Consider the following 57,671-nt stretch of genomic DNA (forward strand, 5'->3'; position numbering starts at 1 on the left):
ACTTATCGCAAATGAGAAACTAAAAAATTATTCATTACTATTTGCCTATACGCAATAGTAGTCTCAAACCTTTGATGAGACAAAATTTCCATCTACTATCATTCTCTCAAAATTCTCCGAAGGCTCCACAGAGAGAAAATCACTAACTTATCGCAAATGAGAAACTAAAAAATTATTCATTACTATTTGCCTATACGCAATAGTAGTCTCAAACCTTTGATGAGACAAAATTTCCATCTACTATCATTCTCTCAAAATTCTCCGAAGGCTCCACAGAGAGAAAATCACTAACTTATCGCAAATGAGAAACTAAAAAATTATTCATTACTATTTGCCTATACGCAATAGTAGTCTCAAACCTTTGATGAGAATAAATTTCCATCTACTATTGTGGAGCATATACTTTTAATGTAGCCCAAAAAATATACAACATGATTAACGCTAACTTTCTCGCCGATACTGACCCATTAGTAGCCGAACTAATTCAAAAAGAATACGGACGGCAACAAGACCACCTAGAACTAATTGCTAGTGAAAACTTCACCTCAGCAGCAGTAATGGCCGCCCAAGGTTCCGTACTCACCAACAAATATGCCGAAGGTCTCCCAGGTAAACGTTACTACGGCGGTTGTGAATTTATAGACGAAATCGAACAAATAGCCATAGACCGTGCCAAACAATTATTTGGTGCTGCCCATGCCAATGTACAACCCCATGCAGGTGCCCAGGCCAACCTTGCCGTGTTCCTCACCTTGTTACAACCAGGGGACACCATCATGGGAATGGACTTATCTCACGGCGGACATTTGACCCACGGTTCCCCAGTAAACATTTCTGGTAAATGGTTCAATGTTCATCATTATGGTGTAAGTCCAGAAACAGAAACTATAGACTATGACCAAGTTCTCGAACTAGCAAAGCAACATAAGCCCAAACTACTAATTTGTGGTTATTCCGCCTATTCTCAAATAATTGATTTTGAGAAATTCCGGGCGATCGCTGATGAAGTTGGAGCTTATTTATTAGCAGATATTGCTCATATTGCTGGTTTGGTGGCAACGGGTCATCATCCTAACCCTATTCCCTACTGTGATGTAGTCACAACTACTACCCACAAAACCTTAAGGGGACCACGAGGCGGTTTGATTCTGACCCGCGACCCAGAATTAGGAAAAAAACTGGACAAGTCAGTATTTCCCGGAACTCAAGGGGGTCCATTAGAACACGTTATTGCAGCTAAAGCAGTAGCATTCGGAGAAGCTCTGAAGCCAGAATTTAAAGCTTATTCTGGTCAAGTGATTGAAAATGCTAGCGCCTTAGCAACCCAACTGCAAGAACGCGGATTAAAAATAGTTTCTGGTGGTACGGAAAATCACGTTATGTTGGTGGATCTAAGGTCAGTAAGTATGACAGGGAAAAAGGCAGATAAATTGATGAGTGGAGTTAATATTACTACGAATAAAAATACTGTACCTTTTGACCCACAGTCTCCTTTTGTCACCAGTGGCCTCCGACTAGGTTCTCCAGCAATGACCACAAGAGGTATGAAAGCTCCTGAATTTACTGAAATAGGCAATATTATTGCGGAACGGTTACTCAATCCAGAAGATGAAGGGGTAGCTCAAACGTGTCGAGATAGGGTAGCATCATTGTGCGATCGCTTTCCTCTCTATCCTCATCTCATGGCTAAGGTTCCCAGTCTAGTCTAAATAATTTTGGATGGACAATTGAGGAGAAGATTTTTCAGAAGTTGAGGTTTTATGTATAGCGCTATAGTTTTAGCGACTATACATAGGGTTTGCGTATGGAAAGTCTTTTTGCTCTTTGTAGGAGACAGGAGACAACCCACCCCTAACCCCTCCCAACCCACCCCTAGCCCCTCCCAGGAGGGGAGGGGAAGACAGGAGAAATGGCTCGGGAGTGAGGAGGTAGGAGCGGGCGTTTTGTCCCAAGATTGTTCTGCCCAACTATGCGCCTAAAATACGCTCCATGCATGAGCGTGAAGAGCTGAAATAGGCGCACTGCAATTCTACCCCAAAAAGGCACTTGTCTTGATATGTCAATGCTTTTAGATTTAATCAGCAAGCCCTACATAAGTATCATAAATCGGTAACTTCCAATTTGGGATTGATTTCTAGTCTTGAGCTACTAGCAAATTAAAATTAAAAGACTAGATTTAATCCCCAACCTGTATATTGCAATATTCATTAGTAGAGGCGTTCAATACAATGTCTCCACCATTATAGATAAAGACTAATTTATCGGCATAAAATACTATATTTACCGTAGCACTATAGTTTAAGCCCACTATATATGGAATTTAGACTAGGGTTTTACGAGCAAAAATTCAAGTATTTTTATAACTATATCCAATTATTTATATTTTATATAGTAGCAAAATATCCTAATAATGCTAGACCAAATTAATAATTTCTTATTAACTTTTAACCCCCCATTATTTCAGATACCTCATTATCTGTACCATTTGATTACCTTAATAATTTCAACTTTTGTTGTACTTTTGATTACACCAATTATCCGCAAAATTGGTTTAAAAATTGGACTTGTAGATAGTCCAGGCGGTCGAAAAATTCATAAACAGCCAATGGTACGTTTGGGAGGAGTTTCTATTTTTATTGGTAGCCTAATTGCCCTTTTAATGGTTTGGTGGTTAGGAGGATTTATAGATGCTAATGGTGATATTTTACCTCCAGAAAAAGAGTTTGAAATCTGGGGTGTAACAGTTGGTGGTTTAGCTTTTTTTCTAATTGGTTTAGCAGATGATTTGTTTGGTTTATCTCCCTTATTCCGGTTATTCACGCAAACTATTGCTGCTAGTATGGCTTGGATAGTAGGGGTACAAATTGAATTTTTGACAATTCCTTTTTATGGGTTAGTACATATTAATATTCTGAGCTGGCCTGTAACTGTTATCTGGTTAGTGGGGATGGCAAATGCGATTAATTGGATTGATGGTGTAGATGGGTTAGCTGCTGGTGTTTCTGGTATTGCAGCTTTTGTGATGTTAATTGTAAGTATATTTATGGATCAACCAGCAGCAGCTTTAATTGCCGCAGCTTTAGCTGGTGGAACATTAGGTTTTCTTCGTTATAATTTTAATCCAGCCCAAATATTTATGGGGGATGGAGGAGCTTATTATGTAGGATTTACTTTAGCAGGAGTGGGAGTAATAGGTTTAGTAAAAACTACTGTGGTTACTTCTGTTCTTTTGCCATATCTAATACTAGCAGTGCCAATTATTGATATGTCTGCTGTAATTCTAGACCGTCTACGAAATGGTAAATCTCCTTTTATTGCAGATAAACGCCATCTTCATCATCGTTTATTAGATGCTGGTTTATCTCAAAGATTGACAGTTTTTTTTATCTATTCATTAACACTTTGGGTCGGAAGTTTAGCTATGGCTTTTTCTGGTATTCCTAGTGGCGCAATTTATGCTTTTAGTGCTACAGGTTTACTTATTTATACCAGTTGGAAAGTTTGGAAACATAAACAAGCTTAAAAGATGAAAAGTCAAATAGCGATCGCCTATTTTCATGTCACGAGAGGCGATCGCTAAGTAGGGTTTGCGTATGGAAAGTCTTTTTGCTCTTTGTAGGAGACAGGAGACAGGAGACAGGAGACAGGAGACAGGAGACAACCCACCCCTCGCCCCTCCCCCTCCCAGGAGGGGAGAAATGGCTCGGGAGCGAGGAGGTAGGAGCGGGCGTTTTGTCCCAAGATTGTTCTGCCATAGTCAGCCCAAAATACTAGCTTTTTGAGCGTTTTCAACTGAAACAGGCGTACTTTTTTCGACCCTAAAAATGCTCAAGCCTTTATATATCAATACTTTTATAATTAATCAGCAAGCCCTAAGTATTGCTTGCTATTCTTCAATGCTTGATATTCATCCCAAATCTTGTCTGGAGAATAATAATCTTTTAGTAACTCATAATCTCTAGAATAAAAGTCAATTAATTTTTTCATAGATTTCTCTGACAATTCTGCTAATGAGATTTTTCTGCCTCCAGTATTAAGTCTGGGTAAGTTAATTTCAATGCTAGTTATTTCTGATAATTTTTCCCCTAATTCTCCTAAACGCTCTACTTGAAATACGCGATCGAATCCTTTTATTTGATTGCCCATGAAGGTATGTTGTGGTTTTATATGACCTTCCCAAACTTGTGATATTTCTAAATACGATTCTAAGTTTTCAACTAACCAATTAATTTCAGGATTAACTCCCAACTTAGTAATAGATAAATATTTACAGCTAGTTAATGACGGGTGGTTTTCAAATGCCGCTCTCTGAAAGAAAATTATGTTAGAAACAGCAGATAAAAAACGCTTAATTGGTTCTCTGACGACTACAAACTTAAAATAATCTGCTGCTACATCTTCAATATTAACTATGTACGATTTATGAGACTGGTATGGTTGAGGTTGGTCTTGTAGGGTAGTAATTCTTTGAGACTCTTCTTCCATACTCTTCTCTAAATGTGATATGGTTGCTAATAATGTACGAGTAGCGCACTTGAGAATAAGAGTGTAGGCAATTTTAAATTTATCGCACAAAATAAAAGTTGAAAAAGTTTGATTTTCAAACTTTTCCCAAGAATTACAGGTTCTCAAAACACCCATATTTTTATCGGCAGATTTTGGATTTTCTTTCAATAACTGCTGATGATATTCTAACGCTTGTTGTTTATTTCCTTGAGCAATTAAAATAGATATCAAAATTTTTTTACTATGATATTCATCACCAAATCTAGTCTTAACTTTATGAGCAACTTCCAGAGCTTCTTTTGACAAACCTTGTTTAACTAATAAATTTGAAAATTATTGATATATTCCCAATTTTTGATAATCACTATTAACTAATTGCTGATACTTAGAGCTAGCCCATTCTATTAAAGTTGCATTTAACAAAGCTAAGGCTAAATTTAATTTAACTGCCTGTTTATAATTAGCAAGTGCCGACTCTTTTTTGCCTAACTTGAGTAAAGCATAGCCCAATTTTATCTGGGCATTTTGACTGTAAACATAAATTTCTACACCCTTCCTTAAATATGCTAAACCTTTCTCACTTTCGCCTATATGTACTAATAAATAACCCAGTTGGGAATAAATACTATCCCCATCAAAATCTTCATTAACTAAATCTGTTTCTAGCGCTTCCCTTGCTAATTCTAAACTGCCATATTTTTCTGGTAAAGCTGCTGTTACATTATGCTCTATTATTTGAGAAAAAAGTCTATCAATGTGTTCTGGATAGTCAGGAATAAATTCCTCTATAATCTCATCTCCTAGATTAAGGTAAATATCAAGAGCAGCGCCAAAATTTGCTTCAGTACATAATATTTCTGCTTGCTGTAAGTCTAAATTTTTATTCCCTAACTTTTGAGTGATTAACTTTTTAAATGTACAAGCTAATATTTCTCCAGGGGATACCTCTAAAAGGCAATCATCTAATAATCTTTTAACAGCTATGCCAATAATACCAAGCGTAGTAAAAGGATGCCACGCACCACCATAGTTAGTTATAGTTTGAGCAAAACTATTTATTGATTCTAACAGTATTTGATGACAAGGATTAGTAATAGGAGAAACCTCTGATTCAGACAATAAATATTTAAAATAATCTTCGACTTTGATTAAAGAAGCGATACTTCTTTCCCAGGCATAACGGCGCACTACAATATTTTTTTGGATAGCATATTTTTGCTGATAATGGTTAGGATACTGGCAAAATATTCTATCTGCTAAATCTTGAGCTGAATCAAATTCATGTAATTCTATATAAGCATTAGTTTGACCAACTAAAAACGCAAGATTATTGGGAAATTTTTCTATAGCAGTTTGCCAACGAGCTAAAGCTAATTCCCATTTTTGTGCGTGCATTGATACTCTAGCTAAACCATCAAAACCTTGAGGTTGATGAGGATATTTTGAGATAAATTACTCAAACAAAGTTTCAGCTTCTCGATACCTAAATAAATTAATTAAAGCATTCCCTTTCTGTACATAGAAATTAAAATTGTGAGGCAACTGATTAATAGCATTCTCCCAGCGCTCCAAAGCTAATTCCCAATTCACAAAACTATTAGCAACTCTGGCATAACCATCATAACCTTGAGGTTTATTTGGAAACTTTTCTATTAACCTTTGAAAAACCACTTCTGCCTCATCAAACCGAGATAAAGTTATCAGCACATTACCTTTGCTAGCTTGAAAACCAATATTTTCAGGAAACTTTTCCAGAGCATTTTCCCAATGCTCTAAAGCTAATTCCCAATTAGCCAAACTATTAGCAACTCTGGCATAACCCTCATACCCTTGAGGTCGATTTGGAAACTTTTCTATTAACCTTTGAAAAACCGCCTCTGCCTCATAAAACCGAGATAAAGTTATCAGCACATTACCTTTTATAGCTTGAAAACCAATATTTTCAGGAAACTTTTCCAGAGCATTTTCCCAACGTGATAAAGCCAAATTCAAATCTGCTAAATGATGAGTTAATCTGGCATAGCCATCATAACCTTGAGGTTGATTTGGAGACTTTTCTATTAACTGTTGAAAAACCACTTATGCCTCATCAAACCGAGACAAATTGATTAAATAATTGCCTTTTTGAACCTGAAAACCGATATTTTCGGGAAACTTAAAAATCGCCTCCTTCCACCGTTTTAATGCCAACTCCCAATCTGCAAAACCATGAGTTAATCTGGCATAACCATGATAACCATCTGGTAATTCTGGATAAATTTTTATTAATTGCTGAAAAACCGTTTCTGCTGACTCAAATCTACCTAAACTAATTAAATTATTACCACAAGTTCGATAAATAGGCATCGGTTGTTGAGGGTTGATAATTAACGCTTGTTGGTAAAACTCAACAGCCTCCTTTATCTTTCCTTCCTTATTTAACTTATTCCCACTCTCAACAAAATCTCTGGCAACATCTGTTTGTAACCAAGATATTTTTTGAGTTGCCCTCAAGTGAATTGGATTAAGAGAAACGATTTTTTGCCAAGTCTTGAAACCAGACAAAAAATTCGATTTAGTTTCATAAGCCAAGGCTAAAGTTTGATGAGAAATTGCTGAATATGGTTGTAGATAAATAGCCTTTTGTGAGCAACTAATAGCTTCAACTAATTCACCTTGCTTTATTAAAACTTCGGCTAAACTATTATGAAAGTTTGCAGAATTAGGATTAAGTTTAATCGCCTGTCGATATTGGGCTATGACATCAGACCACTTACCTTGTTGGACAAACAGTTGTCCTAAGTAATAGTAATTCCAGGAGAAATAGGGCATTAATTCGATGAGTCTTTGATATTCTCTTTTGGCATCATCTAATTTATTGGCCCGCAATAGTTCGTTAGCAATTTTCAGGGAACTTGGACGTATAAGTTTAGCCATCTAATTAGATTTTGAGATAATTTAAAAAAGATATATAACGTACAAAAACTTACTACCTTCTATTTAGATGATTGCAGAAATTATATGTGTAGGCACAGAACTACTATTAGGAGATATCCTAAATAGTAATGCTCAATATTTAGCACAAGAACTAGCAAGATTAGGAATAGCTCATTACTATCAAACCGTAGTAGGGGATAATCCAGAAAGAATCAAACAAGTATTAGCGATCGCTACCCAACGCTCCCAAATATTAATTTTCACAGGAGGTTTAGGCCCGACTCCAGACGATCTAACTATGGCCACCATCGCGGACTATTTTAATACTCCACTGATAGAAAGACCCGAAATCATAGAAGATATTACCAAAAAATTTGCTCATCGGGGTCGCACCATGACCGCCAGTAACCGGAAACAAGCCTTAATTCCCCAGGGTGCAAGTATTTTGCCTAATCCTATTGGCAGTGCTCCAGGAATTATTTGGCAACCAGTGGCGAATGTAACAATAATGACTTTTCCCGGAGTTCCCACCGAAATGAAATTAATGTGGCAAGAAACTGCTGTACCTTATATGCAGAATCAGGGTTGGTGTGGTGAAACTATCTATAGTCGGACATTAAAATTTTGGGGCATTGCAGAGTCAGCTTTGGCAGAAAAAGTAGCCCCATTGTTGGAAATGAAAAATCCTACTGTTGCTCCCTATGCTAATTTTGGAGAGGTAAAATTACGAATTTCTGCTCGTGCTGAGTCTCAGGAATTAGCGGATAAATTAATTTTGCCTGTAGAACAAAAAATACGAGATATTGCAGGAATTGATTGTTATGGCATTAATGATGACTCTATAGCTTCAGTAGTAGGAAAATTATTGTTAGATGGAGGGGAAACTTTAGCTGTGGCCGAATCTTGTACTGGTGGAGGTCTAGGTAGTATGTTGACTTCTACTCCAGGTAGTTCGCAATATTTTTATGGTGGAGTTATAGCTTATGAAAATATTGTAAAAATTTCTTTGTTAGATGTTAGTCAGGAAGATTTAGCTACAGAAGGTGCTGTGAGTCATGCAGTGGCAAAACAAATGGCAAATGGGGTGGTGAAGAAGTTAGGAAGTAACTGGGGAATTAGTATTACGGGTATTGCTGGACCTGGAGGTGGCACAGAATCTAAGCCAGTGGGTTTAGTTTATATTGGCATAGCAAAAATAACTGGTGAGGTAGAAAGTTTTGAATACCGCTTCGGTACTTTACGCAGTAGAGATTGGATTAGAAGAGTGAGTGCCTGCACAGCTCTCGATCTGTTGAGAAGAAAATTATATTTATCTGTAGGAAAAACACAATAATAAAAGACTTGATTATAATAACAATAATAAATCAACTTATGGACAAAAGTACATACTTTTTAAGACAACTTAACTAATCGTTGCTGGATGGCCATCTAACCCTAAAGCAAAGATAGTGTTAATATATAAAGTAAAGATCGATAAACAAAAGGCCACGATGAATATTTATTGTGTTGTGGCTTAGTTGTTAAAATCTTTCAAAACTTTTGTATGAAAAGGGAAGCGGCAGAACCCGCCCCGCTTACCCCTCACTATAAAAGGTGAGAGTATTCAGCGGGAATATAATATTGATGGATTACATTGACAAGCTAATAGAAAAATTAAAGGAATGGACTCGCAGACTGGTTGATTCTTTATTAGGTCCAGAACCAGAACCAGAACCAGAACTCATTCCTATTCCAGTCAACGACCGCTCTCGTCGCTGATAATTCTATCATTCAACGTTTAAATTATTTGTTTAGCATTTTAGTTTTACATGGGCCAAATTTGAATCTCCTGGGTCTACGAGAACCAGGAATATATGGCTCTGAAACTTTAGATAATATAAATCGACTGTTAGAGCAAGAGGCGGAAGCCCTTGGAATAAAAATCTCTGTATTACAGTCTAATAATGAAGGTGTCTTGGTGGATGTAATTCACTCAGCTAGTGAGCAACACCAAGGCATAGTTATTAATGCCGGGGCGTATACTCATACAAGTATTGCCATTAGGGATGCTATTTCTGGGGTTAATATTCCCACGGTAGAAGTACATCTCAGTAATATTTATCGTCGAGAAGAATTTCGACATCATTCTTTTATAGCACCAGTAGCTGTAGGTCAGATTAGTGGCTTTGGTTCACAAAGCTATATTTTAGGGCTAAAAGCAATAGTTAATTATCTTCAAAAAGGTATGCGTTAAATAATTTCCCAAATCTAAATATGGCTGGAAATTTTATATTAGAAAAAAATATATCAATTAAATTATTCAATATTCAATAATAGTTAATAAATAGCGTAAGCTTGAATGAATTATTAAGACAATAACTATGTAACTCAAGTTATAGAATACTATTATTAATAGCATTAGTATCATCCTAATCACAAGAATTAAATTCTTCGTATACAGAAAATTTATTTTGATAGTAAGTCATAATATAAACAGGACTTGCTGATTAACTATCAAAGCATTGATCTATCAATGCTTTAGCCTTCTTGAGCAGAAAAAAGTGCCAGCTTTTCGGTCTAAAAATCTCAAAAAGTTAGCATTTTGGGCAGGCAAGGACAGAAAAATCAAGGGACAATTCTTCCCACTACCTTCTCTATAATTCCCATTTCTCCTGACTCCTGACTCCGATCCTTGCTCATAAGACTAGTGAAGCGCAAACCCTAAATATGTAAAGATAATCAAAAAAATTAAATATAACGACCCTAAATAGGTTTTGAACAAAAGTTAGTCTGAGAAAATATATCTAAAACTTAGCCTAACTTCCTTCTATCTATACTCTACTGTTCATTACTTATTCAGGATGTGTATAAGAAAGATAAATTAATGAATAAATAATGCAGCATTCTCTATTAATCAAATTTCAAGGTGCCTTATTAGGAGCAGTTTTAGGAAATCATTTAGGTTATTACTTTGAGTATCAACAAATAGAGAAAGAACGAAAAAATTATAAATTATCAATAAATAAACATAAATTTTACCTGTTAGATTTAGAGAAACAAAGATTGCCAAAATGGGGAGAAATTACAGTTAATTGTGCAAATAGCTTAATTAGAAATCAGGAATTTAATCAGGAAGATTGGCAGAAAGTTTATGGAGAATGGCAAGATAATTGGACTAAGAAAAAAGACCAAAGTGGCAAAACAAATCAGGTAAAATATTCTCAAAAAAAAGCAGAAAAATTTCTAGAGATATTTGATAATAAATTGCTCGATCTTCACTACATAGATAAAGATGATGTATTTTATCCCACAGCTAGTAATGCAGTTATAGCAAGCTTGCCAGTAACCTTGCTATATCACGAAGATGAATTGAAACTGGAAAAAAAATTACAGCAATGGGGAAAAGTTTGGCAAAATTACTCAGATATCAATCTAAGTAACTTAGTAATTGGATATCTTATAGCCCAAGCTTTTACAGAACAACTACATCCCCAAACTATAATACCCAAAATTATCGACTATATTGGAGAAAAAGAACCATTAGTAGGGCAACTAAGACAAGTAAAACAATTGATAGATCGGGGAGCAAATTTAGACACCGCAATAACTCAGTTATCAAAAAATGTTAAATCTTTTTCCAGGCAGCAAATATTTTCTGAACAACAAGAAAACTCTATCTCGTATGCTTTTTTCATACCCATCTGTTTAGCCTTATACTGTTTCCTCAGTACCCCGGAAGACCTGAGTTTAGCAATATTACGAGCGGCAAGAACAAAATGGGCAACTCAAATCTGTACTATAGTAGGTACTTTATCAGGAGCTTATAACAGTAGTGCTGGAATTCCTGTAGAATGGCGACAAAAAATGGGAGGAGAACTTTTGGGAATAAATGAAGCAGAAATTCTGAAGTTGGCCAAAAATCTTTGGGCCGTTTGGTGTGGAGTTTATGACCCAAACAATATGACACAAAATATAGTGCCAGCAGTTGCTGCCAGCAATGTAATTCGTCCTCGCCCACACAAAGCTAGTGGATATTGAAAACTCTATGATGTGTAGACATCAAGAAATATGCATCTGACACATTTAATTGGGAAATTATTGAAGCCCCAGAAAAAACAACAATTATCGAGTTGGTCTACTCTGGCAACTTCACCAATTTTAGTGGTGCTGGCAATAGCATCTCTAACAGCTACTATAGGTCAACGTTACTACAGTCAGCCAAAGTTAGATGAGGGAACTGTTGCTCCTCAAACTATCCGGGCTCCGGAAGGTGCTATAGTTCCGGACAATAAAGTTACTGAAGAGCAGCGCAAATCAGCTAGACTTGGTGATATTACGGTTTTGATGATTAATGAGTCAGTGAATCAAAAAGTTAACAAAGAGTTAGCTGAAATACTGGCACTGGGTAATCAAGTCAGAAAGATAGTTGTTAATTTCCCATTTGTAAATACAGGTATATTATCAACAAATACTCAGCGACACCTGCGACAAATTTCCCAAGAAAAATGGGTTGCTATTCAACAAATAGTAGAGGAGGAGTTAAGAGAAAGACCTCCTGGACCTCAACCAGGAATAACTGCTGATTCTATATTAACTAAAGAGTCTATTGACTCTTTAGAATTTGTCAGTAACAATAATAATTTGATCGACAATAATCAATTATTAAGTAAGCCATTAATTCTAGCAGACTATCAAGAAAATAGTCAAAATTCTATAGTTATTAGTAGTAAAGATCGACAAGCAATTTCAGAATTATTAGCTTATCGCAAAAAAAGTTTTTTTCAAAACTATGACAGAGTTTTGGATGAGGTATCAAAAGCTCGTGATGTTTACGAGGAGGCAATAGAAGCTCTGGCTAAACAACAAGAAGTCGAAGGTTATGAGGTATATGATTCTACTTTACTAGAACTGTCTGACACTGACTGGCAAAAAACTCAATTAGGTATTAAAACTGTAAAAGAGCGAATGCTTGCTCAAGGAATATCGCCAAATTTACCTAAGCAGGAATGGGTTAAAGCACTAAAGGTACAAGTAACTGGTGTAGTTCCTGTGGTGGCGGAAGATTTAGCAATTAATGTTTTGAAGGCTGCTTTGGAGGCTAATTTATCTCTAGATCCAGAAGGTACTAAGCAATCGGTGGAACTGGCAGCACAAGATATTGAAACAGTAACATACAAAGTTAGAAAGAATGAAGTCATTGTAAGGAAGGGGAAAAATATTAGCCGTAAGGCATTTGTGTTATTAGATCATTTTGGCTTAAGTCGCCGTACGGTTAATTGGCATGGTTTGGCGGTTTTTGTAGGTATTGTCAGTGGAGCTGTAGGTATAGTAGTTATAGTAGAAAGGCAATTTAAACCTTGTTTCAGGCGCAGAGATAATATACTTTTGTTGCTTCTGAGTTTGAGCGTACCATTGCTGATTACCTTGAGAGTACCATGGAGCAGTTTACCAGCTATTGGATTATTGGTAGGAACTTTCTATGGTTCAACTATGGGAGTCACAGTGGTGGGATTAATTTCTGCTATACTTCCTATTGGGATGGATGTTGACAAAATAGATTGGTTTGCTAGTGCTGCTGGTGGTATTGTAGGCAGTCTAATAGCTGAAAAGATGCGATCGCGTGAAGAACAAGCATTGTTGGGTGTAGGGATAGGATTAACTCAAGGTACTGTTTATTTGTTGACAAATTTGATTGTTCGTGCAACACCAGGATTATTGTGGTATGCAATCATAGGTCCGGTGGGTTTGCAAGCAGTCGCAGGTTTGGTTTGGAGTATTGTTGCTTTGGGTTTGAGTCCATATTTGGAGCATTTGTTTGATTTGATTACTCCGATTCGTTTGTCTGAATTGGCTAATCCTAACCGCCCTCTGTTGAAGCGTTTGGCATCGGAGGCACCTGGTACTTTTCAGCATACTCTGTTTGTGGCTTCTTTGGCAGAAGCAGGAGCACGAGCAATTGGTTGTAATGTAGAATTGGTGAGAACTGGTACTTTGTATCACGATATTGGTAAAATGCACGATCCATTAGGATTTATTGAAAATCAAATGGGTGGACCGAACAAACATGATGAAATTAAAGATCCATGGGTGAGTGTGGAAATTATCAGAAAGCACGTTACTGAAGGATTGGTAATGGCTCGTAGATACCGATTACCAAAGGCTATTAGGGCGTTTATTCCAGAGCATCAGGGTACAATGTTAATTGCTTATTTTTATTATCAAGCTAAACAACGAGCTGAGAAGGGAGCAAGGGTAGTTAAGGAAGAGATGTTTCGGTATGCAGGACCAATTCCACAATCAAAAGAAACAGCTATTGTGATGTTAGCAGATTCTTGTGAGGCAGCTTTGCGATCGCTCAAGGATGCGACTCATAAGGATGCTTTACAGATGGTGAAGAAAATTATGCGGGCAAGGTGGCAGGATAATCAGTTGGTTGATTCTGGTTTGACGAGGGCAGAAATGTCAACTATTGCTGAAATTTTTGTACAAGTTTGGGAACAGTACAATCATAAACGTATTGCTTATCCGAAAGCGGCAATGAATCCAAAGCAAGTAAAAACTGTAAAGTCAGTTGTTAGTTCTAATTGAAGGAAGAAGGAAGAAGAAGGAAGAAGAAGGAAGAAGAAGGAAGAAGAAGGAAGAAGACTTTTATAGTGGTACTTAGAAATTTTTTGGTAGGAAAAATGCGTCAAAGTCAGTCTAGACAAGGGAATTACGTCAAAGCCTTAAAAATGGCTAAAACCCTTGCTAATTCAGGATTTATGACTTTTTGACGTAAAAGCCTCTGCCTATCTATATTTGAGCGTATTTTCTGCCTTTATTTTGTGTAAGTCCCAATAGTCAAATTCTCAGGGAAATATTCAGCATCAATACTCAATTATGACCACTACTATAGTCATTCTGAATAAGACTGGAAAACTTTTTCAGCTGAAACTCTTTCAAGGCAAGAAACCCTTGTCTTAATCTTAACTGGAATGACTATATTTTCTCCTGAATTCTCAATTCTCAATTCTCAATTCTAAATTCTGAATTCTCTCATATCAATCTCCTTGAGGGTATTCTTCCCACAAATTAGTTGTCTGACGCAGACTGGAATGTTCTCCATTACCCATAATGATATGGTCGAGTAGGGGAATGGCTAAAAATTGCGCTCCTGCTAAGAGTTGCCTGGTTAAGTTGATATCTTCGGGACTTGGTTCCACATTTCCTGAAGGATGATTGTGAGAAATAATAACTCTGGTTGCACCTTGGCGAATCACTTCTCGAAAAATTTCACGGGGATGAGCTAATGTTTCTGTTGCGGTACCGATGGTAATTACCTGAGTTCCCAGTAAGCGGTTATTTACATCTAAGAGTAAAACGGCAAATTTTTCTTGGGTTTGCCACATTAAATCTTGACTTAAAGCATCTGCGGCAGCTTGGGGACTTTCAATAAGAGCTAATTCTGGAGGGCGAGATTGAAATACTCTTTTTCCTAATTCAATGGCAGCTAGAATAGTTGTTGCTTTTGCTGTACCAATACCATGAATTTGAGTTAATTCTTGAACTGTAATATTACGGAGAATTGAGAGAGGGTCGCGCTGATGTTGACTTAATTGATTGAGTATATATTGTCCGAGACCTACAGCAGAAAGTTTCCCTTTTCCTTGACCAGTACCTAAGAGAATAGCAATTAATTCTGCAGTGGAAAGACTTTTCGGACCAGAGGCAATTAATCTTTCTCGTGGTCGTTCATTGCTAGGTAAGTCTGCAATTCTGAGACTGTAGGTCATTTCAGTTATCAGTTATCAGTTATTAGTTATTAGTTAGCCTCTTAACAGAGGAGCTACACTATCAGTAATTTGGAGTAAAATGGAGTATAACTAAATCAAATTACTCTAAATATTCCGAATTACTCTGGGTTATCGACTACTCATTTATGTACTATGAAAAAACTAAGGTCGATAATTTCTAAACATAACATAAGTTACTCCAAGAAACTAGACACAAAACAAAAACTTCATATAACTCCGTATTATTTTGGATATCTAGAATTTTTACTTCCAGATTATCCCTGAGTTATCTCAGCAGGTGACAAGGAAACTATTAGTACCTGTGCAAAATTAATTTAATATTTGTCAGTAGGGAGTCGGGAGTAGGGCATAAAAATATACATTTGTGTACAATATATCAATCTAAAAATACAGCAGATTTCACCAAATGTGAGGTACACCCATAGCGGGCAAGATGCCTGCACTGAGAACATTTAATTGTTAATATATGTACTTTATATACGACCGAATATGCTGTATTTTTTCCTACCTATTTAAGCTGACTATCAAATATACAATATACATCTCCAATAATAAAAAATAAAATTAATATCGTACAAAAATAATTAATTCTTTACTGTATACTCCCTAGGAATCTTCCATACATCCCTAATGCATAATCCCTACTCCCTCTTTTGGAGGAGATGTCTAATTAATATTGCTTTACTACTTAAAGGATAAATAGAAAAAAAGCTTTTATAAATAATAGTTTAAGACCAAGATAAAGCTGATTTAAAATTATCAGGAGTTTGTATTTACTGAGGGTTAAATCAGCAGTATCGCTAACTTTGATCTAGATTTATCTGCATATAATTTTAGGTTTATTAACTAATACAACCAACTCTGATATTCTGAATTAGCATCTTTCATTTCTTCGTATAACCAAACCATGCGATCGAGAAACCACATTTTGCCTAAAAGTACTAGAGTAACTCCTAATAAAGTCGGCCATATATTCAACTGAATTAATCCCCAAATACAAAATGGTAAACCTACAAAAGAAATGAAATTAAGAATATTAATTACGGGTTGATGGTGTTTGGGAATTTCTATTTTTTGACGGTTTAACCAAACTCTTTCTCCGAAGACTGCTTTTGAGAACCAATTATTTGTTGAGGTTGGTTTGGGAAAAATTCTGGGATTTATCCAAGTCCAAATAATGGCAATAATAATGGGAATTAGACACCACCAATTAATCCAAGTTCGACTCCAAATAGAAACAATTATTAAAGGTAATATGGGGAACCGAGTTAAGACACTCGGTAGTGCATAGCGCAAAGTGTGGGATAAGTAATTAGGTCCTTCCAACTCCAAGGAGCGATACAGAGTAACGTAACGCGGAGCGAACGCCAACTCAGCTCAATGTGGCTGCAGTATTTTCTTTGGGAGTATGAACCCAAATCCAAATGTCATAATATTTTTTTGTGTTGAAGGAAGTTATAAGTTTAAATTTTAGCAGCTAATATTAAAGCTGGTAGTTTTGTTATCAAAAGTGGTTTTGATAAGTAACTGATGATTTTGGCAGTTTCTTTTCTGACAGTTTAAAAAATAAATTAAGCAATATTTTGATATGAAATCTCAAAAGTTTTGCTACATATCTTTGGTTGGGAGGTAGGGATGTTGTATGCAAGGTCTGTAGGAAGTGCTGAATCTTGAAGGCGAGTGCTATACCTACTTCCCCTCTCTGTTGCGGATGTCGCAATAGTCATTTCATTTTGTGAAGCACCAAGATTTGAGGTGGGTGGAGGGAAAATACCTACTTCCCCTCTCTGTTGCGGATGTCGCAATAGTCATTTCATTTTGTGAAGCACCAAGATTTGAGGTGTGTGATGGGGAAAATATCTACTTCCCCTCTCTGTTGCGGATGTCGCAATAGCCATTTCATTTTGTGAAGCACCAAGATTTGAGGTGGGTGGAGGGAAAATATTTACTTCCCCTTTCTGTTGCGGATATCGCAATAGTCATTTCATTTTGTGAAGCACCAAGATTTGAGGTGTGTGATGGGGAAAATATCTACTTCTCCTCTCTGTTGCGGATGTCGCAATAGTCATTTCATTTTGTGAAGCACCAAGATTTGAGGTGTGTGATGGGGAAAATATCTACTTCCCCTCTTTGTTGCGGATGTCGCAATAGTCATTTCATTTTGTGAAGCACCAAGATTTGAGGTGGGTGGAGGGAAAATACCTACTTCCCCTCTCTGTTGCGGATGTCGCAATAGTCATTTCATTTTGTGAAGCACCAAGATTTGAGGTGTGTGATGGGGAAAATATCTACTTCCCCTCTCTGTTGCGGATGTCGCAATAGTCATTTCATTTTGTGAAGCACCAAGATTTGAGGTGTGTGATGGGGAAAATATCTACTTCCCCTCTCTGTTGCGGATGTCGCAATAGTCATTTCATTTTGTGAAGCACCAAAATTTGAGGTGGGTGGAGGGAAAATATTTACTTCCCCTTTCTGTTGCGGATATCGCAATAGTCATTTCATTTTATCAAGCACCACAAATTTGAGGTGGGTGGAGGGAAAATATTTACTTCCCCTTTCTGTTGCGGATATCGCAATAGTCATTTCATTTTATCAAGCACCACAAATTTGAGGTCTGTGAAAATGAGGCGATGATAATTACAACGTCTTATATCATGTCCGGATAAGAGCGTGATAAAAAAACTTTCTCTTTCTTCTTCTTTCTACCCTCCTGACTCGGTCGTTCCCCTCCAGGGAGGGGCCCGCGGGTGGGTTGACTCCTGACTCCTTCGTCGTTTATTTATAACTGTTCAACCGGACATGATATTAGTTTTTCTGCTGTTATAGTTTTTGTGATGGTGAAAAATCAGGCACTAAAAACTACAACGTCTTAGTTTTTGGCGTTGATAGGCGTTGGATGCGGGATAATTTTAATAGTTTTGTGGAAGTGGAATGGGCATCTTGCCCGTTCCTTATATTTTCCCGTTCCTGATATTTTTGGGACAGGCAGGGACAGGCAGGACACCTGCCCCCACTTACCACTTATATTCATCCCGCCCCTCAGCAATGCCTTTGTGGTGGTGAAAAATCAGGCACTGAAAACTACAACGTCTTAGTTTTTTTGCTGTTGTAGATTTTGTGGTGGTGAAAAATAAGGTACTGAAAACTACAACGTCTTAGTTTTTTAATCTATTTACTGTTGTATGATTTTTACTCAAAAGGTATTCTAGCACATTACTAAAATACTGATAAAATTTCTAGCTAAAGGATAGGGTAGTTATCTATAAGAATTTTTTGTAGGTTGGGTTCAAGTAAGAAAGTTCTGATGGTTGTGGAGAATCAATATTTGTATTTGTAGATATTATAATGATGGTGAAAATTATTTTATTGAGCTATGATTTCTCCTAAAACAAATAAGCAGAATCAGATACCACAACGTTTTCAAGAAAGAATACAAACTGCTAAAGACAACAAACTTAAGGAGTTAGACTTAAGTAATAATTTTTCTAGCAGAGATGATGAAAAATTAACTGAAATTCCTACTGAGGTTTGGGAGTTAGAGCAGCTAGAAGTATTAAATTTAAATGATAATCAATTAACAACTATCCCTAAATCAATCACTAAACTTACCAATTTAACTGAACTTTATTTAAGGGACAATCAATTAACAACTATCCCTAAATCAATCACTAAACTTACCAATTTCACTCGACTTTATTTAAGTGATAATCAATTAGCAACAATCCCGGAATCCATCGCTAAACTTACCTATTTAACTGTGCTTGATTTAAGCCGTAATCAATTAACAACTATCCCGGAATCAATTACGAAACTCACTAATTTAAATGAACTTGATTTAAGCCGTAATCAATTAACAACTATCCCGGAATCAATTACGAAACTCACTAATTTAACTCAGCTTGATTTAAGTGATAATCAATTAACAAGCATCCCGGAATCAATTACGAAACTCGCAAATTTAACTCAGATTTATTTAAGAGGTAATCAATTAACAAGCATCCCGGAATCCATCACTCAACTTACCAATTTAACTGGGCTTTATTTAAGTGATAATCCCCTGGAAACTCCACCAATAGAAATTGCTGAAAAAGGGATTGAACAATCTCAAATATTTGTTATTCAATAGTTTAGCAACTACCAAAAAATACAAATCATACCCACGCATCAGCAACGCCAAAATTCATAGTTCCTATAATAATCGACTCAAATATAATAAGTTAATTCCTTGTAATTGTGAGATTTGTAATAATAATCAGAATCCTCACTTCTATAACTTGAGGGAATTAAAAGAAGGTGGGTGCAGCATAAAGCCCCACATTCGTCAGTCCGAAGTTGTCAGATTCTTCAGTAAAGCTGGGAGTAGTATTATCTCCAGTATTACGGAAGAAATCGATCTTGCCATTGCTTGCACCGATAAAAGCATCCGAGTCCCCATCTCCATCAATATCGGCAAAGGTGGGTACAGCATTACTCCCTACATCTTTCAGTCCGAAGGGGTTGGTGGTAGGAGATAAAAATTTAGGTTCAGCCATGATTAATTAATTCCTCTAATTTGACAAAGTTTTGATGTTTTTCAGTTATCAGGATTTACCCATGAGGTAGGAAAAACTAGGATTTGAGATTGCTATCCGTTCCTGACTGCTCCGCAAACCCTGTAATACCAATTCCCATGCATTAGTGCAATACTTGAGCAATACTTCAATTGTCAACTAATCAACACAAGCCGAATCACTTTTTTGCTGATTTTAGCTTGCGTTAATGTTAATTATTCTTATGTTTGCTTCCCCTCCTGGGAGGGGTTAGGGGTGGGTCCACTCTCCTACTCCCCTACTCAACAAAATGTAGAAAAGTTTTTGAGAAATGGTATAAGATGAACCCCGCCCCTAGCTCCAATGACCTAATGGAGAAAATTAGCTGTGTCAGAAGTTCGGGGTTCGGGGTTCAGAGTCAAAACCTTGTTAAGGACAGAATCATGGAGACAAGCTCTCTATGCTCAAGATAAACCTTGGTTGAAAGCGCCAACCACATCGTCAAAGAAACTTAGGAAATTTTGTGCTTCCTGCTCGCTGCCAAAGTTCCAGGTTTCTGTTGCACCAATGCCATTACTAATTGCTACCTCGGTTCCCATAAGTTCTGCTTCATTGAGGAAAGGAATCACATGGATATCAGCATCTGCCGACTGTTGACCACCAAATAAATCTCCCATTTCCCCGATGAAATCATCAAAGTTATTGCTCCTTTCTGTTCCTGATGCATCATCACCAGACCAGGTAAAATCAAGGCTGTCGGTAGTGCGCAAACCATCTGATAACTCTGGGTTCAATGAAACAATCTCGTCATTGGTGAAGATTCTGATCCTGTTATTCCCGCCATTGGTACCGCCATTGAACTCGAAGATTTTAGTTTTCCTTGGGTCTTTGCCCAGGAGATCCTGTGCGAATTCCTGAAAGGCATCGGCAGCAGTATTATTGTCGAAGTCAGCTTTAAACTGGCCTCCTACCCCAGAACCAGCGATCTTGATGACAACATCATCAGCAAAGTCGTTTTGTCTGATAGATGGATTATGGTTGCCACCAAAATGTTCGAGGGAACTCGCGTTGATAGTGCCATTCTTGACAACTGTTCCGCCAAGCTCCAATACGGCGTCGGTCAGGAAGTCGTTGAGAGAGCCATGAGTTTCATAACCGTCAATTTTGTAAATTTTGTAAACAGCTTGGGAGTCAGCAAGTTCAACAGTGTAGTCTGTATAACCAACATTGCGACTAAAAATGGTGTAGTCAGATTCTAGGGCATTGGGAGGAATATAGGTAAATATATCCGTGTCTGTCAAGTCTGATAGTTCAACGCCTTCGACTTCAAATACGAGATCGCCATTGGCAGTGTCATCGTTGTAGAAAATGGATGTATCTGTACCGTCCGAAGAAATTGTATAATCATCAGGAGTTCCAAATAACTGAATTTTATCCCCATTACCAAAATCCTTAATAATACCCTTGTCTTGATCGCCATACCCAATGTAATAAACAACTTCTCCTTCTCCCCCGACGAAAGTGTCCGCACCTCCGTTACCATAGAAGGTATCTACATCACTCGAATAAGCATCGGTTCCTACAAGCAAATCATTTCCAGCACCACCATTGATGGTATCGTCACCGCTACCACCATCAATGGTATCACGACCGCCATTACCATCAATGCTATCGTCACCGCTACCACCATCGATGCTGTCGCTACCGCCACTACCATCAATGACATCGTCACCACTATTACCATCAATGACATCGTTGCCACCATTACCATCTATGGTATCGTCACCGCCACCACCAGTGATGGTATCGTCACCATTATTACCTTCAATGTCATCGGCACCACGACCACCAGTGATGGTATCGTCACCGCCACCACCATCGATGTCATCGGCACCGCGGCCACCATTGATTTCGTCGTCACCGCCACCACCTTCAATGTCATCGGCACCGCCACCACCAGTGATGGTATCGTCACCGCCACTACCATCTATGGTATCGTCACCGCGACCACCTTCAATGTCATCGGCACCGCCACCACCATTGATTTCGTCGTCACCGCGGCCACCTTCAATGTCATCGGCACCGCCACCACCAGTGATGGTATCGTCACCGCCACTACCATCTATGCTATCATCACCGCCACTACCATCTATGCTATCGTCACCGCCACTACCATCTATGGTATCGTCACCGCCACTACCATCTATGGTATCGTCACCGCGGCCACCTTCAATGTCATCGTCACCGCGGCCACCTTCAATGTCATCGTCACCGCGGCCACCATCGATGTTATCGTCACCGCCACTACCATCTATGCTGTCGTCACCGCCACTACCATCTATGGTCTCGTCAGCATTAGTACCGTCTAGAGTCTCGTCAGCATTAGTACCGTTTATCTCAGCCATGATTAATTAATTCCTCTAATTTTAAAAAGTTTTGGTGTTTTCAAGCTATGACAGATTTGACTAACCACCCAAGTGCTTCAGTGCAACATAAGAATTAGTCACTTCCATCAAATAGGGTTCTAAATGTTTATGTAAAAACTTCAGCATCGCCGGATTTTCCTGTGCCACTGCGAACAAACCGTAAGGCACTGTACTGTCCACTTGTAGCCAGATAGACTGGAATAACAAAGAAATTCCCCGTCCTAACCATCGTTGAATAACGAATCGCATCAGTTGCCACTCGGTGAGTTACCATCCAACCCACCAGTTGAGTTTCATAGCGCAACCCCAAACTGTTCAAGGGTTCAGCAGGAGTATTGCCAAAGGGACTCAAGGAGGTTGGATAGTCCAAGGTTTCAATCTGTTTGGGTTCAGTATCAATTCCTGATTTACAAACGCTTACCTTGCGCAAAAAGAATACACTTTTCAAGCTACTGGGTTCAATATCAATTCTTGATTTACAAACGCTTACCTTGTGCAAAAAGAATACACTTTTCAAGCTACTGGGTTCAATATCAATCGTGCCACACAACAGAGTATTCCTATCGCTTGTAGGTTTTTCTCGAGCGCGATCGTGTCCGATATTGATTAACTAACTATCTGCTTTGATCAGCTCTGGGTTAAAATCCCCAGCCTCTATGAGCAGGATAGTTTAGGAGGTGTTGAAATCCCCTGGGTAAGGCTTGGCTTGGTTCTATTTAAGTAGTACGGTTACATAGTAATTCCCCTTAATATTAGGTGTCAAGAGTAATCTGCCAACTTCATTAAATTTTCATAAACTAAGTAAAATCACCAATAAGTCAAATCACCCCAAATCTTTACTGAATCTTCATAAAACAAACAAATATTTGTGGTATTTACTATAAAACCAGGCTTCTTGATCTCCAAAATTTTCTTGCAATTCTCAAGGCGACCACAATTTATCGGTAAAGATAACACAAATTGCCTGATAAGACTCAAGTTTAGATTTCCTGATCCTAATATTGTGATTCATTGCCTTTTAATTTTTGCTTTAAAATCCCAAATAGCATCAAAAGGATCGTCCCCTAAATAACTAACTAATAAATCTAAATCAAGATTGGGTAATAACTGACTATTGTTTTTCTGCAAATACTCACAATTTTCTAGGCAAAAAACCTGTAATTCTCTATTTTGCCAAAACCAAACTTCAGAAACACCTAAACCTTGATAAATTTCTAAAGTTTGAATTCCTCCGCTAGTAATAACAACCTCAATTGCTAGATTGGGAATCTTTTTTTTACTACCAATGCAATAATATTGGTCTGGCTCAATTCCTTTTAATTTATCTTGAGATTTCAAAGTTGTAGAACCCAAGGGATAAAAACGAATCCCAGTTTATAAACAATAATTTCCGACTAATATTCCCAACATTTTCTTGTAAATTTCATGGCGACTGCTAGGAGAGATAATTTGTAAAGTTCCTTGATTATAAATAACTTTAAAATCAGGTAAATTTCCCAAATAATTTAATAGATTTTCATAAATATTCCAGCTTATGTCAGTATAAATTAATAAGCGATCGCTGACACAAAGCTTCGCTAACGCTATCAAGACCGTCACAATTTAAGTATTCAATAAGTTTCACAAAAGATTGGGTATTAGCTGATGAAACCACCATAAAATCAACCTCTCATAATTCCATTTTGTTGATTCTAATTCCTGCTTTTTTTTCTATGATATAGCGGTTCCCGTTGTTATTAGGTACACTTGTCGCGGGCAAGATGCCCGCACTACAATAATTTTACAATTTGAATACCGATTATATTTTGTATCAAGACATAAACGTTTGATTTTAGACATTATTTTATTCTATCTTTTTCCTGAAGCATTTCTAATTTGACTTTCTTAATTAGGTCGAGTATCTTTTCCTGAGAATCATATCCTTTGGCTTTTGCTATTTCCCGCATAATTTCAAATTCATCTGGCTCATTTTTTGCAACAAGAATAATGTCTATTTTGCCATTATTAAATTCTGGAGGAACAGTAATTTTTACTTCTCCATTTTTAACTGTTCCTGTTGTTTGTAAAATTCTCATCTCATACCTCGTATCTATGATTTAATAATTAAAGTTTTACCTAAGTATAGTATCGTTATGGCTCGATCCACCCTTGAAATGCAGCCACTAAGATATTGGCTATAGGATTATCTAAAGCCTCCTTGAAAGCATCAGTTCCAGTAGTCTTTAAAACACTAATTATTCTTTCTTTTAAAGTTGGATTGCTTTCAATGACTTGAATAGCTTTAGATGCTATAGTCATCTTTTCAAAATCTGTCATTTCTTGAAATGCTCTATCCTCCGAGTAATTTTTATCAAGCTCTTCTAGAAGCTCTCGAATCTCTACTGCTGCTTCAGCAAGACTTTGTTTTTGCTCCGAGGCATAATTGCTCATCACAACATCCCTATTATTCATCACAACATCCCCAGAAATATTTGCTCCTTGGAAGTAGTTGTAGCTCAAATCTTCTTTAGGCTGTTCATCAGTCTTTTTTTCTGAATCTAAATCTAATTTAACGACTATATTAGTTTGATTTTGAGAAAAATTGAGAAGTATTTTTTCTAGGTTGTGATTATTCTCTTTGTAGATTTCTATCTGTGTATCTTTAGCCTCTAACTGGGATTTATATAGATCAATTTTATACTTATTTTGCAGTGCATCAATTTGATATTTTTGTAACTCAATCTGATGTTTTCTCTCTTGTTCTTCTAACTTTTGTTTTAGAAATTCTTCAGGTATATTTTGAGCAGACTTACTAAGTTCATAAAACTCTTTAAACTCTTTGGCCTCTGCACTAAATTCCTCCTCTATATCTGACCAGTTTTCCTCTACCTGAAGTAGCACTCCTCCCATCATTAGAAACCTTGGATTTTTTGTAGATTCCAGCCACTCTCTATGATAATCCTCTACTTTATCACACAAACGCCTCAGTTCTCTATTCTCTTTACGCCACAAAGAAAACTGCTCCCACCTTTCCATTAGAGCTTCATGGGCTATATCTACCCAAGCTATTCCTTCAGCATCCTTTCCAGTTACTAGCAAACGCTCTTTAATCAATTTATTTAGAACATTCTGAATTGCTTCTAAATTATCTCCAGCAATGGCTAAAAGCTTTTGTTTCGGTTGTCGCTGTCGAGTATCTTTATTTCCTATACCTGTACGCACTAATTTTAACAAGATACGTTTTGTCAAAGCTTTTTCTTGTTCATTGAAACCTTGATATATTTCTTCTGAACGCCTATTTAATAATCCAAGTATTCCACCTTGTTTGACATATTGAGTAGCCGTTATTTTTTGATTTTTCTTATCTCTTTGCTTCCAAAGTTCTGTAAGAGCAAACTGTAGTAAAGGTAGAAAATTTTTTTCTTTACTAACTTCCTTGATTATAGCTTCTGGTAATCCTTCATCAAAACTATAGTTAAGTTTTTTGGCAGGCTCAACAACAACATCCTTTAAATCATCTTTTTCTAAATCTGGTATCCAGACTGATTGATTTTGAATTAATGGAGCTAAAGGCTTGTGATTAAGACAATCTTCTACAAAATCTGCACGCAAAGTTACTACTACTTTAACTCTTGAACCAGAAGCATCAGCCACCTGAGTCAATAGCTCAATAAATCTACGTTGTTCTGATTTTTGAGAACAAACTGTAAAAATTTCTTCAAATTGATCGACAATAATTAGAATTGGTTTTTCACCGGGAATATGATCTGTTATTGAGGTTAAACCATTGGTTTCAATAATATCGAGAACATCTTTAATTTTTTCTTTTTCTCCAAAAAGTTTCTGAGTAATTTCATATTTCAAGTAACTAACTGGCTCAGTCCAAGGAACTACAGGATCTAAAACTTGCCAACCATTTTTCTCTAATTCAGGAATCAATCCAGCTTTTACTACTGAAGATTTACCACTTCCAGAATTGCCTATTAAAAGTACAAAATTAGATTTTTCTAATGCCTCTTGTAAATCTTTAACTACTTGTTTTCTACCAAAGAAAAAATCTGCTGTTTTACTAGAGAAAGAATCTAATGCTTGGTAAGGAAGTGTCTCTTTTGAAGCGATAAAACTTTCTGTTTGCAAACTATTAATCGAAGGTAAAGTTAGAAAAAATTCCACTCTATCTTCTCCATAAAAAATAGGTTGAGGAACGTGATATTCTTCTGATAATTTCTTATTATATTCTTGAGGTTTTTCCCGCAGCCACTTTTTTAAATCATCAAATGATATTCTCCCATCTCCATCTATATCTGCCTCATTTAATTTTTCACCAATAGCATCACAAATATTAGCCGTTAAAAAACTTCCTTGTAGTTCTGGAATTTCTCGTGCTTGTTCTAAGCGATCAGCTGCTAAAATAACTAAGTAATTTTTCGGTTTGATTACAATCCTATTTGCTGTAGCTTCATCTCCATTTTTTGGCATATTTACCACAGCACCTGCATGACAACAGTCAAGTATTAATAACCTATTTTTTGCGTCACAGTAACTCAGAATTTCCATTATTCTTGAAGTTGACAGAGCTGTTTGAGGAATCTTATTTATATCACTATCATTCCAAAGCAGGAACAAGGAACCTTTGAATAGACGACCATGACCAGAAAAATAACAGATGAATGTATCATCGCTATTACAGGATAAAGCAGCATCAGATAACCGATCATAAACTTCCCCAACTTTGCATTCCAAATCGGGACTTTGAACATCAAAACCACATCGCGGATTTAACAGAGCATTTCTCATTCTCTCTACATCTTCAAGAGCATAGCGAAGACGAAGGCCACTAGGCCCATTTGAACCCATAACAAATGCACGTCGCATATAACTTACCTTTGTGAAAAAATTACTTCAAAAATTTACTAGGAGTTTCTTCATAAGAAAATGCAATACCTACTGGTACTTTAAACGAAATTTTCTTGCCAGATTCTATTTCTGTTGAAGATTCTAAAAAGCGGGTACGCTCTACCCATTGTAAAATTGGTTCTCCAGAACTATTTCTAACTACATTCCCACTTGAGTCTTCTACTGGTAAACAAACCAGTTCTTTAACAACAACTTTTTTATGAGATAGTGCAGCAATTACTTTCGATAAAACCGGAGTTATTGCCAAGATTAATACTGCTGAGACCATAATAACAGTTGCTACGTCTTTATGGCCAGATTTAGGATCTACAGTTGGGTCTTGAGCAAACTCTTGACTAACATTAATTCCTTCCTTTTGTAGAACTTCTACTAAGTCAATTTGATTATCTGCAAGTAATTCTTTAACATCAGGTGATGTCAAGATAAATATCGGTATCAGGTCTTCCATACTTAAGATCAGGCCATGAATATTTTTTTATTACTATATACTATACAAAAAACTTTTAATCAGAATAGATAGAGGAAATGTAGGCTGGGTAGAACGGAGTGAAACCCAACAAAACTTTGATTGTTGCTGTACTCCTGTTGTTGGGTTTATCCTAACGGATAAGCTCCGCTAACGTTCCTCAACCCAACCTACTGCTAGAAAAAAAAGAAAGCAGAGGTAATTTTCATTCTTGAATTTTTACCTCTGATAACTGATAACTGTTAACTGATAACTGTCACAACAAACTATCGCCAAATTCCTCACTAAAAATATCTAACTGCTCCACACTTATCATCTCTTCCTCCTCTTTTTTCTTAATACCTTTCCGCAAACCAATAGCTATCTTACTATGCTTTTCTATCTCCCCCATTACCTGTCTAGCACGTTGAATTACCGAATCTGGTAAACCTGCCAACCTTCCCGCTTCAATACCATAAGACTTATCCGCTCCACCAGGTTGTACTTGATGCAAAAATACAATTTTATCCGGCAACTCTTTCACCGTTACTTGATAATTTGCCACATTATCCAAAATAGAAGAAAGTTCATTTAATTCGTGATAGTGAGTAGCAAAAATTGTCCGAGACAAAATTTCCGTTGCCAAATATTCTGCCACCGACCAAGCAATCGAAATTCCATCAAAAGTTGCCGTTCCCCTACCAATTTCATCCAACAAAACTAAAGACTTTTCCGTAGCATGATTCAAAATATTTGCCGTCTCATTCATCTCCACCATAAAAGTAGATTGACCTGTTGCTAAATCATCCACTGCCCCAACACGAGTAAATATCCGATCGCTCACCCCCAAAACAGCAGAACTTGCCGGAATAAAACTACCAGTTTGTGCCATTAATTGAATCAATCCTACTTGCCTTAAATAACAACTTTTTCCACTAGCATTCGGACCAGTTAAAATAATTAAATCTGGCGCATAATAAGGAGTAATTCCCGAATTATTTTCCTCTATATTTTTACTTCCCAATATGGCAGTATTCGGCACAAAAAAACCAGCAGGCAAATATTTTTCTACCACCGGATGCCGACCTTCAATAATTTTCAATTCCCGACTATCAGTCATAGTAGGACGAACATAATTTTGATAAATTGCTACTTCCGCTAAACCACACAAAACATCAATAGCTGCCACCGCCCGAGAAACATTTCTAATCTCTTCTGCATATTCCCCCACCTCAGTTCTCAGACCAACAAAAATATCATATTCTAACTCATTCAAATCATCTTGTGCCGTCAAAATTCTGACTTCTCTTTCCTTTAATTCCTCAGTAATATAACGCTCCTCATTAGTCAAAGTCTGCTTCCGAGTATAATCATCCGGAGCCAAATCTGCCTTTGATTTAGAAATACTAATGTAATAACCAAAAGCCTTATTATAACCAACCTTTAAATTAGAAATTCCCGTCCTTTCTCTCTCCGTAACTTCCAAATTAGCAATCCATTGTTGGTCTTCTTCAGCTAACCTCCGCATTTCATCTAATTGTTGATTTATACCAGGAGAAATTAACCCACCTTCTTTTAACTTTTGAGGAGGAGACTCTACTAAATGAGAATGAATTTTTTCTCCCAATTCTTGTAAGATTGACGGAATTTTTTGCAAGACTTTTAAATAAGGAGAATTACCCGCCAATGCTAATGCCGAAAGTTCAGGAAGTTTCGTTAAAGAATCAGCTAAAAAAACTAAATCTCTAGCATTTGCCGTACCAGCACCAGTACGCCCAGTTAAACGATCTAAATCATAAATTTGACGCAATACTCTTTGAATATCTTGACGTAGATCGTTATTAGCTATCAGTTCATCAATAGTGTCATGTCTAGCACGAATACCCTTCAAACTCAGAAGTGGTTGCTGCAACCATCGCCGTAAAGCACGCCCCCCCATTGCAGTGCTAGTTTTGTCGATCGCCGATAACAACGACCCTTGATAACTCCCATCTCGCACCGTTTGGGTAATTTCCAAATTCCGGCGAGTCTGGTGGTCGATAATCAAAAAATCAGCCAAAGTATAGCTCCGGAGACGTTGTAAAGGAACTTGATTTTCCTTTTGAGTTTCTTCGAGATATTCCAGCAACCCACCCGCAGCACGAACCCCCAGTGGAATACGTTCGCAACCAATACCTTCTAGGGATGTCAGTTGAAATTTTATCAACAGTCGCTCTTTTGCTTCCCCTAAAGTAAAAGGTTGTTGCGGACGTAGAGAATAACAGAAAGAATTCGGCAGACATTCTGGAAGATGATCCGATTTTTCTCCCGGTCGCAACATAAAACCGATATCAGGCGCGTTCGTAGGAAATAACACTTCCGACGGTTGCAAACGCATCAATTCTTGAGTGAGTTGGTCTAAACCTTGGGTCTGGGTAGTAAGAAACTCTCCGGTAGAAATATCAGTGTAAGCAAGACCCCAATAATTTTTGGCAATAACGACCGCAGCTAAATAATTATTGTAGCGAGGTTTGAGCATTCCATCGTCGGTCAGAGTACCAGGGGTAAGAATACGAGTAATTTCACGCTTGACTTGACGGTTTTCTTTTTTGGCAATAGCAGAATCTTCTACTTGATCGCAAACAACCACAGCGTAACCCTTTTCTACCAACATGGCAGCATACTTTTCCACAGCATGATGGGGTACACCAGTCATCGGCACCCTACCAATTTCCTTACCAGCGTGCTTAGTAGTTTGTACTAATTCTAATTCTTGAGCGATCGTCACAGCATCCTGAAAAAAACATTCAAAAAAATCACCTACTCGAAATAGTAAAAGAGCATGAGAATATTGTAATTTTACTTCCACATAACGCTGCATCATTTCTGACAGTTTGCTAGTGTCAATTTGACTGTAATCAGTATTAGGAGGAAGAGAATTTTCTGCTTGATTTTGTTTTGCCTTTGGAGATTTTTGAGTAGATGTAGATGCAGAATATTTCATAGATATTTAATAGATAATTTTATTTATTTAATATTATAGCGATCGTCCTGTACCAACACAGATACCTATATTTTTGAAAGGATTAATATTTCTTCTAAGACTTTGATAAATAATGATAAAATTTTAATTGATACTGCTCCCAATTTTAATTGTTTAGCAAACATTATTAGGACTTACGCAGAAACTCTACTTATGGCTAGGACGTTTTGCTCCGCAACATATAAAGCGGAGCTTGGCGTTAGCCAATACCATTTGCCCCTACATATGGTGGTTTAAAAGTCAATTTGCGTAAGTCCTGATTATATTGTTTATTAGCATAAAATTCGATAAAAAGCAACCTGTATAATATAAATTGAGTGAATGTACTGCTTCATTTATTATGTATTAAATGTAAGCATTTCCTGTGGAATGCTGCGCAAACAGCTATTATAACTCAGCTTTTAGCTGTTTCATAAATAATGAATATCCACTCTCTCTCGTCAAGGTCAGTTTTTTCCAATACTTTTAATTCTCCTTAAATTTATCAATATTAATTTCTGTTCAAAAAGCAATAAATTAATAGCTGATAGCTGAGTGCTGTTTGCGCAGCATTCCGTAGGAAGTGCTTACTATTAAATTACAAATTTTAATGATGAATAACCAAGTAAAATTAGACCGATATAAACAGGAATTAGCTAAAATTTATAGTCAGAGAAGTCAAAACTACGATGAAAGTAAATGGCATTCTCAGATTACCCATCGCCTGGTTGCATCTGCACAAATTAAACCAGGAGATCAAGTTTTAGATATTGCTACTGGTACGGGTCATGTTGCTATTGAAGTAGCTCAATTAGTAGGCGATAATGGTCGGGTAGTGGGAATAGATATTTCTAGTGGAATGCTCGAACAAGCAAGAAAAAAAGTTGCACAATTGAACCTTAAAAATATTGAATTTCAGTTAGCAGATGGGGAAAATATCGACTTTCCAGCTAACAGTTTTGACCTAATTTTTTGTGCTAATGCTTTTCCCTTAATGGCAGATAAAGCAGCTACTTTACGTCTTTGGTCTCAGTTTCTCAAACCTGGTGGTTACATAGGTCTTCATAGTATTACTGAAACAGGTTTTACGGGGATAGTTGTTTTGGAAAAAGTATTAGAAAATCATGGCATAAATCTTGATTTTTTTCATTTATCAGATACTGTAAATTCTATTGAAAAATACCAGAATTTATTGATACAAGCAGACTTAGAAATAATTTCTGTTGAAATGGAAAATCATGGGAGTTATCTGAGTTTAGAAGATGCAAAAAAAAGGTGGAATTTAGTTTATTATCCTTCTCCAAGAAATATTCCCAATCCACTTACACAACTTTCCTCCAAGGAAATAGAACAAATTAAAGCCGAATTTGAAGAAGAATTAGAACAGTTAATGACACCAGAAGGAATTTGGAATAATGGTACTACTTTTTTGGTATTAGGTCGCAAAGCAGTTCTTCAATAACTAATATCAATTTGATAAAGGTGTGTCAGTCCACGACAAATTTTGCACAAAACGGTGTCAGTCCAGTAGGGTGCGTTAATGAAATGTAGCGCACCATCTAGATTTTAATTTTCGGTGTATTACGCTGATGATTTCACAGGAGGATCAAGTCAGTAGGTGGAAAGGAGGTGACTTTAGAGTCAGAAATAGGTATAATTCCCACTATTGTTTTGGGTAAAAATTTATAGCAGTCGAAACAAAGATTAGGACAGATCAAAAGCTTAAAACTCAGACAAAGCAAGATTTTCCTTCTTCCTTCTTTCTTCTTCCTTCTTTCTTCTGCTATACCTTCCATAAACCCAGTTTCGGATAAAAAGTACAAACAAAAAAAGAGGTCAAAAGACCTCTCTTTAACTACCATTTTTCAAAACAGTAATTTGTAATTTAAAGTAACCCAGTATTTGTTCCTTGCTTACCAGTAGCTAACTTGACATTAACAATTTTACCGCCCATTTTCATAATTCTTTGTTGTTCCTGGAACCAGCTATCATAAGGAACGAGCTTGGTAAAGTAAGTATTTTGTAGTTCTCGTTGAGTACGAATACGAGTTTGACTTGGAACACAAGCAGTAATCTGAAACATTCTCATAATACAAATTTCTCCTAATACTTAGTGAAGATTTTCTTAAATCTTTTTGTAAAACATTCAGGGTAAACAGTCAAATACTTATCTAAATTATCATCAAGTTTTGAGATTATCTAAACCCATATATTGACACTTAAGCGATCGCCTCAAATCTCAAACCTAAAAAATCCTAAGGCAGGGAACCTATAGAATCAATGCTAGTTTACTAAAACAAATTATTTATTCAATAATCAGCCTTTGGTAATCTAACACTCATACTAGGCTTCCCTAGCCTTATAGTACAACATCAGTCAAATCAAAAGGGTAAATCTACCTTTTTTGTCTTTTTTACTGATTGCCAAATTAGCTCAACCCAGAGCAAATGTAGTCGAAGTAAACGCCCATTTCCTTTCCAGCATCAGGACCAACTAAGCCAGCAGTAACTTCCTTCATAGCTTGAATAGCTTGTACAGTAGCACCGATGGGAACACCCAAAGAATTGTAAGTTTCTTTTAAGCCATTTAGTACGCGCTCATCCAAAATAGAAGGATCGCCAGCTAACATAGCGTAGGTAGCATAACGTAGATAATAATCCAAGTCGCGGATGCAAGCAGCATAACGACGAGTGGTGTACATATTACCACCAGGACGAGTAATATCAGAATAAAGTAGAGACTTAGCTACAGCTTCTTTAACAATAGTTGCAGCATTCGCACTGATAGTAGTTGCAGCGCGAACTCGTAGTTCACCTGTGGCAAAGTAGTTAGTTAGCTTCTCTAGAGCACCAGCATCAAGGTATTTACCTTGAATGTCAGAAGAATTGATAACGGAGGTAATTGCGTCTTGCATTATTGATTGATTTCCTTAAATTTGCTGAATCTTCAAAATTATTGGATAGTGGAAGGCCAGGATTTTAGAGATTTAATTATAGACTTCAACTTGATATTTTAGGAAATTCCAAATTATTGAAATCTTCCCTTCTCATCAATTTTCATCTAACCTCTAAAAAATATTTAGCCTTAACTCATAGCACCAATAACATAGTCAAAGTAAGTACCAGCTTCGCCCGCATCATCACCAGAGAGAAGGGAAGTAGCAACATTCTTCATGCAGCGAACACCTTCAGCAACAGCTTCGATGGGAGTGCCCAAAGACTTATACATTTCAGTAACACCTACGAGTCCGATCTCTTCAATAGGAGTAACGTCTCCAGCAACAATACCGTAGCTGATCAAACGCAAATAATAATCCAGATCGCGCAAGCAAGTAGCAGTCATTTCTTCACCGTATGCATTACCACCGGGAGAAACAACATCAGGACGCTTTTGGAAAAGTTGGTTTCCAGCTTCCTTAAGAATACGCTCGCGAGATTCACTCATAATTTGAGCAATCCGAACGCGACGCTCGCCAGAGGTAACAAAAGCCTTGATTCGGTCTAATTCGCCAGGACTCAGATAACGAGCCTCAGCATCTGCATTAACGATTGATTTGGTGATTATACTCATGCTTTATTCCAACAGAGTTAAAGTAAAGGTAAAAGGTTGCTTAAAAATTGGTGAGCTAATAAGAAGGACAAAGTACCCTCTGACATAACTACCTTCAGCAAGTATTTTGAGGCATTTTGTTCACTTTCTCATTATTTTCTTAATAGTTTGTAATATTTCCATAGCAATCAGGGTAATTTTGGGCCAAAAACGCTTTGATTATTTAACAAATGACAATATATTTAAAACTTTTGTCTGAATATACATTTTTTTATTTCCGATCCTAGGCAAAGGCCATTTCTAATCTTCTCTAGATGGAAGGCCATTACCTACAAAAATATACAAACAAAAAATTTGACCCTAATTAGGGTTTGCGCTTCACTAGTCTTTTAGTAGGGGTAGGAGACAACCCACCCGCGGGCCTTTCCCTGGAGGCAGGGTCTATTTATTGTCACGCGAGCGAAAAATTGATGTGGGGATGGGAACCCACCCCTAGCCCCTCCCCCTCCCAGGAGGGGAATGTGGGGGGATGGGGAGATGGGAGATGGAGATATTTGTATATTTGCACAATTATTCATATTAATATTCTCCCCAGGCAATGAATTAGCCCTGCTCCCAGGAGGGGAAGACAGGAGAAAACCCACCCCTAACCCCTCCCAGGAGGGGAGAAATTGGAATGAGCGAGGAGGTAGGAGCTAAGTTTTGTTCCTTGATTTTTCTGTCATACTATGCGCCTAAAATACAAACCATGTATGAGGGTCAAGAGCTGATTCCCAGGCACTGCAATTCGACCCCAAAAAGCCTAAAGTCTTTATATGTCAATGCTTTTAGATTTAATCAGCAAGCCCTAATTACATGGCTAGATAGATAATTTTGCTCATTTTTCACTTCATCATACCTATAGTCAATCAAATAATTCTCCTCACTCACTTTTCTCCCTTTATTCCCTATTTCCTAATTGTTAAGTATTCTAAAGGGATTAAATTTTGAGGAAGCGGATTTCACATTAAAGGAGATCAAAAAAAACTCAATATTTTGCAAACACTTTCTCAGACTAATATGTGAATTTTTTTCTAGAAAAAATATATTTTTAGTGTTGAATGTATGACTCAGGAGGATTAAATTGATGTAATTAAAATCATCCTGATTCCTATATAGAGATTGAGAATAAGCGGATATAGACTATTCTCAATCTTTAAAGTTATGAACAAACAAATATTTTCAATTGTTTTGGTGAATTTTGCATTAGCAGTAATCGGTATTATTCCAGAAATAACAAGTAATTTAACTAATGTCAAATTAGATAAATTACAATCTGAAGACAAAATTCAATCCGAGCTGATTGCTCAGAGAGAGCCATTTAAACGAGGTGACAGTCGTACAGATAGAAAAAGCGAAGAGAAATAGAAATACAGCATCATTCAGAATTAATAAGTCATAAGAATCATTTGAATAACTGAGGGTAATTATGCATAAATTATTCAGTAAGTAGTTAATTAATGGATAATTGATAATTGATAATTACCTCTGGTTAAAACCGCTCTTGATTGAAGATAAGGAAATATTATTTCTTTTTTTTTCCTTAAAAGAGGAGGCTTCAAGGCGCGAATTATTTAATTATTAATTATTAATTATTAATTATTCGGTAAAATTAAATATAAAATAGTTGTAAAAAATAACAGAGATTAAATGATTTTTATTAACTCAACTAACATCTATTAACTCTCTTGAGTGTGTCTTACATTCTGAGGGAACCTCAGAATTACACACTCGCTTCTGAGTTTTGACTTCTGACTTTAGTGAAACGGTATCACGCATCTTTAAAAATGCTTAAGTATTCCATTTCCTTACTACTGTACTACTTAAAATTTAAGACTCTGCCAAATTCCCATCTAAAGCGTCACGTATTCACCAACGCCTAAATTAGGACTTAGTATTAGAAACGCTCACCAATACCGAAGTGGAAACGAGTATCACCTTCATCATTAATAGCGTAATCAACTCTAATTGGACCGAGAGGAGATTGTACCCGAATACCAGCACCATAACCTATACCATCTCCTGGTTTCTCCCTCACACCTCCAGGATTACCAATAACAGAACTTTGACTATCAAATACTGTTGCAGCATCAATAAATAAAGCGCCTCCAAGAAATCTAAATACAGGAAAGCGATACTCAACAGTTCCCAACAAGAATGTACGACCTGCTCCTACAGAACCTTCATCATATCCACGAACTGTATTAGTACCACCTAGAGGAAAAGCTTCATAAGGAGGTAAATCTCCAATTATATGACCAGCTTGTACATTAAAGGCCAAAGCTTCAGGTCCATCAACGAATTTAGTAAAGTCTACTGGAATATAGAAACTGTAGTTAGCTCGTAAACGATTCAATGCAATCTCTGCGGAACCTATAGGAATAGACTGTTCTGTACCAAATCTTAGTAAACTACCAGAAGTAGGTTGTCGGCGATTATTACGTCGATCGTTAACAATACCAAATTGCAGAGTAAGTAGATCGTCCTCTCCAGAATCATCAACAGTCAATTTATTACCTAATTCATCTCTCGGTTCAGTATCACCATCACTATCCTGAATTTCTACTCGTTCATATTTTAGTCCCAAAGAAGCTGTCCACTCCGGTTCCACAAATGGATTAGGAATAAACGGACGGGTGAAACTAACTCCACCTCCTGTACGAATAACTCGTGGGTTATCACCATTAGGCAGATCGACATCGCGCTGATCGTTTTCGTCGTCAGAATCAAAAATCACTGAAATTGCCCGTCTTCTGAAGGCATTAACAGTGTAAGAAAGGCGGTGGTCATCTCCACCTACCCAGGGGTCGGTAAAGCTAATATCAGCAAGTAATAATCGTTCACCTACTTGAAACTCGCCACCTAATTTCTGATTATTACCACCAATGTTTTGTTGTTGATAACTAACTGTACCAAATAATCCACTGGCAGAACTAACCCCACCGCCAAATGCTAGAGAACCTGTACTTTTCTCTACAATATTCACAATCACATTTGCCTTGTTAGGATCGTCTGGTGCTGGTTCTAAACCCAAGGTAACATCTTCAAAAATTCCTAAACCAAACACTCTCCTAATATCTTTTTCTGCTGTTTCTCGTTGGAAGATATCGCCTGGTTGAAGCTGAATTTCTCTAGTGATAATATATTCACGAGTACGACCCTCAATTAAATTACCTTCTTCATCTGTTGTTTCTCCTTCTGCACTCACAAAGCGCACTTGAATATCTTTAATTTCTCCTTCTGCAACTTCGAGAGTAACTGCACCATCGTCACTGACTTGGGGAGCGCCAATAACTTGTCCGAGAACGTAACCGTTATCTTGATACCATTGGTTAACTTGTTCGACACCTCCTTCAAAAATTTTCAGATTCAGAGTTTCACCATATTGCTCACCAAATATTCTGTCTACTTCACTTTCAGGGAATACTTGAGAACCTTCTATTGTTACAGAGTTCAATACAGGGTTGGGTTCAACTTCAAAAGTTACTCGTACACCAAGGGGAGTATCTTCTGGTAATGCTTTCACGTTTCGGAAGAAACCAGTGGCAAATATGGCGTTAATGTCTCTCTGTAGTTGAGAGCGAGTTGTGGTGCGTCCAGCTTGAGTACTAATTACTTGGTAAACTTGGTCTTCTAGTTCTCCGTCTACTCCACTAACTACAACTTCGGCGACTAGCACTAAGGGTTCTGCTTCTTCTGTAGAGGGTTCTGTTGGTTGTGATTGAGAAAGAGTAAATTCTTCTGATTCTATTGCGGAGGGTGGGGTGTCGCTATCTGGTTCTTCGGGGACTTCTTCTTCTGGGGATGGCATTTGGGCCAAATTATCTGATGGGTCTAATGTTGATGTGAATTTCTGTTGATTTTGAGTAATTTCACCATTAAATAAAATTTCTTGAGACAGGATAGAAGCAAATTTTTTATCTGTGGTTGGTTCTAATTTAGTTTCTCTACCCTTTGCCAATTGTAAATCCTGAAAATTTTTCCGGCTATTTTCGACAATTTCTGAGGTAGGAATATGAGCAGCAAACTGTTTATTTGTAGTAGGATCTAATTTAATTTCTCCACCCTTTGCTAACTGGAAATCCCGAGAATCTTTACTCTGATTATCGACAATTTCTGAGGTAGGAATATGAGCAGCAAACTGTTTATTTGTAGTTGGTTCTAATTTAGTTTCTACACCCTTTGCTAACTGAAAATCCTCAGAATTTTTACGGCTATTCTCGACAATTTCTACATCAGGAATATGAGCAGCAAACTGTTTATTTGTAGTTGGCTCTAATTTAATTTCTCCACCATTTGCTAACTGGAAATCCTCAGAATTTTCCCGGCTATTCTCGACAATTTCTGAGGTAGGAATATCAGAAACAAACTGTTTATCTATAGTCGGCTCTAATTTAATTTCTCCACCCTTTGCCAACTGGAAATTCTGAGAATCTTTACTCTGATTATCGACAATTTCTGAATTAGAAATATCAGAATCAAACTGTTTATTTGTAGTCGGTTCTAATTTAGTTTCTGCACCCTTTGCAAATTGTAAATCCTGAGAATTTTCCCTCTCATTTTCCACAATTTCTAGTTCAGGAATATGAGCAGCAAATTGTTGATTTGTAGTCGGCTCTAATTTAATTTCTGCACCCTTTGCTAACTGGAAACCCTGAGAATCTTTACTCTGATTATCGACAATTTCTGAGGTATTAATATCAGAAACAAACTGTTTATCTATAGTTGGTTCTAATTTAGTTTCTCCACCCTTTGCCAACTGAAAATCCTCAGCATTTTCCCGGCTATTCTCGACAATTTCTACATCAGGAATATCAGAAACAAACTGTTTATCTATAGTTGGTTCTAATTTAGTTTCTCCACCCTTTGCCAACTGAAAATCCTCAGCATTTTCCCGGCTATTCTCGACAATTTCTACATCAGGAATATCAGAAACAAACTGTTTATCTATAGTTGGTTCTAATTTAATTTCTCCACCCTTTGCCAACTGAAAATCCTCAGAATTTTCCCGGCTATTCTCGACAATTTCTGAGTTAGGAATATCAGAAACAAACTGTTTATCTATAGTTGGTTCTAATTTAGTTTCTCCACTCTTTGCTAACTGGAAATCCTCAGAATTTTCCCGGCTATTTTCGACAATTTCTGAGTTAGGAATATCAGAAACAAACTGTTTATCTATAGTTGGTTCTAATTTAGTTTCTCCACCCTTTGCCAACTGGAAATCCTCAGAATTTTCCCGGCTATTCTCGACAATTTCTGAGTTAGGAATATCAGAAACAAACTGTTTATCTATAGTTGGTTCTAATTTAGTTTCTCCACCCTTTGCCAACTGAAAATCCTCAGAATTTTCCCGGCTATTCTCGACAATTTCTGAGTTAGGAATATCAGAAACAAACTGTTTATCTATACTTGGTTCTAATTTAGTTTCTACTATTTTATTGATTAGAGATAGTTGAGGAATATGTTGATTTTCAAAATTTTCTAAAGCGAAAGCGAAAAATTCTGCAAATTCCTTATTAACAACAGAACTGTGTTTACTACTTAAACTTTTACCAATAATTACAGGTTTTGTAATTTCTCTAACCTTAATAAAATCATAAAAATCAAGTTTTACTGCTTCTTTTGACCAAGATATATCAGAAAAATTATTATCAATACTACCAAATACTTTTTTTGAAGGTAAATTAGACCCTAACTCTAAAAAATATTTAGTAGAAGAAAATTTATTAAATTGTTTTCTTGAATTAATCGATATAGCAATAAAATTACTATCTATATCAGAATTACTCTTCGGTATTTTAGCATTAGCAGATTTTGAGATTCCAAAAGTTGTTGAAGCCGCAAAAATGATCGCTAAGAACGGAGACAACCGCATATTATTCTATCCCCTACAATCCACACACCAGTTAAATTTTTCATACAAACTGTAAAATTGTACACCATTGCCAGGGTTATCAACCCGTCTGAGCCAAAATCCTTTCTAAGACTTGTTGATATGCTGTTTCTACATTACCAAGATCGCGACGGAAGCGGTCTTTGTCCATTACTCTCAAATTTGAATCAGTTTGAGATTGGTCCCAAAGTCGGCAGCTATCTGGACTTATTTCGTCCGCAAGAATCAAATTATTTTGCCAATCTAGGCCAAATTCGATTTTGAAGTCCACCAGAGTAATTTGACATTGATTAAAGAAATTTTTGAGAATGTCATTAATTTTTAGGGCAAAAGTCCGTATTTGCTCCAATTGTTCTGGGGTAGCTAGTTCCATTATTAAGAGGCGATCGCGTGTCAAAAGTGGGTCTTGAAGACTATCATTTTTATAGCAATATTCTACTAAGGGAAACTTCAAAATAGTTCCTTCTGCTAATCCAGTTTGTTTACAAAGACTACCCGCAGCAATATTTCTCACAATAACTTCGATCAGCAAAATTTTCACCTTTCGGACTCTCATTTTATCTGGTGCAGGACAGTCAATAAAATGAGTAGGTATACCATTAGCTTCCAGTAGTTTAAATATATGACTAGAAATAGTACAATTAATTCTACCTTTCCCAGTTATTGTGCCTCTTTTTTGAGCATTAAATGCTGTGGCATCATCTTTAAAAGAAGTAAGTAATATTTCTGGGTCGTCAGTAGTATATAAAATTTTTGCTTTACCTTCGTAAAGCTTTTGATTAGATGACATAAAAATTCTTGAATAGAAAGTAAAAATAGAGCGATGAGCGATCGTTATACCGTTTCACGAAACTCAGAAGTCAGAAGTGAGACTTGATCGGCTAAAAACTTTGACAAGACAATAGTTTCAGGCAATTATTTGACATTTAAAGGAGCGAAACCATTTGTGACATCCTTAAAGTGAATTGTTATTACTATAGCAATGTGCGCTGGCATATTTACAAATTGCAGGAGGTGTCCAATAGCTAAAAGCCTTATATTATCAGCAATTTATTCCCCCTTCCGGAGCTGTTGCCTTCCGGAGCTGTTGCCTGCGCACAGCGCTATAATTACTCTTTTATGTGCATATCACAGTAGAAGCTTAATGTCAATATCTTAACAGGTGGAAAGATTGGTATAGACAAACAATAAGATTAGCTAAACCGTCGAGAAGCCTCACACCATAATTTTCAAGAGGAGTGTGAGATGAATCGGCGGTAAATGAATGGGACTCGACGTCCCATTCATTGACAAATTTTATGTTATAGTGGTATTAACCTGGGAAGCGCGAGCTAACAACTACCAGTGATGAACCATGAAAATCAAATAGGATATGGGGTTGTATCCCATAAATCCTAGTAATCTGTTGGGAGCGTAAAATCTTATTGCGGAACTAGGTGCGTAGCTTTTTGCTGTGCAAAAAGGGCGGCGGGGCATCCCGTCCTTAAAGCACGCGCTTGTCCGATGCAATAGCAGGACTGTGAAGCGAGAAGCCCACACTATACCGAATGGTTAGTGTGGGAGTATGTCACATTAAACAAAATTAATACTCAATGTCTTGCCTGAAAGTCTCTTTTCTGAGAGGATAATAAAAGACCAAAATTTCTGCAATCAGATCGAGGAATGAAACAGATGATGAATTGGACAAAATCTGTAGCAATGAGTACTTTATTATCAATTGCTGCTATTGGTAGTATGAGTCTTACTTCTGTAGCAGTAGGATCGCCTCAGAATACTAAAAGTGTAGAGCAGTCTATCACTATCCCCACTGAAGCTGAAGAGCAACTAGCTCATCGTTATGGTCATGGTCATAGGTCTTATGGTAGCTGTCGTCGAGTAGCAACTCGTCATCGCAACTTGCGAGTTAGGACACATCCTTGGGGTAGAATTATAGGAGGTTTACATCCTGGTGCTCATGTCCGTGTTATTGGTTACCGTCATGGTTGGGCAAGAATTTCATCCCCTTATTATGGTTATGTATATAGTCGTTATTTGAGACATTGTTAAACTTCACCAAAATCAAATAAATTTTGCTAGGAAAAATCGCGGATGACTAAGAGTTACCGCGATTATACTTCCGATAGCAACTGTGAAATTTCTGTACACCGCTTACGCTATTGCAGCATTATTGTCAAATCATCAAAAAATGTAATACCATCTCCGGTTTAATACTCATAAATAACTAATTATACGGAACAGAGAATACGAAGATGGAGAAAGTTTTTTCTCACTAATTAATGCAGACATGATATAAAGTGAGATGTAGTTACAAGTCATAAGAATCAGTTTTTCTCACCGAAAATGTGAAGACAATGCAAATATAGAATCAAAAATCAAGAACGACAACGCAAACAACTAACAAAGCAAAAGGAGTCAAAAGTGAGCGATTCAATTATTGAATTACTAGATGAACTACCTAGTGATAATCTAACAGTAAAAACACTCAATGCTCTAGATTTCGTAGTACCTGGCGAGTGGGAAAATGTAGTAGGTTTTGATAAAACTATTGAAGTAATTACAGGTGAGACAGATGCAGACAGAATTATGGATATCCGCAATAAAGCGATCGAGCTATACAATGATGCCGATAATGGATATCAGGGAGCTATATGGTATTACAACCTAGTTGATAATGTAGACGGCGCTCTTGCAGCAGCAGCTATGGCCGAAATAGTCAGTGAAAAAATCCCCTTTTTAAGCTTTTTAGGAAACTTAACTCCGAAAGCTGACACAACTCAATCTGTTGACCTGTGCCTAAAAATTGTAGCAGAGTTGATAGCTTATAGTAAACTCAATGGTCTGCCCATTCTTAATCCAGGAGAATTTGTCACAAACCTGACTGAGGAGTATAGTGGTCCATCTCTAATGCGAATGGCTGCTTTAGTTTGTCTTGATGGTTTGATACCTCTAGGTCCAGACTTCCTGCAAAAAGTACAAGAGACCCTTGATGGAGAAGGTGAAAGTGCTTTTGCAGATAATGCAGTTTTTGGAGCAATTAGCGATACCATTCCTGGAGATGACAAATTTGGCTTTATTAGTGAGACCTTCGGAGCAGTTCAAGGGTGGATAGATAACTTGGTTGGGTCAGTTGGTTTAACCCCAGAAAGTATTTTTGACAAAATTGGTGGCTTTATCGACTTTTCCGATGACGCTTTAGATGTTGTAGCTGCATTTCTAGATAAAACCACAAATTACTTTCAACATACAGGCACTCAATCTGTAGCTAGAAAGTTGATACAGCGTGCAGCAGAAGAAGCTTGAAGAAGGCAGAAGGCAGAAGGCAGAAGGCAGAAGGGAAAAGATAATTAACAAAGTCAGAAGTCAGAAGTTATTTTTGTAATGGGAATTTGAGCAAGCCTTCAAAAACCCGATCGCCATTTTCCGGCGGGGTTGCGCGACCCAATTATTTTGATAATTCTCATTTCCATACAAACTCCATTTGATGGTAACGCTACCGTGATAATATAAAGTCTTAGCCTTTTCAAACCAAAATGCCACTCCTAAATTATTTTGGGAGTGGGTTTTCCTTTGGCTATGGCGCTACGCGCAAGTCAGAGGTAAGTAGGGGCAAATGGCCATTTGCTGACGCAAAGCTGCCGAATGGCGCCCGTACAGAAGTTAGAAGTAATCCCTGACACTCGTTTGAGTGTTGATAATTGCCCTAACCTATATGCGTAGTGCTATATCAAATAAATAGACTCAGTGGACCAATATACATGACCAAAAAATAGGGTCGGTAGTGATAACTGATAACTGACAACTGATAACTGAAATGACATCTACCCGGTAATAAATTATGAATGATTCAATTCGCTTTCTGATGTGTGCCCCTGACCACTATGACGTAGACTATGTAATTAATCCTTGGATGGAAGGAAATATTCATAAATCCTCACGCGATCGCTCCGTTGAACAATGGTATAAACTCCACGACATTATTAAAGAAAACGCGGTCTTAGACCTAGTACCACCTCAAAAAGGATGGCCTGACATGGTATTCACTGCCAATGCAGGTCTGATTCTGGGAAATACTGTTGTTCTCAGTCGTTTTTACCACAAGGAACGTCAAGGAGAAGAACCCCATTTCAAAGAATGGTTCCTAAATCAGGGTTTTATCGTTCACGAACTCCCCAAAGACCTCCCCTTTGAAGGAGCAGGAGATGCCCTCCTAGATAGAGAAGGTCGTTATCTTTGGGCAGGATATGGTTTTCGTTCAGAATTAGACTCCCACCCACTTCTGGCAAAATGGCTCGACATCGAAGTACTATCACTGAGACTTATAGACGAGCGCTTTTATCATCTTGATACCTGCTTCTGTCCTCTAACAGGAGGTTACTTACTTTACTATCCTCCGGCATTCGACTCTTACTCCAACCGCCTAATTGAAATGCGAGTGCCACCAGAAAAACGAATAACTGTCGCAGAAGCAGATGCAGTTAACTTTGCCTGCAATGCAGTTAACATTAACCAAACCATCATTATGAACAAGGTGAGTGAAAGCTTGAAATCACTCCTTACCGAAGTAGGTTTCAACGTCATTGAAACACCTCTAAGTGAATTTCTCAAAGCAGGCGGTGCAGCTAAATGCCTCACTCTGAGAGTTACAGAGCCAATTATACCCGATCGTTATGCCGTTGTCCAAGTTGAAAGTCGTACCATTCGTATGGAAGGACATTTACTAGACTCTGGTTTGATCAACCAAGCTTTAGATTTAATAGTTGAAGGTGGGGGTAGTTTCAAAGTACTCAACTTTAATCTCGGAGAACAACGTCAAAGCACTTCCCTTGCTGAAGTGAAAGTTTCTGCACCTTCCCATGAGGTCATGGAAGAAATAATGAGTCAACTCATTGACATTGGTGCATTAGTGCCAACTGAAGATGTGGAGGATGCTAAGTTGGAGTCAGTGGAACAAGATGGTGTTGCCCCTGATGATTTTTATGTATCTACTATTTATCCTACTGAAGTTAGAGTCAAAGGTCAGTGGATACGAGTACAAAATCAAAGGATGGATGGAGCGATCGCCATTACTGAAACTGACGGTAAGATTCAAGCAAAATGTAAAGTGTTGCGGGATGTAAAAATTGGCGAAAAAGTTGTGGTAGATACGATCGGTCTACGCTCTATCCGCAAAACAGAATCCCGTGAAAAACGAAATAAAGAAGAGTTCAGCTTTATGTCTTCTGGCGTTTCTAGCGAACGTAGAGTAGAATTGGTTGTCGAACAAGTAGCTTGGGAATTACGGCAAATTCGCGATCGCGGAGGCAAAATAGTAGTTACAGCAGGTCCAGTTGTGATTCACACTGGTGGTAGCGAACATTTAGCACATTTGATTCGTCAAGGATATGTGCAAGCGTTGTTGGGTGGTAATGCTATAGCAGTTCACGATATTGAACAATCACTGATGGGAACTTCCCTTGGTGTAGATATGAAACAGGGAGTTGCTGTTCATGGTGGGCATCGACATCATCTGAAGACTATTAATACTATTCGGCGTTGTGGTAGCATTGCTCAAGCAGTTGAGACTGGTGTTTTGAAAAAGGGTGTGATGTATGAGTGTGTTCAGAATAATGTACCCTTCTGTTTAGCAGGTTCGATTCGTGATGACGGACCTCTACCTGATACTCAGATGGATTTGATTAAGGCACAGGAAGAATATACAGAGTTGTTGAAAGGTGCGGATATGGTTTTGATGTTGTCAACTATGTTGCATTCTATTGGGGTGGGGAATATGACACCTGCTGGAGTGAAGATGGTTTGTGTGGATATTAATCCGGCAGTGGTGACTAAATTGAGCGATCGCGGTTCTATTGAATCAGTGGGAGTTGTGACTGATGTTGGTTTGTTCCTAAGTTTATTGGTTGCCCAGTTGGAGCAGTTGACAAGTCCTTATTCTGTAGCTCAAGCATAACTTTAGAAGTTGGTGGTGGTGCATTGTAATAGTAGTGCATTGTCATTATTCTTGTTACCAGGCACGGCAGTGGGAGCATCTTGCTCCCGTGCTAATACCGTTTCACTAAAGTCATAAGTCATATCAAATCTGGTAGCATCGGTATAAAATCTTTTGAAGTAGGAGGACTGAGTCAACCCACCCCTCGCCCCTCCCCCGACCGTGGAGGGGAAAGACCGAGTCAGGAGGGAAAAAATTTATCAGGACTTACGCATGCAACTCCCTTGAAAACAGCATATGTAGGGGCGTTTTGCTCCGCAACATATAAAGCGGAGCTTTGCGTTAGCAGATTGTATGACGATAGTTATATCATGTCCGTTGGGGCGCGTTTGTGTAAACCTAAGGGTGAATATCTACAGGAAATTTAGGTTTTTTTCTTGCTCAATAGCCTTCCTCCCTCTTCCCTCTTCCCTCTTCCCTCTTCCTTCTTTCCTCTTCCTTCTTCCTTATTAATTGTTGAATCCTACCTGCTCGCTCATTCCCCGTTCCTCCTGTCTTCCCCTCCACAGTCGGGGTGAGGGGTGGGTTGTCTCCTACCCCTACTAAAAGACTAGTGAAGCGCAAACCCTAAGTAAAGTCTTTCAATGACTTTTATTATTAATAACATTCTTGATTTCATTCTTGGTATCAGAACTAATTCTCATAAGAAGAGAAAAGTTATGGCCAATCACTAAAGTCAGCTTTTTTCTCAATGCGTCAAGTTATAGAAGCTAATGAGTGAAAATGTCTAATTTATTGAATTGATTAATACTAATACCATTTCTCAAAAATAATGCTATACTTATGCAAAACTTCAATGATTAAGTAATTAGTAGAATTCAATAACGTGAAAAGCGATTATTAGCAAGTAGCGTGTTAATTATTCTTATGTTTACTATTCCCCTACTCCCCCCCTCAAGAAAACATAGAAAAGTTTTTGAGATTTGGTATAATCTGGCCACTTTTAACCAAGCACAACAAAAATAATTTTTATTTTTCTTAAGCACCCAAGGCAGAATTAATACTTCATCCAACCAGCTATCAGAACTCATATTAAATGTCTCTTCTCTTTTGACCCAATTTCATGTTTAATAATGTATAGCATATTGGTAGCTAATGTAGTATAGCTTAATCTTAATCCCAGTTAAGCAATTGGCTGAACATCTAAGAACCCTTTACTTCATTAAGCCCAAACTGCTATAAATTTTAGATAACTTGAAAATAAAAAAGAGTAGTTAGCCAGGGAAATAGAAATTAATTATGTATTGACTAAAGAAGAGATGACTTGAATCTGAGGTTTTCTAATCTATTTTTTGCAATTGTCAAATATGCTCATGTTAATTCAATTTAATCAGTTGATTTCAACTGCCATAAGTCTTTGATTATTTGCGAAATCCATTAATGATATTACCTTAATCATGGAGATTTAATCATTAATTTTTTGTGAATTCAACATTAATTTCCTGCAAAAAAATAACAATTAATTAGCTGATTTATATGTTAGAAGCTTGTATATTTTTAACCATATTATTTGGATTTTTCGGCATCATCTTTAAGAAAAATCTGGTGATGAAAATCGTCTCAATGGATATTATGAGTACGGGAGTTATTGCCTATTATGTGCTAGTAGCATCCCTAGATGGTTTGTTTACACCAATTGCGGATAAAACCAAAAATGTTGCTTATTCCGACCCTGTTCCCCAGGCCGTTATCTTAACAGCAATTGTAATTGGCTTTTCAATTCAAGCTTTGATGTTGGTGGGTGTGATGAAGTTGGCAAAAGATAATCCCACTTTGGAAACTAGCGCAATCGAAGAAAATAACACACCATCATGACCAAAAAATCAGGTCTAAATCCTCTCCTTTTAAGGGGATGAAAAGCGGTCGTTAGCGTAGCTTCCCGTAGGGTGGGATGGCGAGGAAACCTTGCCATATCCAATTGACCAAGAGAAACTAAACTTCAGTATTTTCTTGCTTCTTGCTTTCCTAGGTCATGCTGCGCAAACAGCGGTCGGTACTGATAACTGATAACTGATAACTGATAACTGAAATGACCAATATTACGATCGCCTGGATGGCATTACCATTTTTTCTTGGGTTTGTGATTTATTTACTACCCAAACTAGACCGCTTTCTCGCACTGGGAATAGCATTAGTTTCAGCTAACTATGCCTTGGCGATATTTTCAACCCAATCACTGTTAAATATACAGTTACTAGATAATTTTGGGGTAACTTTAACCATCGACCAACTGAGTGGCTTTTTTATCATCACTAATGCTATAGTAACACTCGCAGTTATTATTTACAGTTGGAGTAGCGAAAAAACTGCTTTTTTCTATATGCAAGTTGTGATTCTGCATGGTAGTGTCAACTCTGCCTTTATATGTGCAGATTTTATTAGTTTGTATGTAGCATTAGAAGTAATCAGTATTGGTGCATTTCTTCTCATTACCTATCCGCGTACAGATAGATCAATTTGGGTAGGATTGCGCTATCTGTTTGTCAGTAATACGGCAATGCTGTTTTATCTGGTAGGAGCAGTACTGGTATATAAAGCACATCATTCCTTTAGTTTTGCTGGTTTGCGCGGTTCGCCTCCTGAAGCAGTTGCTCTGATATTTCTAGGATTATTAGTTAAAGGGGGTATCTTTGTCTCAGGATTTTGGTTACCTTTAACCCACTCAGAATCACAGAGTCAAGTATCAGCAATGTTATCAGGAGTTGTGGTCAAATCTGGAGTGTTTCCCTTAGTGCGTTGTGCCCTATTTTTAGAGGAGATCGATCCAATAGTGAGAATTTTTGGTGTGACGACAGCATTATTAGGAGTAGGTTATGCCATTGTGGAAAAAGATACCAAGCGTACCCTAGCATTTAGCACCATTTCTCAATTGGGTTTTATTATGGCCGCGCCAGAAGTAGGAGGATTTTATGCATTGACTCACGGATTGGTGAAATCAGCACTGTTTCTCATATCAGGTATTTTGCCCAGTCGTAATTTTCAGGAGTTGCAAGACCGACCGCTCAAGAACTCAATCTGGATAGCTTTAGCGATCGCTAGTTTTTCAATTTCCGGTTTTCCTCTATTGTCTGGTTTTGGGGCTAAAATATTGACCTCCAAGAATTTATTAGCTTGGCAGGTTGTAGCAATGAATGTTGCTACAGTAGGAACAACAATTGTATTTGCCAAATTTATCTTTCTCCCCCACAAAAAGAGCGAAGAAAAAGGGAAAGTATCATTTGGGTTTTGGTGGGCGATGGTAATTTTACTCGGCGGATTGATTGTAGCAAATGCTGTTTATTACCAAGCTTATACCTTAAGTAATATACTGAAACCTCTAATAACTATTAGTATTGGTTGGTTGGCATATCTTTTGATTTTTAGGAAATTAATTCTTAAATTCCCTCGTGGGGTCGAGAAATTCGATCATTTGATTGGGGTGATGAGTCTAATGTTGATTATCGTTTTCTGGATGGTGCAGATATGACCAATATTACGATCATCTGGATGGCATTACCCTTTTTTATTGGTTTCGTTATCTATTTATTACCCAAACTAGACCGCTTTCTCGCACTGGGGATAGCATTGGTTTCAACTAACTATGCCTTGGCGATCTTTGTAGAACAGTCTCCTTTGAACATACAGTTACTCGATAATTTCGGTGTGACTTTAATCATCGACCAACTGAGTGGCTTTTTTATCATCACTAATGCTATAGTGACACTCGCAGTTATTTTTTACTGTTGGAGTAGCGAAAAAACTGCTTTTTTCTATATGCAAATAGTGATTCTGCATGGCAGCGTTAATGCTACTTTTATCTGTGCAGACTTTATGAGCGTGTATGTAGCACTAGAGGTGATCGGTATTGCTGCGTTCCTCCTGGTAGCTTATCCGCGTACAGATAGATCGATTTGGGTAGGATTGCGCTATCTGTTTGTCAGCAATACGGCAATGCTGTTTTATTTGGTAGGAGCGGTACTGGTATATAAGGCACATCATTCCTTTTATTTTGCTGGTTTGCGCGGTTCGCCTCCTGAAGCGATCGCCCTCATATTTTTGGGATTATTGTCCAAGGGTGGTATCTTTGTCTCAGGGTTATGGTTGCCTTTAACCCACTCCGAATCACAGAGTCCTGTATCAGCAATGTTGTCAGGAGTTGTGGTCAAAGCTGGTGTTTTTCCTCTAGTGCGTTGTGCGTTAATGTTAGAGGAAATCGATCCGATAGTGAGATTTTTTGGTGTGAGTACAGCACTTTTAGGGGTGGGTTATGCTGTATTTGAAAAAGATACTAAACGGATGCTGGCATTTCATACTATTTCGCAGTTAGGTTTTGTGCTTGCTGCGCCAGTAGTAGCTGGTTTCTATGCTTTGACCCACGGTTTAGTTAAATCTGCTTTGTTTTTAATTGCAGGGGTTCTACCAAGCCGTAATTTTAAAGAATTGCAGTATAAACCCATTGATAATCAGATTTGGGTTGCTTTAGTTATCGCTAGTTTTTCTATCTCTGGTTTCCCACTTTTGTCTGGTTTTGGGGCAAAAGTGTTAACCTCTAAAAATCTGTTACCCTGGCAGGTTGTTGGGATGAATATTGCTGCTGTGGGAACAGCTATTTCTTTTGCGAAATTCATTTTTCTCCCCCACCAGGAAAACGAGGAAAAAATCAAAGTCAAACTGGGTTTTTGGTGGGCAATAGTGGTCTTACTCGGCGGATTAATTGTGGCAAATGCTTTTTATTATGAGGCTTACACCCTAAAGAATATAATTAAACCTCTGGTAAGTATAGCTATTGGTTGGCTAGCATATCTATTTATTTTTAAGAAGTTGGCGATTAAAATTCCCCGTGTGGTCGAAGAATTTGACCATCTGATTGGGTTTATGAGCTTCATGTTAATTTTACTTTTCTGGATAGTATGGACACAATCGGATTTTTCAATATAATCAGGACTTACCCATGAGATACGAAAAACTAAGATTTGAGATTGCTTTCTGTTCCGGACTGCTGCGCAAACCCTGTCGGTAGCTTCGGACGAAAATACTTTGCAGTTACGTAAGTCCTATATAATATTACGGCTGACAATATGGTTTTTACTTACCGTTGATTTTAGTCTGGCCATCAATTGAGCTAATTTTCTTAACAGTCAACACTTATGATCGTTAGACTTATCTGAAAATTAAATTTTACGCTTGTTTTACGGGTACTTCAACCTAATTTTCAAAGATGTAGATTGAGAACTGTCATATGATAACTAAGGTAAGTATGAGTAACAAAATGAATGCAATATTTTCCCACATAAGTCCAGGTGATATCATTGCTTTGAAATTGAAAATTTAACGGCATAAAAGTTTATTATAGCAGAAATTAGTTATAACTGATTACTTTTTAATTACTGAATAGTATGGACGCAATTGCATTTTTCAATATAATATTACGACTGACAATATGGTTTTTACTTACCGCTGATTTTAGTCTGGCAAATATTATCATTGGTGTCAGTATCGCCTTTTTATTACCCCGCAGTCGTAAATCATTAGGCGCTCTAAAAGATTGGTTAGACGTGTTATGGGAAATTGTGGTCGCAATTCCCCAGGCCTATATAGAAGCAATACAAATTATGCTTCGCCCCCATAATGATGAAGTATTGGTTTGCGAAAAAGTTAAACCAAAACGAACGCCAGGATTGATATTTCTGGATATATTTTTGATTACTTTCACCCCTAAAAGCATTGTCTTGAAATACCACGAACAAGGTTGGTATGAAGTACACGTAGTGCAACGGAGGAAAAACAAATGAACTATGTTTTGATTTCTATGATTTTAGCTCTGCTCATACCCATTTATGAAGCTTGGCAGGATAATAATATTTGGCAGAAAGTACTCGCCTTTGCTAGTATTGCTACCAAAACCTCGATTATGATGTTGGTGGTATCAGTTTTGCGAGATGATTGGTCAATTGGAGTAGTTGCAGTTATCATTCTGAGTGTGGGTAATGCGGGATTAATGCTACTGGCAAATTTAATCAAAAGGTTAAACGAAGTATGATTGACATTTTAAGTTATAGCTTGATAGTTATCGGAATTATCTTCTGGTTCTGGGGAACATTCCCTCTGCTCGGGAATAGATCGGTTTTATTTAAACTCCATAGTCTTTCAGTAGCGGATACCCTTGGGTCGATGAGTATTGTTGTCGGTTTACTACTCAAAATTCCTGTTGAATGGCCGTTATTGCTCCTAGCACTGATTACTTTGGCAATTTGGAATACGGTTTTGGGATATGTTTTAGCATATTGCTCTAGTAGTGGTAATGGAGGAAAAAATGATTGATAGTTATGTTTATGTCATCATTGCTCTACTACCATTATCAGCTTTGATACTGGTATTTCAAGTTAATCCCTATAATGCTTTAATTATCCGAGCCATTTTAGGAGCAGTAGCAGCTTTGGTATATGCAGTTTTAGGAGCTGCAGATGTAGCTTTAACTGAAGCTTTAGTCGGTACAATGTTAGCTATTACTCTTTATGTTGTGGCAGTTCGTTCCTCTTTAGTAATGCGTCTGGGAATAGTTAAAGAGGTAGAGACAGAAACAGACAGTGGTTTTACTAAATTAATCTCTAAAATCAGACAAACTATTGATAAATATCATTTGCGTCTGGAATTAGTTGAATATCCCAACAAACAAGCTTTAGAATGGGCATTGATAGGTAAAGAAGTTCACGCTATCTGTAGTCAGTCAGAACAATTAGAACCAGATAACGAACCCACTTATCAAACTAGCATTAGAGTGCATCGTCTTTTTGAGATTATGCAAACCGAACTAACTTCATCAAAAACAACTGTGACATACATAACTGTACCAAACTTGGAGGGAAAACATTAATGAAATGGGTTTATCTTATAGCTGGAATAGCATTGTTCATCAAAGTGTTAGTTATGCCAAACCCACAAGCAGAATGGGAAGAAATTTCTATTGTAGGAGCGATCGTAGAAGATAGTGGAGTACCAAATGCAGTTTCTGGCATCATTTTTAGAAATCGACTCTACGATACAATTTTTGAAGTAGTGGTATTTACGATCGCTATTTTGGGCGTGGGTTTTCTCCTCGCAAATGAGAAACCCACTGAAAAAGTTTATCAATTTAGCGATCAACCTTCAATTGTCCTAGCGCGTCTGGGAGCAACTATTACCGCGTTGGTGAGTATTGAGCTAGCAATTAGGGGACATCTGAGTCCTGGTGGTGGGTTTGCGGCAGGGGTTGCTGGAGGAACTGCTATTGGTTTGATTGCTATTACTTCATCATCCGAACAGATGGAGAAAATCTATAAAAAGTGGAATGCTGCTACTTGGGAAAAGGTTTCGGTTTTAATATTTATTGTATTGGCAGCTATAACTCTGATGGGATTGGAATTACCTAAAGGAGAGTTAGGTACCCTTGTTAGTGGAGGCATTATGCCGATACTTAATATTTTAGTGGCACTAAAAGTAGCATTGGGTTCCTGGGCAGTTATTTTATTGTTTATTCGTTATCGGGGGTTGTTGTGAAGGTAGGGAGATGGGGGGATGGGGGGATGGAACTAAGTCAGAAGTTAGAAGATTGTACCAAATCCGTTGATCAAAAGTACCTTTTTCAAATCCCTCTCTAACCATCTCCCCACATTCCCCTCCTGGGAGGGGTTAGGGGTGGGTTCCCCATCTCCCCAAAAAATCATCAACGCAAACCCGCACAAATAAACCCACTCCAATATTCGGGATGCTCGAATGGATGCTCTTTTTGACAGGCTTTTTTTAATGGTTCCTCTTTAATTATTTTCGATATCTTTTTTTCCACTCGCTCCCGCTCCTCATATTCAAACTGCAACTGTTGATACTCTGGAGCATTTTCGGCACAACCATCAAGCTTTTGTTTTGCTGCCGCTTTCTTCTGAGATGCTAGCTGTAATTTTTTATTCAGCAACTGCTCTAACTCTTGATAATATTCCCTCTCAAACTCCTTCCCTGTTAAATGCCGTAAATCTTGTTGAGCTTTTTGCAACGCTTGGGGACGATTAAAACCAGTTTTTCGTTTTTGATGATAAAAAAAGGAAAACAATGATGTTGCTAAGTCATTTACTGCCCACAACGAGCTAATTACACCCCTGGCACCTGCACATAAAAAACCTGTATTTAAGGTCATGGTATCATCGGTGATTTCTGTGGTACCGAGATTGGTTTCGCAGCACGAGAGGAATACTTCGTCTAAGTCGGGGAAGCGGAAGGCGGGAGATAATAAGTCGCTCAATGTAATCCTGCCATCTGCTAAGGTTAATTCTGACTCCAGACTGTTGTCAAAGCGAGATTTGGCGTGATGACTGGATAATAATCCTTGTACTTCCTTTAATAATTCTTTGTAGTTGCTGACGGTTGCCTTGTTGCCTTGGAGATATTTATCAGTGTTATATATTTGTGCGACTTTTTGAGCTTCAAAACTGCTGAATGGCAAATCTTCTCGGGTATTTTCGACGATACCATAAGCGGGGGTTGGGGTGGATATGGGCGGACGTTGGGTGCAGAAGTCGAGGGTTTGGCAGCTAGACAGGGTGCGGATGAGGAATTGATCGCCGAGATATTTGTTATCTGCTAGGGGTAAGGCAGCGAAGGGGATTTGATGTAAGTACAAGTGGGGTATGACGATCAATTCTTGGATGCCTGTTAATTTCTCTACTAATTTATCTAACTGCAACCGCTGACTAATTTCTTTGAGGTTTGATGGCATTTGTTCATCCCAGAACAAGTAGGTTGACTCTAATTTTTCAAATTCTGATTCATCTAAAGACTGGCTACTACCGTCTTTAAAGAAGACCGTCACTGTGTCTATTTCTGGGTCCACAGAGTCGATTGTGTTGGGGTCACATCCTAACAATTTCGCTGCTACTATTGGTGATGAGGGTGGGCGATCGCTTTCAGGCATCCCAGACCAAACATAAGGCTCGAACCAGTTTTCCAACAACCATCTTTGCAAGTCGTCGAGGCCATGCCCGCAATGATGTAAATCTACGCGATTACCTACAAGTATAAAAGCGTAGGTGTCTTCTAAGGTGCTAAAAAAGCTTACAATGGCCGTAGTAGCCCTATCTCGCACCAGATTTTGCAATTTGTCTAATTCCAAGGGGTTTACTGCCAAACCTTCTGCTAATACTTCATCAAATTTGCGTATTTGGCGGTAAATTTTTTGTTTGTCTGCTTCTAAGGTGGTGATGCGGTCGTTCCTTGCTTGCCAGGAAGCGCTTATTTGTCTGGAGTTAGTAGTATCAAGAGTTCCTTGGTAGTAGTTGGGGGATTTGTTATTAAATCGCAAATTATCTAGTTGTCGTTGTATCTCTTCGTATTGCTGCAATAACTTGATAACTTCTGGGCGCGTTTCTCCTTGAGAATAGATATCTTTACTATACATTAAATCAACTAACTGACGGTTGCGAGATTGTTCGGCGTATGTTAAAGCTTGGGCGTATTGCCCTGTATTGACAAAGGATTGGATGATGTTGTTATAGACCCTAATGGCATTTTTGAGGATTTCTTGGCGGCTATTGTCGGTTTTTCTCCCAGTTCTTAATATTTCTGTTGCTTCTATGGCTTGGGTGTAAGCTTTGATAGCGTCTTCCCAGTTGCCTTGAATAAAGAATAAATAACCTAGAGAGTCTGCATTTCTGGCACAATCTACAGGCATTGTTTTGGGAGTTGCGATCTTCAGGGATTTTTGGAGATGAGCGATCGCCTGTTTGTGTTGCTCTAAGTAATAATAAGTGGTACCCAAATTTCCCAAAGCTACTGCTTCTGTTTGCCGATCTTCAATTTTTTCTGCGATTGTTAAAGACTGTTGGTAGAACTCTATTGCCTGTTCATATTTTTCTTGGGAAGAGTAAGCAAAACCTAAATTCCCCAAAGCACTTCCTTCTCCTTGAAAGTCTTCGATTTTTTGGACAATTTCTAATTGCTGTTGGAGAAAATCAATCCCTTGTTCGTATTTTCCCTGCTTAGAGTAAGCAAAACCTATATTTCCCAAAGCTTTTGCTTGTCCTCTAGGGTCTGAGGTATTTCGTGCAATTTGAAAATACTCAATCGCCTGTTCGTATTTTTCTAAACAAAGATAACAAAGACCTAAATTTGCTATAGCATTTGCTTCTCCTTGGCGGTCTCCGATTTTCTGTGCAATTTTTAATTGTTGTAGGAGGAAATCAATCGCCCGTTCGTACTGTCCTAAAACAAGGTAACAAATACCTAAATTGCCTAAACTACCTGCTTCTATTTTATGGTATGTAATTTCCCGTGCAATTTCTAAAGATTGTTTGTGAAACTTTATCGCCTGATCAAATTGTCCTAGATAACGGTAAGGAATACCTATATTTACCAGAACCTCCGCTTCCAATTCACGGTCTTTGATTTCTTGAGATTGAGCAATTTCTAATGCCTTTTGGAAGAACTCAATAGCTTGTTGGTATTGTCCTAGTAAAGTGTAACAAAGACCCAAATTTACCAAAGCACCTGCTTCCAGTTCACGGTTTTTGATTTCTCGCGTAATTTCTAAGCATTGTTGATGGCACTCAATCGCCTGTTTATATTGCCCATGTGAACCGTAAGTAACACCTAAAACCTCGAAGGAAGCTAGTTCTCCCATACGGTCTTTGATTTCGCGAAAGATAGTAATTGTCTGTTGGCAACATTGGAAGGTGAAAGTAAATAGGCTTGTTTGAGACCATCTCACACCTATCTCCAACAAAACATTTGCCGTCTCTTTTCTAATTGTAGAGTCTTTTTGGGAATTACCTAAAAAGATGCCTAATTTTAGGATTAGATTCGACAGAAACTTTGCACCATCAAAATTATCATTGTTCGCGAGGTATTCTGCTGCCTGCGCCATTACTGGCAATAAGCTCGGCACAATTAGTTGTTGATTGGTACTTAAAACTTTGTTAACTTCTTCCTGATTTCTACAGGCAAGCAGTTGCTTTATTAAATCGATAAATTCTTGTTCCATAGTGATATTAAGCCTAGGAAAATACTGGTCAAAAATGGGTTGTGCTCAAGGAAAATCAGCCCAACAAACATAGGTTTTTGTCAGGTGGCGCTACAGCCCAACCCAATTTTCTGTATTACGACAAATTATCCGGATTTAATACTAATTTTTCTGAATATTTCTTCTAGTATCCACCACTCTTTTGCGGTGGAGCAAGTTTATTTGAACCTCTTAGTTATCTGGACTTATGAATATAGCAACTGACAATACTTTACTTGCTTTTTTATTAGCTTTGAAAAACCTCGAAAACCCCCTCAGCGAAAACGAACGGGAGGCATTGGCAAAAATAAGCCAAAAACTGAAAAAAAACCCCAACGACTGGAATTTCACTGAAAAGAAATTGATGGCCATCATCAAAGCTAATCAAGCACTCAACCAACTATATCAGCAGGCCAAGACCAAACTGGATGCCCTAGATCGCCCAATTCCCTTTGACTTGATGCCCACTGAGGCCGAATTAGAAAAAGTCCTACCTCCAGAAAGCAAGGGTGGCACACGCGCTCATCTCCCCTATGGTGAAGGCGAACCCAACAAACAAAGCAACGAAATTTTCAATCTAAGTGTCAAAGTTCTTCCTACTGAAAAACCAGAAGAAACTGCTAAAAAACTCTCTTTTCTAGAAAGACTTTCCCAATTCCTAAACCAGCCTACTTCAAAAAATGACTGACCTCATCTATCCTAACCTATTTC

48 protein-coding genes (1 of these 48 running past the window's edge) are annotated in these 57,671 nt (G+C 37.7%); 23 read left to right on the top strand and 25 right to left on the bottom strand.

Annotation, left to right across the window (positions count from 1 at the left end; genetic code table 11):
- Positions 1 to 431 precede the first annotated feature (431 nt).
- Together glyA and F6K15_RS12700 are read left to right on the top strand one after the other, a co-directional pair.
- On the top strand, positions 432 to 1,709 hold the full coding sequence (gene glyA / locus F6K15_RS12695) for a serine hydroxymethyltransferase (protein WP_293061282.1): 1,278 nt from the start codon (positions 432 to 434) through the stop codon (positions 1,707 to 1,709).
- A 755-nt stretch (positions 1,710 to 2,464) separates the two neighbouring features.
- Positions 2,465 to 3,523, top strand: a complete 1,059-nt coding sequence (locus tag F6K15_RS12700; RefSeq protein ID WP_293061389.1) for a glycosyltransferase family 4 protein — start codon at positions 2,465 to 2,467, stop codon at positions 3,521 to 3,523.
- A 335-nt stretch (positions 3,524 to 3,858) separates the two neighbouring features.
- Here F6K15_RS12700 and F6K15_RS12705 read toward each other — a convergent pair whose 3' ends face one another.
- From F6K15_RS12705 to F6K15_RS12720, 4 genes are read right to left on the bottom strand one after another with little or no spacing between them, the layout of a single operon-like run.
- Positions 3,859 to 4,812: a sulfotransferase family 2 domain-containing protein gene (locus F6K15_RS12705; protein WP_293061284.1), complete on the bottom strand. Its 954-nt coding sequence runs from the start codon at positions 4,810 to 4,812 to the stop codon at positions 3,859 to 3,861.
- Between the two features lie 27 nt (positions 4,813 to 4,839).
- Positions 4,840 to 5,901: a hypothetical protein gene (locus F6K15_RS12710; protein WP_293061286.1), complete on the bottom strand. Its 1,062-nt coding sequence runs from the start codon at positions 5,899 to 5,901 to the stop codon at positions 4,840 to 4,842.
- Between the two features lie 57 nt (positions 5,902 to 5,958).
- A complete protein-coding gene (locus F6K15_RS12715) occupies positions 5,959 to 6,585 on the bottom strand; it encodes a tetratricopeptide repeat protein (protein WP_293061287.1) in 627 nt (208 codons plus the stop codon).
- A complete protein-coding gene (locus F6K15_RS12720) occupies positions 6,586 to 7,422 on the bottom strand; it encodes a lipopolysaccharide assembly protein LapB (RefSeq protein ID WP_293061288.1) in 837 nt (278 codons plus the stop codon). It abuts the gene before it with no gap.
- 67 nt (positions 7,423 to 7,489) lie between these two features.
- Here F6K15_RS12720 and F6K15_RS12725 point away from each other — a divergent pair, with 67 nt between their 5' ends.
- From F6K15_RS12725 to F6K15_RS12745, 5 genes are all read left to right on the top strand, one after another.
- Positions 7,490 to 8,755, top strand: coding sequence for a competence/damage-inducible protein A (locus F6K15_RS12725; protein WP_293061289.1), 1,266 nt, complete (start codon positions 7,490 to 7,492; stop codon positions 8,753 to 8,755).
- Between the two features lie 290 nt (positions 8,756 to 9,045).
- Positions 9,046 to 9,180 carry a hypothetical protein gene (locus tag F6K15_RS12730; RefSeq protein ID WP_293061291.1) on the top strand — a complete coding sequence of 45 codons (135 nt, stop codon included), beginning with the start codon at positions 9,046 to 9,048 and terminating at the stop codon, positions 9,178 to 9,180.
- 28 nt (positions 9,181 to 9,208) lie between these two features.
- Complete coding sequence (gene aroQ / locus F6K15_RS12735) at positions 9,209 to 9,655, top strand: type II 3-dehydroquinate dehydratase (RefSeq protein WP_293061293.1); 447 nt, start codon at positions 9,209 to 9,211, stop codon at positions 9,653 to 9,655.
- 641 nt (positions 9,656 to 10,296) lie between these two features.
- Positions 10,297 to 11,439, top strand: coding sequence for an ADP-ribosylglycohydrolase family protein (locus F6K15_RS12740; RefSeq protein ID WP_293061294.1), 1,143 nt, complete (start codon positions 10,297 to 10,299; stop codon positions 11,437 to 11,439).
- A gap of 30 nt (positions 11,440 to 11,469) precedes the next feature.
- Positions 11,470 to 13,989: an HD family phosphohydrolase gene (locus F6K15_RS12745; protein WP_293061296.1), complete on the top strand. Its 2,520-nt coding sequence runs from the start codon at positions 11,470 to 11,472 to the stop codon at positions 13,987 to 13,989.
- A gap of 452 nt (positions 13,990 to 14,441) precedes the next feature.
- Here the strand turns inward: F6K15_RS12745 and radC are convergent, their stop codons facing one another.
- The 3 genes from radC to F6K15_RS12760 form a co-directional block, all read right to left on the bottom strand.
- The gene (gene radC, locus F6K15_RS12750) at positions 14,442 to 15,173 is read right to left on the bottom strand and encodes a DNA repair protein RadC (RefSeq protein WP_202218856.1); all 732 of its coding nucleotides are present in this window, start codon (positions 15,171 to 15,173) and stop codon (positions 14,442 to 14,444) included.
- Positions 15,174 to 16,040: 867 nt separating this feature from the next.
- Positions 16,041 to 16,565, bottom strand: coding sequence for a DUF6653 family protein (locus F6K15_RS12755; RefSeq protein ID WP_293061299.1), 525 nt, complete (start codon positions 16,563 to 16,565; stop codon positions 16,041 to 16,043).
- Between the two features lie 200 nt (positions 16,566 to 16,765).
- A complete protein-coding gene (locus F6K15_RS12760) occupies positions 16,766 to 16,999 on the bottom strand; it encodes a hypothetical protein (RefSeq protein ID WP_293061300.1) in 234 nt (77 codons plus the stop codon).
- 1,568 nt (positions 17,000 to 18,567) lie between these two features.
- Between F6K15_RS12760 and F6K15_RS12765 the strand changes: the two genes are divergently transcribed.
- Positions 18,568 to 19,320, top strand: a complete 753-nt coding sequence (locus tag F6K15_RS12765; protein WP_293061302.1) for a leucine-rich repeat domain-containing protein — start codon at positions 18,568 to 18,570, stop codon at positions 19,318 to 19,320.
- A gap of 157 nt (positions 19,321 to 19,477) precedes the next feature.
- Here the strand turns inward: F6K15_RS12765 and F6K15_RS12770 are convergent, their stop codons facing one another.
- The 9 genes from F6K15_RS12770 to mutS form a co-directional block, all read right to left on the bottom strand.
- Complete coding sequence (locus F6K15_RS12770) at positions 19,478 to 19,726, bottom strand: hypothetical protein (RefSeq protein ID WP_293061304.1); 249 nt, start codon at positions 19,724 to 19,726, stop codon at positions 19,478 to 19,480.
- Between the two features lie 461 nt (positions 19,727 to 20,187).
- Positions 20,188 to 22,128 (bottom strand): calcium-binding protein, encoded by a 1,941-nt coding sequence (locus F6K15_RS12775; protein WP_293061306.1) that lies wholly within the window; start codon positions 22,126 to 22,128, stop codon positions 20,188 to 20,190.
- A 127-nt stretch (positions 22,129 to 22,255) separates the two neighbouring features.
- Positions 22,256 to 22,519, bottom strand: coding sequence for a hypothetical protein (locus F6K15_RS12780; protein WP_293061308.1), 264 nt, complete (start codon positions 22,517 to 22,519; stop codon positions 22,256 to 22,258).
- A gap of 638 nt (positions 22,520 to 23,157) precedes the next feature.
- Positions 23,158 to 23,487: a Uma2 family endonuclease gene (locus F6K15_RS12785; protein ID WP_293061310.1), complete on the bottom strand. Its 330-nt coding sequence runs from the start codon at positions 23,485 to 23,487 to the stop codon at positions 23,158 to 23,160.
- Positions 23,488 to 23,523: 36 nt separating this feature from the next.
- Positions 23,524 to 23,748, bottom strand: coding sequence for a hypothetical protein (locus F6K15_RS12790; RefSeq protein WP_293061312.1), 225 nt, complete (start codon positions 23,746 to 23,748; stop codon positions 23,524 to 23,526).
- Between the two features lie 239 nt (positions 23,749 to 23,987).
- The gene (locus tag F6K15_RS12795) at positions 23,988 to 24,224 is read right to left on the bottom strand and encodes a hypothetical protein (RefSeq protein ID WP_293061314.1); all 237 of its coding nucleotides are present in this window, start codon (positions 24,222 to 24,224) and stop codon (positions 23,988 to 23,990) included.
- Between the two features lie 55 nt (positions 24,225 to 24,279).
- Positions 24,280 to 27,003, bottom strand: a complete 2,724-nt coding sequence (locus tag F6K15_RS12800; protein ID WP_293061316.1) for a caspase family protein — start codon at positions 27,001 to 27,003, stop codon at positions 24,280 to 24,282.
- 22 nt (positions 27,004 to 27,025) lie between these two features.
- Positions 27,026 to 27,493 carry a hypothetical protein gene (locus F6K15_RS12805; protein ID WP_293061318.1) on the bottom strand — a complete coding sequence of 156 codons (468 nt, stop codon included), beginning with the start codon at positions 27,491 to 27,493 and terminating at the stop codon, positions 27,026 to 27,028.
- A 274-nt stretch (positions 27,494 to 27,767) separates the two neighbouring features.
- Complete coding sequence (mutS, locus tag F6K15_RS12810; RefSeq protein WP_293061319.1) at positions 27,768 to 30,473, bottom strand: DNA mismatch repair protein MutS; 2,706 nt, start codon at positions 30,471 to 30,473, stop codon at positions 27,768 to 27,770.
- Positions 30,474 to 31,101: 628 nt separating this feature from the next.
- Here mutS and F6K15_RS12815 point away from each other — a divergent pair.
- Positions 31,102 to 31,953: a class I SAM-dependent methyltransferase gene (locus F6K15_RS12815; RefSeq protein WP_293061321.1), complete on the top strand. Its 852-nt coding sequence runs from the start codon at positions 31,102 to 31,104 to the stop codon at positions 31,951 to 31,953.
- A 133-nt stretch (positions 31,954 to 32,086) separates the two neighbouring features.
- On the opposite strand, the gene F6K15_RS12820 is transcribed toward F6K15_RS12815, so the two are convergent.
- From F6K15_RS12820 to F6K15_RS12835, 4 genes are all read right to left on the bottom strand, one after another.
- Entirely contained in the window at positions 32,087 to 32,353 is a 267-nt protein-coding gene (locus tag F6K15_RS12820) for a hypothetical protein (RefSeq protein WP_293061323.1), read from the bottom strand.
- 23 nt (positions 32,354 to 32,376) lie between these two features.
- Complete coding sequence (locus F6K15_RS12825; RefSeq protein WP_293061325.1) at positions 32,377 to 32,580, bottom strand: phycobilisome linker polypeptide; 204 nt, start codon at positions 32,578 to 32,580, stop codon at positions 32,377 to 32,379.
- A gap of 339 nt (positions 32,581 to 32,919) precedes the next feature.
- A complete protein-coding gene (apcB, locus tag F6K15_RS12830) occupies positions 32,920 to 33,405 on the bottom strand; it encodes an allophycocyanin subunit beta (protein ID WP_293061327.1) in 486 nt (161 codons plus the stop codon).
- 170 nt (positions 33,406 to 33,575) lie between these two features.
- Positions 33,576 to 34,061 carry an allophycocyanin gene (locus F6K15_RS12835; protein ID WP_293061329.1) on the bottom strand — a complete coding sequence of 162 codons (486 nt, stop codon included), beginning with the start codon at positions 34,059 to 34,061 and terminating at the stop codon, positions 33,576 to 33,578.
- Positions 34,062 to 35,243: 1,182 nt separating this feature from the next.
- Between F6K15_RS12835 and F6K15_RS12840 the strand changes: the two genes are divergently transcribed.
- Positions 35,244 to 35,447 (top strand): hypothetical protein, encoded by a 204-nt coding sequence (locus F6K15_RS12840; RefSeq protein ID WP_293061331.1) that lies wholly within the window; start codon positions 35,244 to 35,246, stop codon positions 35,445 to 35,447.
- A gap of 529 nt (positions 35,448 to 35,976) precedes the next feature.
- Here F6K15_RS12840 and F6K15_RS38335 read toward each other — a convergent pair.
- Together F6K15_RS38335 and purC are read right to left on the bottom strand one after the other, a co-directional pair.
- Positions 35,977 to 39,954, bottom strand: coding sequence for a BamA/TamA family outer membrane protein (locus F6K15_RS38335; protein WP_363267863.1), 3,978 nt, complete (start codon positions 39,952 to 39,954; stop codon positions 35,977 to 35,979).
- Positions 39,955 to 40,033: 79 nt separating this feature from the next.
- Positions 40,034 to 40,762 (bottom strand): phosphoribosylaminoimidazolesuccinocarboxamide synthase, encoded by a 729-nt coding sequence (gene purC / locus F6K15_RS12850; protein WP_293061333.1) that lies wholly within the window; start codon positions 40,760 to 40,762, stop codon positions 40,034 to 40,036.
- 881 nt (positions 40,763 to 41,643) lie between these two features.
- Here purC and F6K15_RS12855 point away from each other — a divergent pair.
- From F6K15_RS12855 to F6K15_RS12865, 3 genes are all read left to right on the top strand, one after another.
- On the top strand, positions 41,644 to 42,018 hold the full coding sequence (locus tag F6K15_RS12855; protein WP_293061335.1) for a hypothetical protein: 375 nt from the start codon (positions 41,644 to 41,646) through the stop codon (positions 42,016 to 42,018).
- Positions 42,019 to 42,390: 372 nt separating this feature from the next.
- Positions 42,391 to 43,272 carry a hypothetical protein gene (locus tag F6K15_RS12860; protein ID WP_293061337.1) on the top strand — a complete coding sequence of 294 codons (882 nt, stop codon included), beginning with the start codon at positions 42,391 to 42,393 and terminating at the stop codon, positions 43,270 to 43,272.
- A 535-nt stretch (positions 43,273 to 43,807) separates the two neighbouring features.
- Positions 43,808 to 45,919 (top strand): TIGR00300 family protein, encoded by a 2,112-nt coding sequence (locus F6K15_RS12865; protein WP_293061339.1) that lies wholly within the window; start codon positions 43,808 to 43,810, stop codon positions 45,917 to 45,919.
- A 2-nt stretch (positions 45,920 to 45,921) separates the two neighbouring features.
- Here F6K15_RS12865 and F6K15_RS12870 read toward each other — a convergent pair whose 3' ends face one another.
- Together F6K15_RS12870 and F6K15_RS12875 are read right to left on the bottom strand one after the other, a co-directional pair.
- Positions 45,922 to 46,095: a hypothetical protein gene (locus F6K15_RS12870; protein ID WP_293061340.1), complete on the bottom strand. Its 174-nt coding sequence runs from the start codon at positions 46,093 to 46,095 to the stop codon at positions 45,922 to 45,924.
- A gap of 244 nt (positions 46,096 to 46,339) precedes the next feature.
- Positions 46,340 to 46,522 carry a hypothetical protein gene (locus F6K15_RS12875; protein ID WP_293061341.1) on the bottom strand — a complete coding sequence of 61 codons (183 nt, stop codon included), beginning with the start codon at positions 46,520 to 46,522 and terminating at the stop codon, positions 46,340 to 46,342.
- 912 nt (positions 46,523 to 47,434) lie between these two features.
- Here F6K15_RS12875 and F6K15_RS12880 point away from each other — a divergent pair.
- The 8 genes from F6K15_RS12880 to F6K15_RS12915 all read left to right on the top strand — a co-directional run bounded on the left by F6K15_RS12880 (position 47,435) and on the right by F6K15_RS12915 (position 53,473).
- A complete protein-coding gene (locus F6K15_RS12880; protein WP_293061343.1) occupies positions 47,435 to 47,773 on the top strand; it encodes a cation:proton antiporter subunit C in 339 nt (112 codons plus the stop codon).
- A gap of 214 nt (positions 47,774 to 47,987) precedes the next feature.
- Positions 47,988 to 49,424, top strand: coding sequence for a cation:proton antiporter (locus F6K15_RS12885; protein ID WP_293061345.1), 1,437 nt, complete (start codon positions 47,988 to 47,990; stop codon positions 49,422 to 49,424).
- The gene (locus tag F6K15_RS12890) at positions 49,421 to 50,875 is read left to right on the top strand and encodes a cation:proton antiporter (RefSeq protein WP_293061347.1); all 1,455 of its coding nucleotides are present in this window, start codon (positions 49,421 to 49,423) and stop codon (positions 50,873 to 50,875) included. Before F6K15_RS12885 ends, F6K15_RS12890 begins: the two co-directional genes overlap by 4 nt.
- Positions 50,876 to 51,333: 458 nt before the next feature.
- The gene (locus tag F6K15_RS12895; protein ID WP_293061349.1) at positions 51,334 to 51,729 is read left to right on the top strand and encodes a Na+/H+ antiporter subunit E; all 396 of its coding nucleotides are present in this window, start codon (positions 51,334 to 51,336) and stop codon (positions 51,727 to 51,729) included.
- Positions 51,726 to 51,977: a hypothetical protein gene (locus tag F6K15_RS12900; protein WP_293061351.1), complete on the top strand. Its 252-nt coding sequence runs from the start codon at positions 51,726 to 51,728 to the stop codon at positions 51,975 to 51,977. Before F6K15_RS12895 ends, F6K15_RS12900 begins: the two co-directional genes overlap by 4 nt.
- Positions 51,974 to 52,258 carry a monovalent cation/H(+) antiporter subunit G gene (locus F6K15_RS12905; protein WP_293061353.1) on the top strand — a complete coding sequence of 95 codons (285 nt, stop codon included), beginning with the start codon at positions 51,974 to 51,976 and terminating at the stop codon, positions 52,256 to 52,258. The genes F6K15_RS12900 and F6K15_RS12905 overlap by 4 nt, the downstream gene beginning before the upstream one ends.
- On the top strand, positions 52,251 to 52,811 hold the full coding sequence (locus tag F6K15_RS12910; RefSeq protein ID WP_293061355.1) for a DUF4040 domain-containing protein: 561 nt from the start codon (positions 52,251 to 52,253) through the stop codon (positions 52,809 to 52,811). Before F6K15_RS12905 ends, F6K15_RS12910 begins: the two co-directional genes overlap by 8 nt.
- Positions 52,811 to 53,473, top strand: coding sequence for a Na(+)/H(+) antiporter subunit B (locus tag F6K15_RS12915; protein WP_293061357.1), 663 nt, complete (start codon positions 52,811 to 52,813; stop codon positions 53,471 to 53,473). The genes F6K15_RS12910 and F6K15_RS12915 overlap by 1 nt, the downstream gene beginning before the upstream one ends.
- A gap of 166 nt (positions 53,474 to 53,639) precedes the next feature.
- On the opposite strand, the gene F6K15_RS12920 is transcribed toward F6K15_RS12915, so the two are convergent.
- Positions 53,640 to 56,942: a CHAT domain-containing protein gene (locus F6K15_RS12920; RefSeq protein WP_293061359.1), complete on the bottom strand. Its 3,303-nt coding sequence runs from the start codon at positions 56,940 to 56,942 to the stop codon at positions 53,640 to 53,642.
- Between the two features lie 226 nt (positions 56,943 to 57,168).
- Here F6K15_RS12920 and F6K15_RS12925 point away from each other — a divergent pair, with 226 nt between their 5' ends.
- Together F6K15_RS12925 and F6K15_RS12930 are read left to right on the top strand one after the other, a co-directional pair.
- Positions 57,169 to 57,648 carry a hypothetical protein gene (locus F6K15_RS12925; RefSeq protein WP_293061361.1) on the top strand — a complete coding sequence of 160 codons (480 nt, stop codon included), beginning with the start codon at positions 57,169 to 57,171 and terminating at the stop codon, positions 57,646 to 57,648.
- A protein-coding gene (locus F6K15_RS12930) for a hypothetical protein (RefSeq protein WP_293061363.1) crosses the window boundary here: on the top strand, positions 57,641 to 57,671 show its 5' end (the start). It continues 1,520 nt past the right edge of the window; only the first 31 of its 1,551 coding nucleotides appear in the window; its start codon is at positions 57,641 to 57,643; its stop codon lies off the right edge, out of view. The genes F6K15_RS12925 and F6K15_RS12930 overlap by 8 nt, the downstream gene beginning before the upstream one ends.

The organism is Okeania sp. SIO2B3 (assembly GCF_010672525.1).
Classification (GTDB): Bacteria; Cyanobacteriota; Cyanobacteriia; order Cyanobacteriales; family Microcoleaceae; genus Okeania.

What these genes read in the sequence shown, in the direction of transcription:
- F6K15_RS12730 (WP_293061291.1), top strand. Translation starts at nt 9,046, where the DNA reads ATGGATTACATTGACAAGCTAATAGAAAAATTAAAGGAATGGACTCGC.
- F6K15_RS12815 (WP_293061321.1), top strand. Translation starts at nt 31,102, where the DNA reads ATGATGAATAACCAAGTAAAATTAGACCGATATAAACAGGAATTAGCT.
- apcB (WP_293061327.1), bottom strand. Translation starts at nt 33,405, where the DNA reads ATGCAAGACGCAATTACCTCCGTTATCAATTCTTCTGACATTCAAGGT.
- F6K15_RS12900 (WP_293061351.1), top strand. Translation starts at nt 51,726, where the DNA reads ATGAACTATGTTTTGATTTCTATGATTTTAGCTCTGCTCATACCCATT.
- F6K15_RS12840 (WP_293061331.1), top strand. Translation starts at nt 35,244, where the DNA reads ATGAACAAACAAATATTTTCAATTGTTTTGGTGAATTTTGCATTAGCA.
- F6K15_RS12710 (WP_293061286.1), bottom strand. Translation starts at nt 5,901, where the DNA reads ATGCACGCACAAAAATGGGAATTAGCTTTAGCTCGTTGGCAAACTGCT.
- F6K15_RS12765 (WP_293061302.1), top strand. Translation starts at nt 18,568, where the DNA reads ATGATTTCTCCTAAAACAAATAAGCAGAATCAGATACCACAACGTTTT.
- F6K15_RS12825 (WP_293061325.1), bottom strand. Translation starts at nt 32,580, where the DNA reads ATGAGAATGTTTCAGATTACTGCTTGTGTTCCAAGTCAAACTCGTATT.
- F6K15_RS12800 (WP_293061316.1), bottom strand. Translation starts at nt 27,003, where the DNA reads ATGCGACGTGCATTTGTTATGGGTTCAAATGGGCCTAGTGGCCTTCGT.
- F6K15_RS12920 (WP_293061359.1), bottom strand. Translation starts at nt 56,942, where the DNA reads ATGGAACAAGAATTTATCGATTTAATAAAGCAACTGCTTGCCTGTAGA.
- F6K15_RS12770 (WP_293061304.1), bottom strand. Translation starts at nt 19,726, where the DNA reads ATGGCTGAACCTAAATTTTTATCTCCTACCACCAACCCCTTCGGACTG.
- radC (WP_202218856.1), bottom strand. Translation starts at nt 15,173, where the DNA reads ATGACCTACAGTCTCAGAATTGCAGACTTACCTAGCAATGAACGACCA.
- F6K15_RS12795 (WP_293061314.1), bottom strand. Translation starts at nt 24,224, where the DNA reads ATGAGAATTTTACAAACAACAGGAACAGTTAAAAATGGAGAAGTAAAA.
- F6K15_RS38335 (WP_363267863.1), bottom strand. Translation starts at nt 39,954, where the DNA reads ATGCGGTTGTCTCCGTTCTTAGCGATCATTTTTGCGGCTTCAACAACT.
- F6K15_RS12910 (WP_293061355.1), top strand. Translation starts at nt 52,251, where the DNA reads ATGATTGATAGTTATGTTTATGTCATCATTGCTCTACTACCATTATCA.
- F6K15_RS12745 (WP_293061296.1), top strand. Translation starts at nt 11,470, where the DNA reads ATGCATCTGACACATTTAATTGGGAAATTATTGAAGCCCCAGAAAAAA.
- mutS (WP_293061319.1), bottom strand. Translation starts at nt 30,473, where the DNA reads ATGAAATATTCTGCATCTACATCTACTCAAAAATCTCCAAAGGCAAAA.
- F6K15_RS12835 (WP_293061329.1), bottom strand. Translation starts at nt 34,061, where the DNA reads ATGAGTATAATCACCAAATCAATCGTTAATGCAGATGCTGAGGCTCGT.
- F6K15_RS12805 (WP_293061318.1), bottom strand. Translation starts at nt 27,493, where the DNA reads ATGGAAGACCTGATACCGATATTTATCTTGACATCACCTGATGTTAAA.
- purC (WP_293061333.1), bottom strand. Translation starts at nt 40,762, where the DNA reads ATGTCATCTAATCAAAAGCTTTACGAAGGTAAAGCAAAAATTTTATAT.
- F6K15_RS12865 (WP_293061339.1), top strand. Translation starts at nt 43,808, where the DNA reads ATGAATGATTCAATTCGCTTTCTGATGTGTGCCCCTGACCACTATGAC.
- F6K15_RS12925 (WP_293061361.1), top strand. Translation starts at nt 57,169, where the DNA reads ATGAATATAGCAACTGACAATACTTTACTTGCTTTTTTATTAGCTTTG.
- F6K15_RS12905 (WP_293061353.1), top strand. Translation starts at nt 51,974, where the DNA reads ATGATTGACATTTTAAGTTATAGCTTGATAGTTATCGGAATTATCTTC.
- F6K15_RS12890 (WP_293061347.1), top strand. Translation starts at nt 49,421, where the DNA reads ATGACCAATATTACGATCATCTGGATGGCATTACCCTTTTTTATTGGT.
- F6K15_RS12885 (WP_293061345.1), top strand. Translation starts at nt 47,988, where the DNA reads ATGACCAATATTACGATCGCCTGGATGGCATTACCATTTTTTCTTGGG.
- F6K15_RS12915 (WP_293061357.1), top strand. Translation starts at nt 52,811, where the DNA reads ATGAAATGGGTTTATCTTATAGCTGGAATAGCATTGTTCATCAAAGTG.
- F6K15_RS12880 (WP_293061343.1), top strand. Translation starts at nt 47,435, where the DNA reads ATGTTAGAAGCTTGTATATTTTTAACCATATTATTTGGATTTTTCGGC.
- F6K15_RS12720 (WP_293061288.1), bottom strand. Translation starts at nt 7,422, where the DNA reads ATGGCTAAACTTATACGTCCAAGTTCCCTGAAAATTGCTAACGAACTA.
- F6K15_RS12725 (WP_293061289.1), top strand. Translation starts at nt 7,490, where the DNA reads ATGATTGCAGAAATTATATGTGTAGGCACAGAACTACTATTAGGAGAT.
- F6K15_RS12820 (WP_293061323.1), bottom strand. Translation starts at nt 32,353, where the DNA reads ATGGTAGTTAAAGAGAGGTCTTTTGACCTCTTTTTTTGTTTGTACTTT.
- F6K15_RS12740 (WP_293061294.1), top strand. Translation starts at nt 10,297, where the DNA reads ATGCAGCATTCTCTATTAATCAAATTTCAAGGTGCCTTATTAGGAGCA.
- F6K15_RS12895 (WP_293061349.1), top strand. Translation starts at nt 51,334, where the DNA reads ATGGACGCAATTGCATTTTTCAATATAATATTACGACTGACAATATGG.
- F6K15_RS12775 (WP_293061306.1), bottom strand. Translation starts at nt 22,128, where the DNA reads ATGGCTGAGATAAACGGTACTAATGCTGACGAGACTCTAGACGGTACT.
- F6K15_RS12855 (WP_293061335.1), top strand. Translation starts at nt 41,644, where the DNA reads ATGATGAATTGGACAAAATCTGTAGCAATGAGTACTTTATTATCAATT.
- glyA (WP_293061282.1), top strand. Translation starts at nt 432, where the DNA reads ATGATTAACGCTAACTTTCTCGCCGATACTGACCCATTAGTAGCCGAA.